Origin of the sequence: Dactylosporangium sp. NPDC006015, from assembly GCF_040614215.1 — a bacterium.
Taxonomy (GTDB): Bacteria; Actinomycetota; Actinomycetes; order Mycobacteriales; family Micromonosporaceae; genus Dactylosporangium; species Dactylosporangium maewongense.
This window is the reverse complement of record NZ_JBEXUD010000016.1, coordinates 180,658-225,837: the sequence shown is the minus strand read 5'-3', so window position 1 is coordinate 225,837 and position 45,180 is coordinate 180,658. Positions and strand designations below refer to the sequence as shown.

Here is a 45,180-nt window from a genome sequence, read left to right as displayed (position 1 = left end):
GCAGCCAGTCGGCCACCCGGGAGCAGGTGGCCGGCCTCGGCCGGGACGTGGAGGTCGTCGACCGCGCCACCCCGTGACGACACCCCAAGACAGGAACATCGGCATGACGTTGAGCGAAAGCACGGCGGCGCCGGTCGGCGAGGTGGTGCTGGAGGCTGTCGGCCTGACCAAGCATTTCCCCGTCCGCAGGCGAATGCGTGACCTTTTCTCCGGCACCAAGGCAGCCGTCCACGCGGTGGACGACGTCTCCTTCACTCTGCGACGGGGCAGAGTCACGGCACTGGTCGGCGAGTCCGGCTCCGGCAAGTCCACAGTCGCCCGGCTGCTCGCGCAGCTCTACCCGCGCACCGGCGGCGACATCCTCCTGCACGGCACGTCGACCAAGGTCAACGGGGGCAGGCGCTTCCGGAACTACGTCAAGCGCGTGCAGCTCATCTTCCAGGACCCGTTCGGTTCGCTCAACCCGGTGCACACGGTCCGCTACCACCTCACCCGGTCGCTGAAGATCCACGGCAACGCCGGCAAGACCGCGGCCGAGCTCGAGGAAGCCCTCGCGAACCTGCTGACCCGGGTCAGCCTCACCCCGCCCGAGCGCTACATCGACAAGTTCCCGCACGAGCTGTCCGGCGGCCAGCGCCAGCGCGTCGCGATCGCCCGCGCCCTCGGCGCCGACCCCGAGGCCCTGCTCGCCGACGAGCCGGTCTCCATGCTCGACGTGTCGATCCGCCTCGGCATCCTCAACCTGCTGCGTGACCTGAAGGAACGGCTCAACCTCGCCATCCTGTACATCACGCACGACATCGCCTCGGCCCGCTACTTCGCCGACGAGACCATGGTCATGTACGCCGGCCGGATGGTCGAGGGCGGCGACAGCGAGACCGTCACGCAGAACCCCGCGCACCCGTACACGCGGCTGCTGATCGAGTCCGCGCCCGACCCGGACCGCATCGAAGGCATCGCCGACCCGGCGACCATGGACCGGGGCAACGGCGAGCCGCCGAGCCTGATCCGGCCCCCCGCCGGCTGCCGCTTCAACCCCCGCTGCCCGCACGCCATGCCCCGCTGCAAGGTCGACCTGCCGCCGCGGCTGGAGATCGGTGACCGCGACGGGCACTGGGCCGCCTGCTGGCTGTACGACGCGGACACCGTCGCCAAAGAAGGCATCGGCTCCGCTGCCAACGGCAGCGCCGCCATCCCCACGCCGCCGGCTCTGACGCTGACGGAGGAGGCACGATGAAGTTCCTGCTGCAACGCTTCGCCTTCTACCTGTTCACGGCGTGGGCGGCGATCACCCTCAACTTCTTCATCCCGCGGGTCATGCCCGGCGACCCGGTCAGCGCCCTGATCTCCAAGAACCAGGGCCGGCTGTCCAGCGACGCGATCCAGTCCATCAAGGTGCTGTTCGGCCTCGACAAGGACCAGAGCCTCTGGGAGCAGTACATCGGCTACTGGAAGCAGCTGCTGCACGGTGACCTCGGCCTGTCGTTCACGTTCTACCCGACGTCGGTGTCCGAGGTCATCGGCCAGAGCCTGCCGTGGACGATCGGCCTGGTCGGCATCACCACGATCCTGAGCTTCATCATCGGCACCGCGCTGGGCGTCGGCGCCGGCTGGAAGCGCGGCTCGTGGATCGACAGCCTGCTGCCGGCGACCACGTTCCTGTCCTCGGTGCCGTACTTCTGGCTCGGTCTCGTCGCGATCGCCCTGCTCGCCGGCCCCGGCAGCTGGTTCCCGTCGTCCGGCGGCTTCACCCCCGGCCTGGTGCCGGCGTTCGACCAGTACTTCATCGGCAGCGCGCTCAACCACAGCATCCTGCCCGCGGCGACGATCCTCATCTCCTCGATGAGCGGCTGGATCCTCGGCATGCGCAACATGATGGTCACCGTCTCCTCGGAGGACTACATCACCGTCGCGCACGCCAAGGGCCTGTCCGACAAGCGGGTCGCCTTCAGCTACGCCGCCCGCAACGCGCTGCTGCCCAACGTGTCCGGCTTCGCGCTGTCGCTGGGCTACATCGTCGGCGGCACCCTCCTGGTGGAGATCGTGTTCTCCTACCCGGGTGTGGGTTACCAGCTCTTCCAGGGTGTCCAGGCCTACGACTACCCGCTGATGCAGGGCATCTTCCTGGTCATCACGATCTCGGTGCTGGTGGCCAACCTGCTGGCCGACGTGGCCTACCTGCTGCTCGACCCGCGCACCCGAAAGAGTGGTTGAGATGACCGTCACCCCGTCCAGCATCGAGCAGGTGATCCCGGGCCAGGGTTCGATGGCCCAGCCGAGCGTGAAGCCGGCCTCGAAGGCGAAGCGCAAGCGGTTCCGGTTCATCGCCAACGGCAAGGCCGCGACCGGCCTCATCGTGCTCGGCATCTACGTGCTCATCGCGATCATCGGGCCGTGGATCTCGCCGTACGACCCGGACCTCATCACGGCCGACAAGCTGCAGGCGCCGTCCGGCTCGCACTGGTTCGGCACCGACCACCTCGGCAAGGACATCTTCAGCCAGATCCTCGTCGGCGCCCGCGGCGTCGTCGTGGTCGGCGCGATCGCCGGCATCGTCGCGACGGTCCTGTCGGTGCTCATCGGCGTCACGTCCGGCTACCTCGGCGGCGCCGCCGACGAGAGCCTCTCCGCGGTGTCCAACGTCTTCCTGGTCATCCCCGGCCTGCCGCTGATCATCATCGTCACGTCCACCATCACCAACGCCGGCGACATCGTCGTGGCGCTGGTCATCGGGTGTACGTCCTGGGCGTACGGCGCCCGGGTCCTACGAGCACAGACCCTGTCGCTGAGACGGCGGGACTACGTCGAGGCGTCCCGCGCGACCGGCGAGAAGACCTGGCGGATCGTGCTGTTCGAGATCCTGCCGAACCTGACCGCGATCATCGCGTCCAGCTTCGTCGGCACCGTCATCTTCGCCGTCATGTCCGAGATCACCCTCGCGTTCATCGGCATCTCGTCGGTGTCGACCTGGAACTGGGGCACGATCCTGTTCTGGGCGCAGGGCCAGCAGGCCCTCGCGCAGGGCGCCTGGTGGTGGTTCGTGCCGGCCGGTCTGGCCATCGCGTTCCTCGGCACCGCGCTCAGCCTGATCAACTTCGGCATCGACGAGTTCGTCAGCCCCCGCCTGCGCACCTCCGGCGCGGGCTCCCGGCGCGCCCCCAACGGCGACAAGGTCACCATGCGGGTCGGGTTCACGCCCGTCATCCGCGGCCGCGTCGACACCACCCCTGAGATCGAGATCAAGCACCAGACCAAGCAGGCCGGCCCGACCGACGACCAGGACGACGCCGTCGGCTCGGTGGAGTATGGAGCGAAGCCATGACCCGCACCCTGACCCGGCCGCTGCTGGAGATCAAGAACCTCGACGTCGACTACGGTCTCGGCGAGGAGGGGGTCAAGGCGGTCCGCGACGTCAGCCTCACCATCCACCGCGGCGAGGTCGTCGGCCTCGCCGGCGAGAGCGGCAGCGGCAAGTCGACCCTCGCCTACGGCGTCACCCGGCTGCTCCCGCCGCCCGGCGTCGTCGCCAACGGCTCCGTCATCTACCACCCGCCGACCGGCGACCCGTACGACGTGCTGAACCTCTCCAACGAGGAGCTGCGCAAGTACCGGTGGGCGGAGACGTCGATCGTGTTCCAGGGCGCGATGAACTCGCTCAACCCGGTGCACAAGATCTCCGTCGGCCTGATGGACGCGATCAAGGCGCACGACCCGAGCTCCACCAAGGCGGCCCGGGTCGCGCGGGCCAAGGAGCTGCTGCGGCTCGTCGGCATCGCCGAGGACCGGCTCGACGCGTACCCGCACCAGCTGTCCGGCGGCATGCGCCAGCGCGTCATGATCGGCATGGCGCTCGCCCTGGAACCGCAGCTGGTCATCATGGACGAGCCGACCACCGCGCTCGACGTCGTCATGCAGCGGCAGATCCTCGGCCAGCTCGTCGAGCTGCGCGAGCGGCTCGGCTTCTCCGTCCTGTTCATCACGCACGACCTGTCGCTGCTGGTCGAGTTCTCCGACCGGATCGCGATCATGTACGGCGGTCGGATCGTGGAAGAGGCGCCTTCGGCGGCGATCTACCGCGACCCGAAGCACCCGTACAGCGCCGGGCTGCTGCGCTCGTTCCCGGCGCTGCGCGGCGAACGGCGGGAGCTGGCCGGCATCCCCGGCTCGCCGCCCGACCTGCGCGGCATGCCGTCCGGTTGCGCGTTCCACCCGCGCTGCCCGAAGGCGTTCGAGCCGTGCCCGACCAAGATTCCGATCCTGGGCAAGCCCGACGATCACGTCGGTGAGCCCCGCACCGTCGCCTGCTGGCTGCATCCGGTCACCGCCGGCTGAGCCTGCCAACGGGCACACCGTCCCAGTAACTGCAAACAGGAGAACCATGGACACGACCGCGACACCCCTCGATGTGCAGAACCCGATCGCCACACTCCCGCCTTCCTTCCGTTGGGGAGTGGCGACCTCGGCCTACCAGATCGAGGGCGCGGTCGACGAGGACGGGCGGACCCGGTCCATCTGGGACACGTTCTGCGAGGTGCCCGACGCGATCGACAAGGGAGACACCGGCGAGGTCGCCTGCGACCACTACCACCGCATGCCGCAGGACGTCGCGCTGATCCGCGACCTCGGCGTCGACCTCTACCGGTTCTCCGTGGCGTGGCCGCGGGTCCAGCCCCGCGGCCGCGGCCCGGTCAACCCGGCCGGGCTCGGCTTCTACGACCGGCTCACCGACGAGCTGCTCGCCAACGGCGTCGAGCCGTGGATCACCCTGTACCACTGGGACCTGCCGCAGGAGCTGGAGGACGCGGGCGGCTGGCCCGTCCGCGACACCGCCTACCGCTTCGCGGACTACAGCATGCTCGTCTTCGACGCGCTCAAGGACCGCGTCAAGACGTGGACGACGCTCAACGAGCCGTGGTGCTCCGCGATGCTCGGCTACGCCTACGGCGTGCACGCCCCCGGCCGGCGCGACTTCGCCGCCAGCATGCACGCCGTGCACCACCTCCTGCTCGGTCACGGCCTCGCGACCCAGCGCATGAAGGCGGCGGCGGCCCCGCACCACGAGTTCGGCATCACGCTCAACATGGGCGTCAGCACCCCCGAAACCGACAGCGCCGCCGACCGCGACGCCGCCCGGCGCAGCGACGCGCTCAGCACCCGCATCTACCTCGACCCGCTCGTGCACGGCCGGTACCCGGCGGACCTCGTCGCGGACCTCGCCGCGCAGGGCATCGAGCTGCCCGTGCAGGACGGCGACCTCGAGGTCATCAAGACGCCGCTGGACGTCCTGGGCGTCAACTACTACTTCAGCGAGACGGTCTCCGGCGTCGACGAGGACGGCAACACCCACGACGCCACCGGCCTGCCCGTCAGCCGCCCCATCCCGACCGGCCGCCCGATCACCGCGATGGGCTGGGAGATCGTCCCCGAGGGCTTCACCCAGCTCCTCGTGCGCCTGTGGGAGGACTACCGGCTGCCGATCTTCGTCACCGAGAACGGCTCCGCCTTCTACGACGAGCCCGACGAGACCGGCTTCGTCCGCGACGACGACCGGGTCGCCTACTTCGACTCCCACATCGGCGCGGTCGCCGTGGCCCGCCAGCAGGGCGCGGACATCCGCGGCTACTTCGCGTGGTCGCTCATGGACAACTTCGAGTGGGCCTACGGCTACGACAAGCGCTTCGGCATCGTCTACGTCGACTACGACACGCAGGAGCGCACCCCGAAGCAGTCCGCGCACTGGTACCGCGACACCATCAAGGCGTTGCGCGGCTGAGCTAGTCCGGCAGCAGGGGAGTTGTGGGCCCCTGCTGCCGGCCCAGCAGCGACGCCCTCGTCAGCGCCGCCGAGCCGAACCGGTCCCGGACCTGGTCCATCGCCTGGTCCAGCTCGCCGCCGGTGTGCGCCCGCAGCGGCAGCTCCAGCTGCACGGCACCGTCCCCGTCCAGGTTCGCGACGGCGATGCCGATGAGCGTCAGCCCCCGGTTCGCGATCAGCGACGCTTCTTTGTGATGCAGCATCTGTACGGCGCCCAGAATCGTCGCGGTGTGCCACGTCTCCTTCGCCAGGGTGTGCGAACGCGTCGCCTTCGTGAAGTCCGCGAACCGCATCCGCAGCACGACCGTGCGACCGCCCCGCTCGGCGGCCCGGAGGCGCCGGCAGACCCGGTCGACCAGCTCCGCGAGGACCGCGTCGACGAATGCCGGCTGGTGCGGCCCGCGGCCGAGGGCCCGCTGCGCCCCCATCGACCGGCGGCGCCGGTTGGTCTGCACCGGCCGCGGGTCCCGGTTGTGCGCGAGGGCGTGCAGGTGCCGCCCCGTGCCCTCACCGAGCATCGACACCAGGGTCGCCTCACCGAGCCGGGCGACCTGCCCCACCGTCATGACCCGGTGCGCGTGCAGCTTCGCCGCCGTGACGGCCCCGACGCCCCACAGCCGCTGCACGGGCAGCGCGTGCAGGAACGTGAGCTCGTCGGCGGGCTCCACGACCAGCAGCCCGTCGGGCTTGGCGACCCCGCTGGCCACCTTCGCCAGGAACTTCGTCCGCGCCACCCCGACCGTGATCGGCAGCCCGACCTCCCGCAGCACGTCGGCCCGCAGCTTCTCGGCGATCCGCCGCGGCGTCCCCGCGATCCGCCACAGCCCCCGCACGTCGAGGAACGCCTCGTCGATCGAGATCCCCTCCACGACCGGCGTCGTGTCCCGGAACACCTCGAACACCCGCCGGCTGGCCTCCGAGTACGCCCGCATCCGCGGCGGCACGACGACCGCCTCCGGGCACAGCTGCCGCGCCTGCCGCCCACCCATCGCCGTGCGCACCCCGCGCCGCTTCGCCTCGTAGCTGCACGCGAGCACCACCCCGCCACCGACGATCACCGGCCGCCCCCGCAGGCGCGGGTCGTCGCGCTGCTCCACCGACGCGTAGAACGCGTCCAGGTCAGCGTGCAGGATCGAGGCCCCGTCGGACACGAACATATGTTCGCATGACCGCCCCTTGCCAGGGCAAGGATCGCCATCCTCGAGCCGGGGTCGCGGGCCACCGATGCCCAGCACCGTGCACACACACCCTTATGGTCGAGGGCGCGCACCAAGGAGTCGACCGGCCAGCACTTGGGCGTCCGCGACTCTGCCTGACCCGCAACCCTTACACTTGGTGACGCGGGTGCTACGCCTGCGAAGATCAATTAGGTGGTATGCGTTACGGTGCTTAGTGAAGCGGTCGGCGCCGCTCCGGTAGCGCCATCCACCAACGCCTAGACGTGCCACCACCCACCCCCGACCCCGTGACCGCCGCCGACGTGCCGCCCGCCCCCGCGCATCACGCGCGCGTCCAGCAGCAGAACTCGGCGCGCCGGCGCAGTCCGCTCGTCGGCCCTCAGATCAGCTCGCGACGCGCCGACTCGACGAGCCGGGCGATGAATCGCGAGCCGGGGGCTACGCGGGTGGGCCGCCCTGTTTTCCGGCGATCAATGCCCACACCACGGCGACCACCCCGCCGGCGGCCATCAGCGCGCCGGCGAACAGGGCCAGGAACAGCCAGCTCCGGCCGCCGCCGGTCTCGAAGTGCACGCCGTCGTCGGAGACCGGGCTGAGGAGGCGCCAGACGACACGAATGCCCAGGATCGTCGCGCAGATGCCGACGAGCAGCAGGTCCCCGGCGTCGGTGTCAGGGTCCCAGGGGCCGAAGTGCTTCAGCACGAAGACCGACCCGGTGACCACGATGGCGAGGACCGCCGACCAGTCGGCGGCCCGGCCGACGGCTTCCGGTGAGGGGCCCTTCATCAGCGGTCCTCCACGCCCAGCGGCAGGCGGGCCAGCCGGCTCTCCGCCACCCGTACGCGGATGTGGGTCCAGCCCTCGTCCTCCGCGATGATCGGCAACACGTCGCTGAGCAGCCGGGCGATCCGGGCCGCGGCCTCGGAGTCGCGGGAGAGCTGCTCCCGGGCGGTGGCCACGACCATCTGCTGCACCACCCGCGTGGCGGCGACGGAGGCGCCGAGCCACACCAGCGCGGTGACGACCAGGCTCACGGCGTCCGTCCGTGCCGCCATGGCGACGGCGACCACCACCGGCAGCAGCAGGATGGACGCCGCGGACCCCGCGATCCGGGCGGTCGCGCCCCGGCGGCGCAGGGCGTCCGAGTCACGCAGGAGACGCTCGGCGGTGGCCAGGTACTCCTCGAACTCGGCGCCGGTGGGTTCCCGGGAGCCGGCCTCACCGAACGCCACAGTGCGCCTCCAGACGGGCGAAGAACTCGGTCAGCAGGACCAGTGAGTCGGCCGGCTCCAGCTCCGGCTCCACGCTGCAGGCCAGCAGCGGGTCGGGGTCCCAGCGCTGCGGTCCGGTGCTCACCGCGACGACGTCGACCTCGAGGCCGAACCGGCGGCCGAACGCCGCCAGCCGCCGCCCGAACGCCGACGTCCGGTAGTACTCCAGCGCCTCGTCGACCCGCGACCAGAAGAGGTCGGCCTTGTTGACGGCGACCATGAGGAACCGCGGCCGGCCACCGGCCGGGTTGCGGACCCAGGACGCCGCGAGGCGTTGCAGCGCGTCCTCCAGGTCCTGCTCCTCACGCTTGAGCAGCAGCTCCCGCAGCTTCTTCAGGTGGTCCTCGGCGAGCCGGTGACCGGGGCTGCCGGCGGTCGTGCGCAGCACCTTGCGGACCAGGGCGGCGTCGCCGCGGGTGTCCCAGATCTCGTTGTGCCCCCAGCAGGTCACGTAGACCGCGCCCATCGTCGTGTGCCCGGGCATGAGCCGGTCGCCGAAGGTCCTGGTCCGCTCGCGGCTCGCCTGGCCGGGCACGATGGTCAGGGTGACCTTGGTCCGCTTCGGGAACCACATGGTCCGGGACCGCGCGACGACGAAGTTCATGTCCTCGCGGTCGTCGCTCATCTCGGTCGGGTCGGGACTGCCCCGCTGCGCCGTCGTCCACGAGTCGCAGAGCATGTCCTTGCCCGCTCCGGGCGCCCCGGCGACGAGGATCGTGACCGGCGAACTGATCCGGGAGAACCCGTTCGCGAGGGTCACGGTCGTCGGCGCGCGCCCGGCGACTTCAGGGGAGAGCACGGGTCGTTCCGCGGGAGCGGTCACAGCATCCATCCATGGAGGCAACAGCGGACGCTCACCGTAGCCGGGCGTTCACCGGCGTTGCCAGTCGCCGAAGGTGCGGCCCGCCCTGCCGGAACGGCCAGCGACACCCGCGAATCGAGCGAAGACCACGCGGTCAGGGCAGCGGAAGGCGGCGCCGCGAATCCGAAAACCACACGGCCGTGGCGGCGAGCAGCAGCAGGACCCCGATGTTGGCCAGGAGGCGGAAACCGATGCCGGTGTAGGCGTCCCAGGACGCGATCGGCTCGGTGACCGGCGCCAGGTACATCGTGGCGACGACCGCGTACGTCAGCAGGGTGCACGGCGCCAGGAACCCGACGCCGGCCCAGGCGGTCCCGGCCGCCACCCGGCCGCTGCCCATGGCCCGGCGCATCCCGACCCAGCCGAGGGCGAACCCGACCAGGCCGAAGAGGGCGACCAGCGGGGCGACCACCGACGGCTCCCGCCGGCCGATCTCCAGGACGAGCCCGCCGGCCCCTTCCTGGTACACCTGCACGACCAGGTGGCGGCTGACCGCGGTGACGCCCTCGGCCTGGCCGGGCAGGTCCGGGGCGCGGGTGTCGACCTTCCAGTAGTGGTCCTTGACGAGCGCCTCCCGGGCGACGCCGATCGCGCCCGTGACGTTCTGCGCCGGAGGGTCGACGTGGTACACGATGTAGCCGCCGTTGTAGTCGTCGCCGCCGAACAGCAGCGCCTGCACGCCCTCGTACGGCGGGTCGTAGCCGAACGGTGGCTCGTGCCGCCGGTCCGGGGCGTGCAGGCGGGTGCCCGGCACGAGCGGCTGGACGGTCTCCAGCGCGAACCGGTCGGCGGGCAGGTCGTCGGACACCTGCCAGGCGAGCCAGCCGCCGAGGCCAGCGCCCAGCGCCCCGAGGGTGAGCGCACCGGCGAGCTTGGTGACCCAGTCGACCCATCCGCGACGCGACCTCGGTGCGGGTTCCGGCGTGTCCATACTTGATCTCCCCGATCGACGAACGGCGCTCGCACCATACACGGACACCCGGAAAAAGCGCGTGCGGGTTGCGGTGCCGGTCGCGTAGAACTGCCGGGTGCTACGACTCTGGGCGGCGGTGCTGCGGCGGCCGTTCGCGACGGCCCTGGCGGTCACGAACCTGCTCACCCGGTTGTCGGCCGGGGCGGTCGCCCTCGCGCTGGTCCTGCTGCTGCAGCACGAGCGGGGGTCTTTCGGCGCGGCAGGGTTCGTCGCCGGTGTGTTCGCCGTCGGTACCGCCGCCGCGGCGCCGATCGTCGGGCGGCTCGTCGACCGGACCGGCCAGACACCGGTGCTGCTCGTGACCGCGGCCCTGCACGGGGGGTCCCTGCTCGGCGTGGCGGCCCGGCCGTCGGCGCCGCTGTGGGTCCTCGCCGCGCTCGCCGGCGTCGCGGGCGCGGCACGGCCACCGGTCGCGGCGTGCATGCGCGGCATCTGGATCGCGATGCTGGGCGAGGGCGCGCAGCTGCGGGCGTCGTACCGCCTGGAGAGCGCGCTGCTGGAGGTCGGGTTCATCGCCGGGCCGGTCGTGGCGGGCGCGGTCGTCGCGGTCGGGCGGCCCGCGCTCGGGCTGGTGCTGACGGCGGGCCTCGCGGTCGTGGCGACGGCGGGGTTCGCGCTGCTGCCGCCGGCCCGGGCGTGGCGGCCGGCGCCGCGCGCGGCCCGGGCGGGCGTCCTCGGGCCGCTGCTGGCCCCGGCGGTGCTGTCGCTGGTCGGCTCGCGGGCGGCGCTCGGCGTCGCGATCGGCGCGGTGCAGGTGGCGGCGGCCGCGTTCGCCACCGCCGGCGGGCGGGCCGGGTTCGCGGGGGTGCTGCTCGGCGGGTTCGCGGCGGGCAGCCTGCTGGGCAGCCTCGGGCCGCACGTGACGCCGGCGAGGTTCACCCTGCTGTCGGCCGCGATGGCGCTGGTACTGGCGCCGCTGCTGCTCCCCGCCGGCCTCTGGTGGCTGGCGGGGCTGTTCGTCCTGGCCGGGGCGCCCCTCGCGCCGTTGAACGCGCTCGCCTACGAGCTGACCGACCTGGCCGCCCCGCCGGGCACCGGCACCGAGGCCCGCATGTGGACGAGCACGGCGACGGCGGCCGGGGCGGCCCTCGGCAGCGCGCTCGCGGGTGCGGCCGTCGACGGCGCGTCGGCCCGGGCGGCGGTCGCGGTGGCCCTCGCCGGTGCGGTGGCCGCGGCGGCGGTCACGCTGCTGACCCACCGCACCGTGACCGCGCCGGGCGAGCCGCGGCGACCGGCGTCAGGCGGTGGGGGCGGGCTCGGTCAGCGGCAGCAGGACGAGGAAACGGGTGTCGCCGGGGCTTGACGTGACCCGGATGTCGCCGTGGTGCTTCTTCACCACGATGCGGTACGAGATGTCCAGCCCGAGCCCCGTGCCCTCACCGACCGGTTTGGTGGTGAAGAACGGTTCGAAGATGCGCGGCCGGACCTCGGCGGGGATGCCGGTGCCGGTGTCGGCGAACTCGACCGCCAGGCAGTCGCCGTCGCGGGACGTGGTGATGGTGAGGGTGCCGTCGCCGTGCATGGCTGAGACCGCGTTGTCGATGAGGTTGGTCCACACCTGGTTGAGCTCGGCGGCGTACGCGGGGATCGGCGGCAGGTCCCGGTCGTAGCGGGTGACGACCTTGACCCCCTGCTTGGAGATCTTCGCGTTGAGCATGATGAGGGTCGCGTCGAGCAGCTCGTGCACGTCGGCGACCTGGAACGGCCCGCGGTCCAGCTGCGAGTACTGCTTCGCCGCGTTGACGAGACCGGAGATGCGGGTGACGGCGTCGTCGATCTCGCCCATCAGCAGCTCGGTCTCGATGGTGTAGACGAGCCAGCGCACGGCCGGCTCGAGGTCGAGCTTGCCGACGCAGACCTTCACGTCCTCCAGCCACGGCACGTCGACACCGCCGGCGACCAGGGTCGGGGCGAGGTCCCAGGCGCCGTTGACGCCGCGCTCGTCGAGCCAGTCGCCGACGGCGTCCTCGGCGTCGCTGGCGTCCAGGGCGGAGCGCTTCGGGGCGGTCGCGGCCAGCTTGACGGCGCGCTCCTGCAGCTCGACGAGGCTGTGCAGCTGCTGGCCGTCGAGCCGGCCGTCGGCGATCATCGCGAGCTTGTGCCGCATGCCGGCGACCCGGTCACGCAGGACAGCGGTGGCGCGCACGGCCGCCGCGGCCGGGTTGTTGAGCTCGTGGGTCAGGCCGGCGGACAACGCGCCGAGGGCGAGGAGCCGCTCCCGCTCGGCGGCCGCGTTGTTGACGTTGCGCATGCCGAAGAACAGGCCCTCGAGCAGGTGCATCGCCATCGGGAACCACTCGCGCATCGCGGCGCCGAGCTCGACGGCGGGCAGCTCGTACATCTCGGAGTCGGTGATCGCGTGCATCGTGTTGTTGTAGACCTGCGGGACCCGGTCGCCGAGGTACGCCTGCGTGGCGCCGCCGTAGACGCCGACCTGGTCGGTGCGGCTGAGCTCGATGTCGTCGCCGTGCACGTTCCGGCTGAGGCTCACGGTGCCGGACAGCAGCACCACGAAGCAGGTCGCCGGCTCGCCCTCCTGGTACACCGGCCGCCCGGACTCGTAGCGCACCGCGGTGCCGCGGGCGGCGAGCCAGTCCAGCTGCTCGTCGTCGAGCGCCTCGAAGAGGAACAGCCCGCGGAGCTCTTCCTGGGTAAGCCGTCGGCTCATTCCGTCACCTCCGCTGCGCTCCGGCGCCGGACTGAGCCGAACCTGCGCCCATGATGAGCAGCCACTCCGCTGCGCTCCGGCCTGCTCATTGCCCCTCCACCAAGTACCGGTGCACCAGTGAGACCGCCATCGCGCCTTCGCCGACCGCCGATGCGACCCTCTTCACCGAGTCTGCGCGCACGTCACCCGCGGCGAACACTCCCGGGACGCTCGACTCCAGGTGATAGGGGTCACGGCCGAGCGCCAGATGGTCGCCGCTCGCGGCGACGTCCGGCCCGGTCAGCACGAACCCGCGGGCGTCGCGCTGCACCACGCCCTCCAGCCAGTCGGTGCGGGGCTCCGCGCCGATGAAGATGAAGAGCCAGGAGCTGTCGACGGTCCGCTCGGCGCCGCCGTCGACCGGCCGCAGCGTGAGCCGCTCCAGGTGCTCGTCGCCGTCGGCGCCGACGATCTCCGTGCACGGGTGGACCTCGATCGTCGGGACCGCCGCGATCTGCTCGATCAGGTACCGCGACATCGACGCGTCCAGGTTGGGGGCGCGGATGACGAGGTGGACGCGGCGCGCGTACCGGCTGAAGAACATCGCGGCCTGCCCGGCCGAGTTGGCCCCGCCGACGATGTAGACGTCCTGGTCGGAGCAGCTCGGCGCCTCCGTCGACGCGGAGCCGTAGTAGACGCCCCGGCCGTGGAACTGCTCCAGACCCGGTGCGCGCAGCCGCCGGTACGCGACCCCGGTGGCCAGGATGACGCTGTGCGCCGCGATCGTCGTGCCGTCCTCGAAGTGCAGGACCCGCGCCGAGCCCTGCACCGCCAGGCGGGTGACCTTGCACGCGGTGAGCAGCTCGGCGCCGAACTTCACCGCCTGCCGGCGGGCCCGGTCGGTGAGCTGCGCGCCGGACACGCCGTCGGGGAAGCCGAGGTAGTTCTCGATCCGGCTGCTCTGCCCGGCCTGCCCGCCCGTCGCCCGCTCCTCCAGCAGCACGGTGCGCAGCCCCTCGGAGGCGCCGTAGACGGCCGCGCCGAGACCGGCGGGCCCGCCGCCGACGACGACGAGGTCGTAGAAGTCGGACGCGGGCGTCGTGGTCAGGCCCACCTGCACCGCCAGCTCGGCCTCACCCGGCGCGACCAGGGTCTTGCCCTCCTGGGTGACGACGAGCGGGACGTCGGCCTCGGTCAGCCCGGCCGCCGTCAGCAGCCGCTGCCCTTCGTCGTCGTCGGTGGTGTACCAGCGGTACGACACCATGTTGCGGGCCAGGAAGTCCCGCACCTTGAACGACGGCGCCGACCACCGGTGCCCGACGACCTTCACGTCGGCGACCGGCCGGTCGGGGGCGGCCTTCCACGCCTCGAGCATGGCGTCGATCACCGGGTACAGCTTCTCCTCCGGCGGGTGCCACGGCTTGAGCAGGTAGTGGTCGAGGTCGACGACGTTGATCGCCTGGATCGCGGCGTCGGTGTCGGCGTACGCGGTCAGCAGCACCCGCCGGGCGCGCGGGAACAGGTCCATCGCGGCCTCGAGGAACTGCAGGCCGGTCATGTTCGGCATGCGGTAGTCGGCGAGCAGCACCGCGACCTGCTCGCCGCGCAGCTTCAGCTCCTTGAGCGCGTCCAGGGCCTCCTGACCGGAGTCGGCGCGGATGATGCGGTAGTCCTCGGCGTACTGCTTCCGGAGATCACGGGCGACCGCCCGGGACACCGCGGGATCGTCGTCCACGGTCAAGATCGCTGGCTTGGCCATGGACCCAATCCAACCACGGGTTTCCTCGATCGCCCATTGGATACTGTGTGCTCCGTGAGCAACCCGTGTGAGCACCTCGACCAGATCCACGACGTCCAGCCCAGCGCGGACGGCTGCGAGGACTGCCTCGCCGTCGGCGGCCGCTGGGTGCACCTGCGGCTGTGCCTGACGTGCGGGCACGTCGGCTGCTGCGACTCGTCACCCGCGAAGCACGCCACCGCGCACTACCACACCGGCGGTCACCCGCTGGTCCAGTCCTTCGAGCCGGGTGAGGAGTGGGTGTGGTGCTACGCCGACGACGCCCTGCTCAAGGTCGACGGCCTGCCGTCGCGGTCCCACCCATAGACCGGCGTTTTTTCCGCGTCCTAAAGTAAGTGGATGCGGGTGACGTTCGAAGGCGGCGGCGCGGGCACCGGACCGCTGTCCTGGGGGCAGCTGGACATCTGGCTCAAGATGACCACGCTCGGGCACTCCCTGGCGATGGGCGGGACCCGGCCGCTGCCGCCCGGGACCACGACCGACGACGTCGCCGGCGAGCTGCAGTACCTGATGAGCCGCTACGAGAGCATGCGCACGCGGCTGGTCTTCGCCGGCGACGGGCCGCCGCACCAGGTCGTGCACGGCGCCGGCGCGATCGACCTCGAGGTCCTCGACGACGCCGACCCGGCCGGGGTCGAGGCCCGGTTCCGCGCCGTCCCCTTCGACCACGTCCACGAGTGGCCGGTCCGCATGGCCGTCGTCCGCACCGCCGGCGTGTGCTCCCACGTGGTCCTGATCATGTCGCACCTCGTCATGGACGGCGCCGGCGCGGTGCGGATGATGACCGAGACCGACGCCCGCACCGACACCCCCGTCGAGGGGCACTCCGCGCTCGAGCAGGCCCGGCGGCAGGCGTCACCGGCCGGCGTACGGCAGAACGCGGCCTCGCTGCGGCACTGGGACACCCACCTGCGCGCCATCCCCGACCCGGGCCTCGCCCCGTCCCGCGACGTGCGCACCCCGCGGCACTGGACCGGCGTCCTGCACTCCACGGTCCTGCCGGCGGCGCTGCGCACGGCGGCGCTGCGGGCCGGCGTCGAGCCGGCGCCCGCCCTGCCGGCCGCGTTCGCCATCGCGTTCGCCCAGGTCACCGGCGTCACCGTGGTGCCGCTGCGGCTGATCTCGAGCAACCGCTACCGGGCCGGGCTGGCCGGCGTCGTCGCCCCCGTCTCGCAGATGGGGCTGTGCGTCATCGACACCGCCGGCGGCTTCACCGACGTGCTGGACCGCACCCGCCGGGCCGCGCTCACCGCGTACAAGCACGCCTACTACAACCGGCACGACCTCAACGCGGTGATCGCGGGCGTGGTCGCCGACCGGGGGCCGCAGTTCTCCCTGGACGTCAGCCTCAACGACCGGCGCCTCGGCGGCGAGCTGCAGGACGTGCCCCGCCCGGAGCGCAGCGAGTTCGCCTGGGTCGACCGCTCCGACGAGCCGTCCTCGGCGCTGTTCCTGAGCGTCGACGGCTCCGACGAGGCGGTGGAGATCACGATGTACGTCGACAGCCACCTCATGGCCCCTTCCGAGGCCGAGGCGCTGCTGTGGGCGATGGAGTCGATCGCGGTCGCCGCGGCGTCGTCGTCTTCTGAATCGTCCGGGTCTTCCGAGTCTTCTGGGTCTTCGGACGTGCCGCATGTCGAGGAAGCCGTGGTGGCTCCGACCTCCTCGTGACAGCGTCACCGTCGCGTACCCGAGGAGAACCATGCGTTTCGAGGACCACTGCGGGTGGATCGTCGCCCAGACCGAGCTGCTCGTCGACGGCCTGCACGGCGCGTCCCTGACCGCGCCCGTGCCGTCGTGCCCCGGCTGGACCCTGGGCGCGCTGCTGCGGCACATCGGCGGCGGGCACCGGTGGGCCACCGAGATCGTCCGGACCAGGGCGACCGGGTTCCTGCCCGACGGCATCGTCCGCGACGTCGCCGGCGACGACACCGGACCCGTCCCGGCGGCGTGGCTGCTCGACGGCGCCCGCGAGCTCGCCGGCGCGCTGCGCGAGGCCGGCCCGGACGCGCCGGTGTGGACCCCGTTCGACCTGGGCGGCATGCCCTTCTGGGCGCGCCGCTTCGCCCACGAGACGCTCATGCACCGGGCCGACGCGACCCTGGCCGCCGCGGTGCCGTTCGCGGTGTCGGCGGACGTCGCCGCCGACGCGCTCGACGAGTGGATGGCGCTCGACGCGCACCCGATCCACTTCGACCTCACCCCCGGCAAGCGGGCTGTCCTCGGCCCCGGCCGCACGCTGGCGCTGAGCGCGGACGACCTGCCCGCGGCGTGGTTCGTCGACCTGACCGGGGACGTCAACACCTGGCGCCGCGGCGGCGGACCCGCGGCCGTCACCGTCCGGGCGCCGGTCCAGGAGCTGTTGCTGCTGGTGTACCGGCGCCGCGACGCCGACGGTCTGGCGATCGACGGCGACGCCCGGGTGCTGCGCCACTGGCTGGATCACATCGCCTTCGGATGAGCTACGGCTCCTCCACCTCCAGGCTGCCGTTGACCCGCAGCTTGCGGCGGGCCCGTTCGTAGAACGTGGTGTACCCGAGGCGCACCACCTTCGCCGCGGACGGGACCGCCGACACCGTGAGCATGTCGCCGGCCTGCAGCTCGCCGCCGAGGATGCCGTCGACCTCCACCACCAGCCGGCCGCTGGTCGGCAGCAGCTCCAGGTCGAGGTCCTCGTCGGGCGAGAGGACCATCGCCCGGTTGAACGCGGAGTGCGCCGCCGCCGGCACGACCAGGATGCCCTCGACGTTGGGCGAGACGATCGGCCCGCCGGCGGAGAAGCTGTAAGCGGTCGACCCGGTCGGCGTGGCGACGATGAGCGCGTCCGCGGAGTACCGCACGAACGGGTAGCCCTGCATCGAGATGCCGACCGCGGCGAGGCCCTGCCCCGGCACCCGCACCAGCGCGATGTCGTTGAAGGCGGTGACGTCCGTGCCGTCGGGCAGCCGGGTGCGGATCGCCATGCGCGGCTCCACGGTGTACCGGTGGGCGTCGATCGAGCTCAGCGCCGCCGGCAGGTCCTCGACGGCGACCTCCGCGAGAAACCCGAGCCGCCCCAGGTTGACCCCCAGCACGGGCGTCGGCTTGCCGGACAGCAGCCGCATGCTGCGCAGCATCGTGCCGTCGCCGCCGAGGCTCACGACCAGCGACGCCCGGCTGACCAGCTCGTCGGCGTCGACCGCGACGGCGGTGCAGTCGATGCGGTCGACCTCGTCGGGCAGCCCGAGGACCGTCGCCTCCCGGGTCTTCGCCCAGTCGATGATGGCGTCGATCGCCGGCTTCGAGTCGCGGCGGGGGTGCAGGACCAGCCCGACCGTGTGCACCATGCCCATGCCGCAACTGTACGGCCGGTCACAGCCTGGCGGGCTCGCGATGCCCGGCGGGCGCGGCGGGGCGGGCTCGCGATGCGCGGCGGGTGCGGCGGGTGCGGCGGTCAGAGCCTGGCGGGCTCGCGATGTGCGGCGGGTGCGGTGGTCTCCGTCCGGGTCCGCAGCGACCCCACCACGAGGGCGGCGGCGACGAGCAGCACGGCCGGTAGGGGGCCGATCCACGGTACGTGCTCCAGCAGCAGCCCGGCTCCCAATGCCCCGACCGGGATGCAGCCGAGGGGCAGCAGCTGCTGGACGGCCACCACCGGGGTGTCCCCGGGCTCGCGGGTCGCGGTGTGCTGCAGGGCCGCGGCGATGGCGGCGAGGGCGAGCAGCGGCAGCTGGGTGAGGCCGCGTGGGTCGTGCGCGGCGACCATCCAGCCGCCGCAGAGCGTGCAGAGCGCGAGCAGCGCCCCGACGAGGCAGCGGCTCGGGGCGACCCGCCGGGCGAGCAGCGCGGTCCCGCCGTACACGGCCACGGACAGCCCCACCCGAAGCGCCGTCTCCGGCAGCCGCTGCACCCCCGCCACGCCCAGGACGACCAGGTTGCCGGCCACGACGCCACCGAACACACCGCCGAGAAACAGCAGGCAGATGCCGTCGACGTACCCGACCGAGAGGGCCAGCAACCACTGTGTTCGCCGCATTGCCGACCCGTTCCCAGATCCGCGCGACCCACCCTCACCCGTACCGGGTGAGGATTCTTGCTGTGTGACAAACATGAAACCTGTGGTGCTGAGGGTACGGTCGCTGGGAACGACCACTCGGAAGGAGGCGACAACCACGTGTCGATCGCGCTGCGACTCGCACTGCATCTCCCGCGGGACGCCGCGACGGTGCCCATGGCCCGCCGCCTGCTCGACCAGGCGCTGCGGACCCTCGGCGTCGAACCCACCTGCCGCGACGACATCGGCCTGATCCTCACCGAGGCCTGCGCCAACGTCATCGAACACGCCCGCGACATCGACGACTACGAGATCAGCATCGAGGTCACCGACGTCCGCTGCGTGATCCACGTCGTGAACGACGGCTCCGTCATCGACCCGGGCCGCCTCGTCCTCGCCACGGAGATGACCACAACCGAGCTCGCCGCCACCGACTTCGCCGTCCTCGACGAGCACGGCCGCGGCCTGCACATCATCCGCGCCCTCGCCGACGAGCTGTACCTCACCCCAGCCACCGCCGGCGGCCTGATCCTCCGAACCGTGACCACCCTGCGCTGGACCGCCGACGCCGAGATCTGGCAACGCCGCTGACCAACCCCGCCCCAGCCGCGCCACCCCGGCCCCACCCCCGCTCGCCGGCGTGCCAAGCAATGCCGGGCCCGCCCTGATCAGCCACGTCGCGCCGGGCACCCGGGCCGCCGCGGACGGCCTGATCCTCCAGGTCGCGACCACGCTGTGGTGGACCGCCGGCGCTGAGGTCCGGCAACGCCGCTGAGCACCCAGATCGGCCGCGTCGCGCCGGGCACCCGGGCCGCCGTGGACGGCCTGATCCTCCAGCCCGGGACCGCCCGGCGCCGGACCACTGACGCCAAGATCTGGCAACGCCCCGGGGCTGGACCACTGACGCCAAGATCTGGCAACGCCGCTGACTGACCACCCGGCTCGGCCGCGTCGCGCCGGGCGCCCTGGCTGCCGCGGCGGCCTGATCCTCCAGGCTGTGGCCACCCCGGCGGTGGACCATCGGCGCGAGGTCAGCGGTGCTGCTGACCAACTAGACCCAGCCGCATGCTGTTCACCACCCAGATCCAGCCGCGTCAGGCCGGGTCCGATCCGCCCGGCTGTGCCACGCCGGCCCCGACCCGTGACCGCCGCCGACGCGGCCCGCCGCCCGGAAGTGCCCGCGACCCGATTCGCGCTCCGTGTCACCGGCCCCACGCATCGCTCCGTGTCACCGGCCCCGCGCATCACGCGCACGGCCGGCGGCGGGCGCCCCGTGCTCGTTGGCCAGCACGAGACGGATCCCGCACCGTATGCCGCCGCCCGACCGTGCTCGCGACGAGCCGTGACGAGGTCCGCGAGTAGCCCGGAGGTGCTGCGGATAGTCCAGACGCGGGGCTGGTGTTGCCCCACTGCGGGACGTGGGATGCAGCCCCGCTGCTGGACGCGCGCGTGATGCGCGAGGGCGGGCGGCACGTCGGCGGCGGTCACGGGGTCGGGGGCGGGTGGTGGCACGTCTAGGCGTTGGTGGATGGCGCTACCGGAGCGGCGCCGACCGCTTCACTAAGCACCGTAACGCATACCACCTAATTGATCTTCGAGAGCGTAGCACCCGCGTCACCAAGTGTAAGAGTGGTGGGTCACGCGGGGTGGCTCAGTTGCTGGATGCGGATGAGGTTGCCGGCGGGGTCGCGGACGGCGCAGTCGCGGACGCCCCAGTGCTGGTCGGTCGGCTCCTGGATGATGTCGGCGTCGTGCTTCTGGAGGCGTTCGAACAGGCTGTCGAGGTCGTCGGTGGCGAGGTTCACGCCGGAGTACGTGCCCTTGGCCATCATCTCGGTGATGGTGCGGCGCTCGTCGTCGGTGACGCCGCTGCCGGGGACCGCGACGGGCTCCAGGACGAGCGACGTGCCGGGCTGGCCGGCGGGGCCGACGGTGATCCAGCGCATGCCCTCGTAGCCGGTGTCGCCGCGGACCTCGAAGCCGAGGACGTCGCGGTAGAAGGTCAGGGACGCGTCCGGGTCGGTGTGCGGCAGGAACGATGAGTGAATGACGATGTCCATACCGGTCACGCTATGTGAGAACGGGATGCGTCTGCTTCTTGATTCCTGACCAGATGCGAGACCGCCGGAGCGGCGGCCCTGGTCAGGAATCAAGAACCTGGTCGGGAATCAAGAAGGATGGCGGACCGGACGGGTCGCCTGCTTCGCGACGCACGGGGACATGCCGTCCGTGGTCGAAGCGGCGCGGGCCCGGTAGGCGCTCGGCGGCATCCCGACCAGCTCGGTGAACCGGGTGCTGAACGTGCCCAGCGACGAGCAGCCGACGGCGAAACACACCTCGGTGACGCTGAGGTCGCCGCGGCGCAGCATCGACATCGCGCGTTCGATCCGGCGGGTCATCAGGTAGCTGTACGGCGACTCGCCGTACGCGGCGCGGAACTCGCGGCTGAGGTGGCCCGCCGACATGTGGACGCCGCGGGCGAGGGCCTCGACGTCGAGCGGCTGCGCGTAGTCACGGTCGATGCGGTCGCGGACGCGGCGCAGCCGGACCAGGTCGCTGAGCTGCTGCGGCGATGGGGGTCTGCCGGTCACGCCCGGAATCGTGCCACAGTGCGGGGGTGCCCGACGCCATCTTCACCCATCCGCGCCTCGCCGCGATCTACGACGCGTTCGACGGCGACCGCTCCGATCTCGGCCTGTACCTGGGCATCGTCGAGGAGTTCCAGGCCGCTCATGTCCTCGACATCGGCTGCGGAACGGGCAGCCTCCCGCACCTGCTGGCGGCGCGCGGCAAGCAGGTGACGGCGGTCGATCCGGCGCAAGCATCACTGGAGGTGGCGCAGGCCAAGACAACGACACCCGGCATCACCTGGATCCTCGGCGACGCGACCACCATCCCAAAAGACACGCCGAAGGCCGACCTGGCCACGATGACCGGCAACGTCGCCCAGGTGTTCCTGGAGGACCGGGACTGGGCCGCGACCCTGCGCGGCATCCACGACGCCCTGCGGCCCGGCGGTGTGCTGGTGTTCGAGACCCGGCGCCCCGAGCGCCGCGCCTGGGAGGGCTGGGCGCGGGACCCCGGGCCGCACACACGTGACGTGCCCGGGGTCGGCGTCGTGGAGGAACGCAGGGCCGTGACCGAGGTCCGGCCGCCGTTCGTGTCGTTCCGCTACACGTACACCTTCCAGAACGGCGAAACAGTGCACTCCGACTCCACGCTCCGCTTCCGCGACCGGGAGGAGGTCACGAGGTCGCTCGACGACGCCGGGTTCACGGTCCTGGACGTGCGCGACGCGCCAGACCGGCCCGGCCTGGAGTACGTGTTCATAGCCGCACGGTGACGGTCTTCGGGCGCTGGTACTCCGCGAGCGCCAGGACGCTCAGGTCGGTGCCGTGCCCGGAGCCGCGCCGGCCCCCGTGTGGCAGCTCCGCGGTCTGCTCCAGGTGACAGTTCACCCACACCTCGCCGCAGTCCAGCAGGCCGGCGACCCGCAGCGACGGACCGACCGCGGTGCCCCACACGCTGGCTGCGAGGGCCTGCGGCACGGAGTTGGCGAGGGCGACCACGCCGTCGAGGTCGTCCGCCGCCTGTACCGTCAGCGCCGGCCCGAACATCTCCTGCGTGACCGCCGGGTCGTCCGGCGGCAGGTCGGCGAGGATCAGGCCGGCCCGCCAGAACCCGTCGGTCTCGCCGGAGCCGACCGTCAGGGCGCCGGAGCGGCGCACACCGGCCGCGGACGAGGAGACGATCGCGTCGAAGCGGGCGAGCTGGGCGGCGTTGTTCAGCGGCCCGAAGTCGGGGCCGGCGCGGCGGGCGAGCATGGCGGCGGCGAGCCCGTCGACGACCTCGTCCAGGTGGGAGCGCAGCGTGATGACGCGGGCCGGGGCGGCGCAGCTCTGCCCGGCGTTGTACGTGCACGCGCCGACCAGCTCGTCGTAGGTGAACGGGGGCGCGTCGGGCAGGACGACGGCGGCGCAGTTGCCGCCGAGCTCCAGGCTGACCCGGCGCAGCCCGGCCCGGGCGACGACGTCGAGCCCGCCGGCCTGGCTGCCGGTGAAGGCGACCGCGTCGACGTCGGCGCCGACGAGCAGCCGCCCGGTGTCGCGGTCGCCGGGCAGCGCGACCAGCACGCCCGCGCCGAGCGTCGAAGCCGCGTGCGAGGCGAGCAGCACCGCGGTGTCGGGGGTGGTCTCGGCCGGCTTCAGCACGACGGTGTTGCCCGCGGCGAGCGCCGGACCGAGCCGCCACGCCGCCATGAGCAGCGGATAGTTCCACGGTACGATCGCCGCCACGACTCCGAGCGGCTCCCACCGCACCCAGCTCTCCCGGCCGGGGATGCGGTGCCCGGCGGCCGGGGTGAGGTCGGCGCGGACCGCACCGGCGTAGAAGCGCAGCACGTCGGCGGCGTTCAGCACCTCCGCCCGTGCGTCCGCGGTCGGCTTCCCGGTGCCCGCGACCTCGGCCGCGACGTACGCGTCGAGGTGCTGCTCGATGAGCGCGACCAGCGCGAGGAGCCGGTGCGAGCGCTCCTTCGCGGTCAGTCCGGCCCAGGCGGGCAGGGCGGCGCGGGCGGCGGCGACGGCCGCCGACACCTCGGCGGGGCCACCGCAGTCCAGGCGGCTGCGGATGTGGCCGGTGCGCGGGTCGGGAAGGTCAACGAAGTTCACACGACATCGTAGGCACGCAGCCAGAGCTCGAGCGTGAGCACCAGCCACACCTTGCCGCCCTGGCGGGGCAGCAGCGCACCCTCGCCGCGCAGCCAGGCGCGGATCGTGACGGGGTCGAACAGGCCGCTGGTGCGGCTGCCGAGCAGCACGTCGTCGGCGAGCTCCTTCAGCGGCCCGCTCAGCCACTGCTGGACCGGCACCCGCATGCCGCTCTTGGGGCGGTCGATGATGGTCGCCGGCAGCAGGTCCCGGACCGCCTCTTTCAGGATCCATTTCTCGTCGGTACCGGCGAGCTTCAACCTCGGCGGGACCGTGAACGCGTGGTCGATCACCTGGCGGTCGAACAGCGGCGCGCGCCCCTGCAACCCGCGCGCGGCGGTGAGCCGCTCGACCTTCGTGAGGATGTGGTGGGCGCCCTTGGTGCGCAGGTTGCAGTGCAGCAGCCGGTTCAGGTGGGAGCGCATCGTGCCGGGGGACAGGTACGGCGCGACGAAGCGCTCCGGCCCGGGCTCGCCGTCCAGGGCGCGCAGCGTGTCCGCGGTCAGCAGCGCCGGCAGGTCGCCGTAGCACTTGCGGTAGGAGCGCAGGTACGCCAGCGACCGCGCGTCCGGGGACGGGTCGTCGCGGTGCAACTCGTACAGCAGCATCGGCAGGTTCTTCGGGCCGCCGAAGACCGGGTCGCCGCCCTCGCCGTTGAGCACGACCCGCATCCCGTCGCCGGCGACCGCCTCGGCGAGCATCAGGTTGGGCACGGTCAGCGGGTCGCCGACGGGGCTGTCCAGCAGCGCGACCGTGTCCGCGAGCCGAGCCGCGACCGCCTCGCCGGAGACGCTGAGGATCTGGTGGCGGGTGTTGCAGTGGGCGGCGACGAGCCCCGAGTACGCCAGCTCGTTCGGCAGCTCATGACCGAAGCTGATGCTGTACGTGCGGACCTCCTGGTCGTGCAGCTTCGCCGCGAGCGCGGTGACGAGGCTGCTGTCGACGCCGCCGGACAGCAGGACCGCGGCGGGTTCGGCCTGCGGCAGGCGCAGGCTCGTCGCCCGCTCCAGCAGCGCCCGCAGCGTCGCGGCGTGCCCGTCGGCGGTGACCGTCTCGTCGATCGCCTCGGTCGCCTCCCAGAACACCTCCTCCCGGACGGTGCCCTCGTGGCCGGCTCCGCCGCGCAGCCGCACGATCCGGCCGGGGAGCACCTCGTGGACGCCGCGCAGGAGCGTCTCGTCGCCGGGCAGGTACGCGAACGTGAGGAACGACCGGACCGCGGCGAGGTTCAGGCCGGTGCTCAGGTCCGGCCAGTGCCGCAGCGCCCGCAGCGACGTCGACACGGCCCAGGTGCCGGACCCGGACCGGGCGTGGAAGGCGGTGCGCGCCCCGACGTGGTCGCGGACGACGACGAGGTCGGTCCCGTCGGCGACGACCAGGACGAACATGCCGTCGGCCGCGCGGACACCGGCGGCGCCGAGCCGGGCGTACACCCGCAGCAGCAGCGCACCGTCGGGGGTCTCCGGCGGTGCGGGGTCGCCGGCCCGGGCGAGGGCGGCGAGCAGCTCGGCCCGGTTGTGCAGGACGACCTCGCCGACGGCGTGCAGGTCACCGGCGGCGAACGGCCCCTCCGCGAACCCCGGCTCGCCGTTGACGATGCCGAGCGTGACCGGCCCCGCCGAGGCGACCGGCCGGGCGCCGAGCCCGGTCAGCGCCTGCGGGTCACCGAGTGTCGCCGCGATGCGTGCCACGGGGTCCTCCTGTCCGTTCCCTGTTGCTGTTCCTGCGGCTCAGCTTCCTGCGGCTCAGCCTTCCGCGGCTCAGCCGAAGTCGTCGTCGGAGCCGCTGTCGCCGTCGTGGTCGTCGGACCAGCTGCCGGAGTCGCCCCCGTCGTCGCCGCCGTCGCCGGAGGAGGACTGCTGTTGCTGCTGGGCCTGGCGGCGCAGCTCCTCCTCCTCGATCGGCGACATCATCAGCGGCGGCGCGACGACCGCGCCGAGCAGCGCGCCGGCGCCGACCGCGGCGAGGATCGCCCCGGTGCGGCCGCCGAACGAGGTGCGGTTCACCGTCAGCGTGCCGTCGCCCCAGGCGGTGCGGCCGTAGCCCTGGTCGCGGCCGTACACGACCTGGCCGGTGCTGTAGGTGCGCTTGATGATGCGGTTGCCGAGGATCTCGTCGATGCCGCTGCGGCCGGAGTTGTCCTGCCACTGCACGTAGTGGTCGCCGGCGCGGCGGCGCCACTCCTCCCGGCCGTCGGCGAAGCGGCGATGGACGCTGCGGTCGCTGAGCAGCTCGTCGGTGAACTGGATCTCCCGGTAGTGGCTCACAGCTCTCCTGTCATGCGGCGGGCCAGGTCATGAAGCCCGCGGCCTGCAGCTGCCGGAGGCGGGCGGATCGGCGGCGGGTCCGGGACTGCCCCCGGACCAGGCGGTGCACGGTGCGCAGCAGGCGGGCCGGGTTGACGGCGGCGACCTCGACGGTGTGCCCGGCCCGCAGCCGGCGCACCTCCCACGGCTCCAGCCCCGCCGGCGCGTCCAGGTCCACGGCGGTGGCCCGCGGGCCGGTGGTCAGGTGCAGCGCCGCGGCGTGCACCGGTCGCAGCCCCAGCGGGTGGACGCGCAGCTCACCGGCCCACTCGCGGACGGCCTCGACGGTCGCGTACCCGGCGGCGCTCGCGTCGTGCAGGACGAAGACGGCCGCGTCGCCGGTACGCCGCAGCGCGTCGGTCAGGCGCGGGTCGAGCGGCAGGTCCCGCTCCGCGAACACCGGGCACGCCGACTCCATGTGCAGGTCGTTGGCGAGCAGCATCCCGGCGATCGCCGCGTCCTGGCAGACGAGGAGCCGGGGGAGGCCGTAGTCGTACAGGTCGGGCACGTCGTCGCCGGGCACGGCCGTCCGCCCGGCGGGATCGTCCAGGAGGCCCGGGACGGGGCCGTGCCGGTCCAGCGCCGCGACGAACCGGTCGTAGCCGACGGGCGCGGGCAGCGTGAACCGCAGCCGGCGCGGCAGCCGGTGCAGTGGCAGCAGCCCCCGGCACACCTCGTAGTACAGCTGCCGGCGGGTGAACCGGATCCGTCCCGGCGCCCCGGCCCGCACCGCCGCCGACGCCAGCGCCCGGTCGACGGCGCTCACTCGCCCGGCCACGTCATGAAGCCGACCGCCATCGCGGCCTTCTCGTCACGGTCGGGCCCGGTGGACGTGCGCAGGTGCTCGGCGACCTTCTTGACCCGGGCCAGCAGCTGCGCCGGGCGCAGCGCCGCGACCGGCGACGACCAGCCCTCGCCGAGCCAGTCCAGCTCCTTCGGCGTGAGGTCCGTCTGCGCCTTCAGCCACGCGACCCGCTCCGGCTGCCGGGCCTTCGTGCGCAGCTTGAACGGGTCCTTCGTCGCGAGCACGGTCCGTGGCCGCAGGCCCAGGTCGACGACCCGCCGGCCGCGCAGCTCGTGGCGGGTGGTCGCGAGGAACACCTCACCGTCGAGGCTCGCGTCGCGCAGCACCGCGACCGGGACCGACGGCGGCAGCGCGGCCACGTTCGCGGCGAGCGCGGCGTTGAAGTAGCGCTCGACCTCGTTGACGCGCAGGCAGGCGAGCACGGACGGGTCCGGGGACAGGATCGCGAACGCCGGCTGCTGCGGCGGCGGCCCGGGCCGCACGTGGGCCTCGTCGATGATCCCGCCGGGCGGCTTCAGGTAGATCCGGCTCCAGCCGCCGAGGATCTCCTTGCGAAACTGGTCCAGCGGCATCTTCACGGCGACCTCGCGCTTGAAGACGCCGACCAGCCGCAGCACGACGATCACGATACCGATGGTGAGCAGCGCCCCGCCGACGATCGCGAGCGGCAGCACGTCACCGAAGACGCCGACGGCGAGCAGGACGGCGCCGAGCAGCAGCGGCACGACCACGCCGCAGCCGGCGGTGCCGTCGGTGGCGGCCTTGTTGGTCTTGCGGGCGGCCGCGTACCAGAGCTGCGTCACCGTGTACCAGTGGTTGTCCTCGCTGAGCTTCCCGGTGAGCCGGCGCACCTTCACGTCGTGCAGCGCGAGCGGGTTGTCCTTCGGGTCGAACACGAACGACTTCCGGCACTTGCCGCACGTCTTGCCGGTGCGTTCGGTGCGCTTCAGGTTGGCGGTGCAGTGCGGGCAGATCATGCCGGTCCCTCCAGACGCACGGCGAGACGGCGGGCGGCCCGGGCCGCCCGCTCCCGCAAGGTCATCCCACCCGGTGACGGCGCCTCGCCGACGGCGCGCAGCGCCTTGGCGAGGGCCGGATAGTCCAGCTCGCTGTGGTGCGGCGGCTCCGCGGTCGCGCGGCGCTCCGCCTCCTCGGCGGTGATCGCGTAGTCCTCGTGGTCGATGCCGAAGCCGGTGTTGGCGGCGAGGATCAGCAGCCGGCCGTCGCCCCGGTTGATGAACGAGTGCGGCAGCAGCGCCGGGATGCGGAGCATGACGCCCGGCGTCAGCCGCACCGTCACCGCCTCCTGCCGCTCGTCGTCGTAGAGCCCGCACGCCGCGTAGCCGAGGCTCAGCACGAAGTGCTCCCCGCCGTGCGCGTGCGGCGTGAACGCGCTGTGCCCCCGCATCAGGCCCAGCTTGTAGGTCGCGTTGCTGGGCCGCTCCGGCGACGTCAGCGCGTCGCCGATCAGATACCGGGCGTGCTGCCCGCTGTCGATGAACGGCAGCAGCTCGGCCGGGTCGAGCAGGTCGCCGCGGCCCGTCCGGGACGTCAGCAGCGCCGTGCCGTCGGCCGTCAGCGAGTACACCTCGACCCCGGCCGGGAGTCCGCCGTCGCCGTTCACTGAGCCCTTCACACTGGGCACTGTACGAAACGCGAACACCCCGCGCACTAAGCTGTCCGGCCGGTGACCGGGGGATGCCACTCACGTGAACGGGGGTTGCCTGTGCGGCGCTACGGGGTGCCGGCGGACATGATCGAAGAGGCCACGCGGCTGCGCCTCGCGGGTGACTGGCGCGGCGCCTGCGCGGTGGCGAACGTCGCCGTCGAGCTGGACCTGGCGGCCGTCGCCGCCCGGCACGGCGCGGACGTCGCCGGGCGGGTCGCCGACGACCTCGCCCACCTGGTGCCGGACCTGCTGCGCTGGCACCTGCCGCTCAGGCCCGAGCCGCTCAACGGCGCCCGAGCGGTGACGCCGCTCGCCCTGTACGAGGGCGGCGTCGGCCTGACCGTGCACGGCCCGGACGTGACCGACCAGCCGCAGCGGCTGCGGCTGCGCGCCGAGCCGGTCGCCGCCGGGCACGTCGAGCAGGGCCTGCACCTGAACCGGGAACGCTGGGACGACCGCCACACCACCGAGCTGCTGGCCCGCTGCGGCGGCCGCACCCGGCTGCCGTTCTTCAACGCCGCCGGGACCCCGCTGCCCGTGGTGGAGCTCGGCCGCGACGACCACGAGGGCCGCTCCGAACGCGCCACGCAGCTGCTCGCGAAGGGGCGGGTCGCGGAGGCGTGGGACGAGGCCGGGTTCGACGTCGACGCGCCCGAGCACCTGCTGCGGCACTACCGGCCCGGGCTCACGATGCTCGCCGAACGGGCCCGCCACCTGGCGGAGAGCACCGGCGCCGACGTCGTCCTGGCGCCGATGCCGTCGTTCCTCGGGATGCTGCTCGACCGTCTCGACGGGCCCCGCCCCCGCGTGCGGGTCGTGCCCACCCACAGCGGCCCGCCGGCGGGCGTGCCCGCGCTGCCCCGCGCCGCCCAGCACTGGCCGGCCGTCCTCGACGAGCTGCGCGGCGGCGAGCTCGACCCGGCGCAGCTGCACCCGCTCGTCGGCGCGGCGCTCTTCCCGGCCCGCGGCACGCTGTTGTCGGCCCGCGGCGCTCCGACGATGCCGGCGCCTCCGCGGCTGCCCGGGCCGGTGGAGCTCAGCTGCGGCGGCACGTGGCATCAGGTCGCCGTCCGCGACGGGACGCTGCACGTGCCGCACCCGCCGGAGGAGCTGACCCGCGAGCTGGCCCTGCAGGCCCTCGCGGGCCGGGTCGAGCCCGGCTGCGCGGTCGCCGTCCGCGGTTGGCGGACCGGCGGGGGCTGGCTGCCGACGCCGCTGCTGAAGCTGCGGTCACAGCTGCTGGCGTACGTCATGCACGGCGAGGCGACCGCGGTCGAGGCGCTTCTGGACGAGGGCCTGGACCCGAGGCTGCTGGACGCGCACGGCCGGACCCTCGTGCACCTGCTGCCGTGGCTGTTCCCCGCCGGCGCGCGGCTGCGGGTCCTGGACCGGCTCCTGGCCGCCGGCCTCGACGCCGGCGCCCGCGACCGGCTGGGCCGCACGCCGCTGCACTTCGCGGTCCGCCGCGGCGCGTCGCCGACCCTCCTCCGGGCGCTCCTCGCCGCCGGCGCCGACCCCGACGCCGCGGACCACGCCGGCCAGACCCCGGTGGACGCCGCGCCGACGCCGGAGGTGGCCCGCCTCCTGACCGGGTTTTCTGTCGTACCCCCGCGGTAGGTTCTGGGCATGACGGGGATCGTTCACGTGCACCGGGTCCGCCCCACCGGCGGGCCGTTGTGGCTCAGCAGCCGCCCACGCCGAGGTCGAGCACGACCCGGGCGGTGCCGCCTGGCCAGGTGACCTCGACCGGCAGGCAGACCGCCTCCCGCACCGCGAAGCCACCGGCGAACTCGCTCGTGGGCGGGTCCGTCGCGGCGCCGCAGGCGGCGAAGGAGACGGTGTCGTCGAGGCCGTTGCGGTAGGTGAGGGCGGCGACCGCACGCCGCGCGGCCGGCACGGTGACCGTCGCGGGTGTGCCGCCGCGCAGCCGCAGCGCCACCTTGAACCGGCGCCAGCCCTGCGCGTCCGGGGCCCGTTCCGCGAAGGCGGCCCGGTCGCCCCAGCGGTAGTCGAGCGCCCCGAACGCGGCCGGCCCCGCCACAGGCGCCGCGCGCCACGCGTCGCCGCCCAGCCCGACGCTGACCAGGCTCGCGCAGTCCCGCTGGGCCACCGGCGCCACGGAGACGGACGCGGGCGCTGCGGAGACGGGCGGCGGTGCCGCGGAAGCGGTCGGCGACGGTCGCGGCTCCGACACCGGTGCCGTGGTGCACGCCGACAGCAGCAGCACGCCGACCAGCGTCACCACCCACATTCGCCGCAGCGGCAGCGCACCGGCGACCGCCGCCGTCCGCGTCGGTTCCGGCGGCAGTGTGCCGTCCCGCGTTGCTGTCGGTGTCGGTCTCAGCGGTTGTGTGCCGGCCGGCGCCGTGACCCGCGTCCGTGTCCGCGTCGGCCCTGCCGTCTGCGCTGCCGTCCGCGTCGGTCTCAGCGGCTGTGTGCCAGCCGGCGCTGTCACCCGCGTCCGGGTCCGCGTCGGCCCCGCCGTCCGTGCCGCCGTCCACGTCTGTCCTGGCGGCAGTGTGCCGTCCCGCGTTGCTGTCGGTGTCGGTCTTGGCGGCTGTGTGCCGGCCGGCGCTGTCACCCGCGTCCGGGTCGGCGTCGCTCTCGGCGGCTGTGTGCGGGTCGGCGTCGCTGTCCGTGTCGGCGTCAGCGGCTGTGTGCCGGCCGGCGTTGCCACCTGCGTCCGCGTCGGTGGTGGTGGGCCGGCCGGCGTTGCCGTCCGTGTCGGGGCAGGGCTGCTTGCGGCATCCATACCCGTGCAGAATCCCGGCGGGGGACGGTGGTTCCCGTGGAGGTGTCAGGTGGTCGGGTCCGGGGGTGCCGTGGGGGCGTGGCGGTGGGTGGCCACGATGAAGAAGGCGACGGTGAGCAGCGCCGACCAGGCGGCGTCCAGGGCGAACTCCAGCCTGATCCAGTCGTCGCGGAGTTCGGCGAAGTCGACGTACACCTCGACCATCTTCCGCGCCACCAGCACGAGGAAGCCGAGCAGCGCCGGCCAGAACGCCTTGCCGAGCCGGCGCCGGAGCGTCAGTGTGAGGGCCGTCCCGATGACTCCGGCGACGGCGGGCGGCTCGAACAACAATGTGAACCCGAAGAGGGCGAAGAATGTCTCTGTCATGCGCGGCACCGTAGAAGGCGCCGTCCAGTTACGACCGGAAGGCGGCAGCATGTTCGATCTCACGGGGCGGCGGGCCCTCGTCACCGGGGCGGGGCACGGGATCGGCGCGGCGATCGCGGTGGCGCTCGCCGAGCACGGCGCGGACGTCGTGGTGCACCACGGGCGGTCCGCGGACCGGGCCGCCGCGGTCGTCGAGCGGATCGCGGGGCTGGGCCGGCGGGCCCTGGCGGTGCGGGGCGACGTGACCGACACCGCGGAGGTCGACCGGTTCGTCGGCGAGGCGACGCAGTACCTCGGCGGCCTCGACATCCTCGTCTGCAACGCCGGGCACCTGGTCGGGCGGGTCGCGGTCGCCGACATGAGCGACGAGCACTTCGCGCGCGTCACCGACGTCAACCTCACCGCCACGTTCCGGACCGTGCGGGCCGCGTTGCCGGCGCTGCGGGCGTCCGGGGCGGGGCGGGTGGTCACGATGGCGTCCCTCGCGGCGCACAACGGCGGCGGGCCGGGCGCGGTCGCTTACTCCGCCGCGAAGGCCGGTGTCATCGGCCTGACCAAGGGCCTGGCGAAGGAGCTCGCGCCGGACCGGATCACCGTCAACGCCCTCGCGCCCGGCTACATCGGCGACACCGACTTCCACGCCACGTTCAGCACCCCGGAGCGGCGGGCGGCGACCGTGGCGGCGCTGCCGGTGGGCCGCGGCGGGACCGCTGCCGAGGTCGCCGCGGCCGCCGTCTACCTCGTCTCGGCGGAGGCGGGGTTCGTCACCGGCGCCACGGTGGACATCGACGGCGGCGCGTCCCCGCGCTGAGGTCCAGCGGGCCCGCCGGCATGACACGCGAGAAGCCGCCCCCGGAGGGAGCGGCTTCTCGAAAAAGAGTGCGGTCAGTGCGCCATGGCGCGAGGGGCGTCGGGGTCGACGTCGAGGGGGCCGGTGCGGAACAGGACGGCCGACACGAGGGCGCACAGGAGGAAGAAGCCGGCGGACCACCAGAACACCGTGTGGTAGCTCTCGATGGCGGCCTGCGCGGCCAGCTGCGGCGTCGGCTTCCTGCCGGCCATGTAGTCGCCGGCGGCGCTCGCCGCGAACGAGCTGAGCAGCGCGGTGCCGATGGACCCGCCGATCTGCTGCGTCGTGTTGATCATCGCGGAGGCGACGCCGGCGTCGGTGTGGGCGACGCCGGAGGTGGCGGCGTTCTGCGTCGGGGCGAAGATGAGGCCCATGCCGAGGCCGATGACGAGCAGGCCGGGCAGCACCCCGGTGGCGTACGTGGAGTGCAGGTCGAGCCGGGTCATCAGCAGCATGCCGGCGCCGGCGGTGAGGGCGCCGAGCGGGACGAGCGGGCGCGGGCCGACCCGCGGGGTGAGGATCGAGCCGGCGGTGGTCGCCGACAGCATGATGGCGGCGAGCATCGGCAGGAACGCGCAGCCGGTCTGGATCGGGGTGAAGCCCAGGACGCCCGTCATGTAGTAGGTGAGGAAGAGGAAGATGCCGAACATGCCGGCGCCGGCGATGCCGACCGCGGCGTAGGAGCCGCCCCGGTTGCGGTCCAGCACGACGCGCAGCGGCAGGAGCGGGTGCTCGACCCGCCGTTCGATGGCGACGAACGCGATGAGGACCAGCACGCCGACGGTCACCGGGCCGAGGGTCATCGCGTCGCTCCAGCCGTCCGATTCGGCGTTCGCCAGGCCGTACACCAGCGACACCAGGCCGACGACGGCCGTCACCGCACCGGGGACGTCGATGCGGCCGCGGGTCCGGGCGGGTTCGTCGCGCAGCTTGAGCAGCCCGCCGGCGACGGCGAGCGCGGCGATGACGAGGTTGACGTAGAGGCACCAGCGCCACGACGCGTACTCGGTGAGGACGCCGCCGAGGAGCAGGCCGACGGCACCGCCGGCGCCGGAGATCGCGCCGTAGATGCCGAAGGCCTTGCCGCGCTCCCTCGGGTCGGGGAACGTGATCGACAGCAGCGACAGCGCGGCCGGGGCGAGCGCGGCGCCGAACGCGCCCTGCAGCGCGCGGGCGACGATGAGCATGGTGAGGCCCTGCGCGGCGCCGCCGAGCGCGGACGCCAGGGCGAAGCCGACCAGGCCGACGAGGAACATCCGCTTGCGGCCGAACAGGTCCGACAGCCGCCCGCCGAGCAGCAGCAGGCTGCCGAACGCGAGCGCGTAGCCGGTGACGACCCACTGCCGGCCGCCGTCGGAGAAGCCGAGGTCCCGCTGCGCGGTGGGCAGCGCGATGTTCACGATCGTGGCGTCGAGGACGACCATGAGCTGCGCCATGGCGAGCACGACGAGCGCCCACCACCGACCTGTCTGCGGTTGCGGCGTCGGTACCGGTGTGCCCGGTCTCGCGCCGGCGCGCCTCGCGGCGGGTGCGCGGCGGTCGGTGGTGGTGCTCATGTCGTCTGTCCCCCGGTGCGTCAGAGTTCGGTGTCCACTGCGCATCGGGATCCCGCGGGCGGAGCTGAGCGGCTGTACGGGACGTCACACCCCTGCCAGGGTGCCGTTACAGGGTGCTGCTACAGGGCGTCGACCGCGGCGGTGAGCGCGGCCGCGTCGAAGCTGCCCATCGGCAGGGTCGTGGCGAGCCGGTAGCGGACCTCGCCCGCGGCGTCGACGAGCAGGGTGCCGCTGTGCTGGAGCAGCATCGAGCGGGGCAGCCCGGCGGCGTGGTGCGCCTCCGCGCCCGGCGACGCCACCACGCGGACCGGGCCGGCGACCCGGCGGACCCGGTCGGCCTGCGCGTCCTCGCCGGGCACGACGACGACCGGGGTCACCCCGCGGTCGGCGAGCCGCAGCCCGGCCAGCTCCTTGACGTGCCGCAGGCAGACCGCGCAGCTCGCCGCCCGCACGAAGTACACCGCGACGCCCCGCCGGCCGTCCCGCAGCTCCGCGACCGTGATGCCAGGTGCCAGCTCCATGACTCCTCCTATTGGTAACCGAGTTACGTAAATTAGATACGTATCCGAGTTGCGTAGTCAAGGCCCGGGAGGTGCCGTCCTGCCGGTAAGGTGCTGGCATGAGTGAGGCCCCCTCGGCGGCCCCGGCCGCCGGGCACGACCTGGGCGTGCTGCTGGCCGCCTGCTGCGAGCGGCTGGTGCGCAACGTGCTCGGCGAGCTGTCCACCGTCGGCTACGGTCACCTGACCCCGTCGCAGTCGCTCACGCTGCTGTTCATCGGCGACGGTCTCGACACCGTCACCCAGCTCGCCGACCGGCTCGGCATGACCACCCAGGCGATCAGTAAGATCTGCGCGACCCTGCACGCCGAGGGTCTGCTGGGGCGGCAGGCCGGGGGCGCCGACGGTCGCGTGCGGCGCCTGGAGCTCACCGCGGCTGGGGCGCGCGCGGTCGACGCGATGCGCACCGCGGGCCTCGCCGCCGAGCAGGCCTGGGTCGCCCTCGTGGGCGCCGACACCCTCGCCGTGGTGCGGGAGGCCCTGACCGCGTTCGCGTTCGCGCCCGAGACCGCGCCGGTGAGCCCGGTCCACATCCGCTTCGCCTGAGCCGCCGTGCCGGGGTCCGCCGTTCGTTCGGCGGGGGCCGAACGGTGCCGGCGCTACGTTCGCGGGCATGAGCGACGACGTTCCCGAAGTAGACGGCCGCGACCCTGCCCGCGTCATCGAGGAGGCCGTGGCGCACGCGCTGCGGCTCGCCAGGACCTGGCCCGCGTGGGACGGGCGGCCGGTTCCCGCCGGCGACCGGGTGTACACGCCGCACAAGGCCGTCCGCCGGCTCGGTGACCACCTCGTCGACCACCTCGCCGAGCTGGAGGCCCGCCTCGCCGGCGCGCCGCCACCGCCCGACCACTGGCATGCCTCGGCCGTGACCACGCCCGCCGATCTCGCCCCGTTCACCGAGGAGGACTTCGACGAGGCGTACAGCAGGCTCCACCGCCTCGGCATGATCTGGGCGCTGCGGTTGCGGGCCCTCGACGACGAGCGGCTCGACCGGGCCGAGGGCGGCGCGTGGACGCTGCGGCAGGTCGCGTTCCACCTCGGCAGCACCTACTACGCCGACGCCGTCGGCGACCTGACGCCCCCGGCGTAGGACCTGAGGTACTCCGCGGGGCCGGGCCGGCTCGGTCTGCGGTACCACCCCGGGCTACACCCTGGGGTGGAGGCGGGAATCCACCCGGGGCTCGATGAACGAGGGGCGGGCCGGGCATAGGTTCGGATGTATGCGGAGGATCTGGCGGGGGGCCGGCACTGTGCTGCTGGTCGGGGGCGCGGCGGCGGTGACGACGATGCTGCTGGCGACGGCGCTGTGGGGGCAGCACGACGACCGGTCGTGGCCGTTGCTGCTGTGGGCGGGCGTGAACGGCCTGCTGTGGGACAAGGGCGTGGTCAAGTTCGCCGTCGCCGCGGGACTCGGGTTCGTCATCGCCGTCCGGGCGGTGGCGCGGCGGGTCCGGCGCACCGACCGCACCGGCCGCACCGCCGCGGAGCGGGGCGTCCCGGCGCGGCCGGACCGGCAGCACGCGGGCTTACGCTGACCCGTCCCGCGGCGGGACCGGTGAACCGGCCGGGGACGGGTGGGGTCAGGCCGGGCCGTCGCGCGGCGGGGGAGCCGTGGCGGGCAGGGTCAGCTGGACCGTGGTGCCCTGGCCGGGGATGCTGGCGACGGTGATGTCGCCGTGGTGGGCCTCGATGATGGCCTTCACGATGGTGAGGCCGAGGCCCGCGCCCTGGGCGGCGAGGTGGTCGGCGGTGCTGCTGCGGTGGAAGCGGTCGAAGACGTGCGGCAGGTCCTCGGCGGGCACGCCGACGCCGGTGTCGGCGATCGTCAGCGTCGGCTGCGGCTCGGCGGTCGTGGCGATGGTGACGTGCCCGCCCGCGGGCGTGAACTTGACGGCGTTGAAGAGCAGGTGGTTGAGCGCCTGGGCGAGGCGTTCGGGGTCGCCGGTGGTCGGCACCGGGTGGTCGGTGCGGGCGGTGAGGCTGAGCCGCTTGTGCTCGGCGATCGGGCGGGAGGTGAGGCTCGCCTGGTAGGCGAGCTCGGCCAGGTCGATCTCCACCATGTCCAGCTGCAGCCCCGTCTCGTGCAGGCGGGCGACCAGCAGCAGGTCGTCGATGAGGCGCAGCAGGCGGTCGGCGTTGCGTTGCATGACGGCCAGGAAGCGGCGCACGGTCTCCGGGTCGTTGGTCGCCTCGTCCTCGTCGAGCAGCACCTCGATGTAGCCGCGCACCGACGACAGCGGGGTGCGCAGCTCGTGGCTGACGCTGGCCAGGAACGAGTCCTTGAGCCGGTCCAGCTCGCGGAGCCGGTCCGCGGTGTCGCCGATGGTGCGGGCGTACCGCCGCAGCTCCAGATGCGCGGCGGCGTGCCGCGCCAGGGAGCGCAGGGCGCGGCGCTGCTGCAGGGTCAGCTGCCGGGGCCGCCGGTCCATGACGCACACGGTGCCGGCGGCGTGGCCGTCCTGCAGCAGCATCGGGGCACCCGCGTAGAAGCGCACGCCGTGCTCGGCGTTGGCCGGGTTGCCGGCGAAGCGCGGGTCGGTGACCGTGTCGTCGATCTCCAGCAGCTGGCGGTCGCGCACGACGTGGGTGCAGAAGGAGTCCTCCCGGGCGCCCTCCTCGAGCTCCCACCCGACGCGGGCCTTGAACCACTGCCGGTCGGCGTCGACCATCGACACCATCGCGATCGGCGCGTCGCAGATGTCGGCGGCGAGCGCGGCGATGTCGTCGAAGTCCGCCTCCGCCCGGGTGTCGAGGATCCCTGTCTCGGCGAGCGCGGCGAGGCGCTGCGGCTCGTCGTCAGTCCGTGACGGCTTGCTCACGCCGGTGCTCCTCCGCGGTCGGGCTCATGTCGATCTTCGCATCCCCCGGCCGTCCCGGCGGACGTTTTGCCTGGCTGAGACGGTGAACTAGTGTCCTAGGATGGCCTGCGGGCCGTGACCCCGGCCCCAGGAAACGACAACGGCGAGGACCCGGGCCATCGTCCAGCCCGGGTCCTCGCCGTGTTCACAGGGTCAGCTGTACGCCTCGAACTCGTAGACGCGTGCGGCCGTGTTCGTGTTCTGGGTCGGGGTGATGATGTTCATGCGGATGTAGCGGGCGTTGACGTTGGTCGTGGTGGTGGTGACGTTGGCGGTGTTGCCGCGGACCTGTGCGGCGGTGGTCCAGGTGGAGCCGTCGGTGGAGGTCACCAGGTCGTAGTCGCGGGTGTTCCAGGCCGCGTCCTCACCGCCGGCGCCGGCGTGGCGGACGACCAGCGATCCGATGTGGACGGTGCTGCCGAGGTCGACCTGGAGGAACTTGGTCGTGCCGAGCGAGCACCACTTGTCGGAGTTGCCGCCGGAGACGCTGCCGTTGACCGCCTTCTCGGGGCCTTCGGTGGTGCCGCAGGACGAGTCGGCGGTGGCCGGCCTACCGAGGGCGAGGTTGCCGGACGGGGTGCCGCCGCCGTACACCTCGAACTCGTAGAGACGCGCCGCGGTGTTGCCGTCGTTGGCGGGGGTGCCGATGTCGACCTTCACGTAGCGGGCGGTCCGTGCCGTGATCGAGTGCTGGGTGCGGCTGGAGCGGTTGCCGGTGGTGGACACGACCTGGGTCCAGGTGGTGCCGTCGGTGGAGGTGGAGATGGTGTACGCGCCGGTGTTCCAGCCGGTCGACTCGCCGCCGAGGCCCGCGTGCTTGAGCACGAAGGTGCTGACGGTCTGGTTGGAGCCGAGGTCGACCTGCAGGAAGCGCGGGGCGGTGCTGGTGCAGAACTTGCTGTTGTTCTGCAGGCTGCCGTCGACGGCCTTGGCCGCGGACTCGGCGGCGGCGCAGGCGGTGGAGCCGGTGGCGGCCTTGTTCAGGGCCAGGTTGGTGCCGAGGTTGGCCGGGGTCGGCGGCTGGGTGGCGCCGTCGGTGAAGGACGGCGGGACGTTGCCGGCGCCGGTGCCCCAGCTGGACTCGCTGCCGCCCATCGTGTACTGGAGGGTGCCGCCGGCGGCGAGGTCGGGGTAGCGCAGGTAGTTGTTGGACACGGCGGCGCCGTCGCGGGTGAGGCTCTGCACGTAGGCGTTGGTGGAGCTGCCGCCGTTGATCTGGATGTTGCCGGCGGAGCGCTGGATGAGCACCGACGGGAACGTGGGGCCGTGGATGGCGAGGGTGTCGGCGCCCGGGGTGACCGGGTACATGCCCATCGCGGACCAGACGTACCAGGCGGAGGTGGCGCCGAGGTCGTCGTTGCCGGGCAGGCCGCCGGCGCCGGTGGTGAAGGACTCGGTCATGACGCGGCGGACGGCGCCGGCGGTCTTGCCGGGCCGCTGCGCGAAGTTGTACGCCCACGGCACGTTGTGCTCGGGTTCGTTGCCGATGTAGAAGTACGGCCGGGAGAGCCCGCCGTTGAGCTCGGTGAAGTGGTGGTCGAGGCGCTGCACCGCGGTGGTGGGTCCGCCCATGAGGTTGATGACGCCGCCGAGGTTGTAGGGGACCATCCAGGTGTACTGGGCGGCGTTGCCCTCGGTGAAGGGGCTCTCCTGGGCGGGGTTGAGCGGCCACGGCCAGCTGCCGTCGCTGTTGCGCGGGTGGATGTACCCGGACTCGGTGTTGAACGTGTTGCGCCAGTACTGGGCGCGGGTCATCGCCGAGTTGTAGGTGGCGGTGTCGCCGGTGGCCTTGGCGAACTGGGCGACGGCGAAGTCCGAGGCCGAGTACTCCATGGAGTCCGACGGTGCGCCGGGGATGTACGTCTTCGACGCGTACTCCGACTGGCGGCCGCGGATCGGGGAGCCCTGCATGGTGCCGCCGGCGATGGCGTTCTTCATCAGCTGGAGCGCGGCGGCGGTGTCGAAGGCGCGGGCGCCGAACGCGTACGCGCTGGACACGATGATCGGGCCGGGGTCGCCGGTCATGACGAAGTCCTCGTTGGTCTGCTGCGACCACTTGGGCAGCAGGCCGCCCTGCTGGCCGTCGAGGACCATGGACTTCATGATGTCGCTGGCGACGTCGGGGGCGATGAACGCGATGAGCGCGGCCCACGAGCGGTAGATGTCCCAGCCGGAGTAGTTCTGGTAGACGGGGTGGCTGGCGGTGTGCACGGCGTTGTCGAAGCCGCGGTACTGGCCGTTGACGTCGCTGGCGATGTTGGGGTTGACCATCACGTGATACAGCGCGGTGTAGAACTTCTGCAGTTCGGTGGCGCTGCCGCCGGTGGCCTGGACGCGGTTGAGGGCGGTGTTCCAGGCGGCGTCGGCGTTGCTGCGGATGGTGTCGAACGCGCCGGTTTCGGCGTTGAGGTTGGCGGTGGCGTTGGCGGTGCTCACGAACGACAGCGCGACGGTGGCGTTGACGGTCCGGTTGCTGCTGGTGTCCCAGGTGATGATCGCGCCGGTGTTGACGCCGCTGGTGCTGGTGGATCCGTTGCTGATGGTGCCGCCGTTCCAGGTGCCGACGGAGGACGGGGCCCGGTCGAAGCGGATCGAGTAGTAGATCTGGTAGGTCTTGCTGGATCCGCAGAACCCGCCGGCGGTGACGCTGCCGGTGACGTTGCTGCCGGAGATGTTCACGGTGCCGCTGCGGTTGCCGGTGGCGGACCGGCTGGTGTTGATGAGCAGCCGTGCGGTGGTGGTGTTGGGGTAGGTGAGGCGCAGCGCGCCGGTGCGGGTGGTGGCGGACAGTTCGGCGTCGACGCCGTACTTGTCGAGGCGGTTCTTGTAGTAGCCGGCGGACGCGCTCTCGTTGGTTTTCGTGTACGCGGAGGCGTAGCTGGTCCAGGCGGTGCCGGGGGAGGAGCCGAGGGCGCCGGTGACGGGCAGCAGGCCGAGGTCCTCGTTGTTGGCGCAGCCGGCGCCGTTGAAGTGGGTGAGGCTGAACTCCTCGATGGTGCGGTCCTTGTCGCGGTATCCGGACGGGGACGCGGTGGGGGTGTCGGGGCTGAACTGGGTCATGCCGAAGGGCACGGTGGCGCCGGGGAACGTGGAGCCGCCGGCGCCGCCGCCGACAGGGTTGGGGGAGTTGCTGTCGTCGGTGCCGATCAGCGGGTTGACGTATTGGGTCAGGTTGAGGTCGGCGGCGTTGGCCGGTGGTGCCTGCGCGAGCGCGACGAAGACGCTGCCCAGCAGGGCTGCGCCCGCACCGGCGAGCATTCGGACCGTGCGTGATCGGGACATGGGTGGTCTCCCGTTCGTGGCGGTGAGGACGGGAGAGCGCTCTCGATGCATTCATACTGGCTGATCAACGTTCCGTCAAGATTTGCCAGAACCCGGTTTCCCCGCCGGGTTTGTTAGCGATGGTGCTCAATCCCGCGCGACCTGCGCCGGGCTTCTCGCGGGGGCGGGCGGGTCGGCGGTTGGCCTGGTTCGTTTCCAGGGGCTGGGGGCGGGTAGCGGGGAGGGGGGAAGCGAGACGGAGGAGGGGCCGTGAAGGCTGTGGTGTGGCACGGTAGGCGGGACGTCCGGGTGGAGACGGTTCCGGACCCGGTGATCCAGGAGCCGAACGACATCGTCATCCGGCTCACGTCCAGCGGGCTGTGCGGCTCGGACCTGCATCTGTACGAGGTGCTGGGGCCGTTCATGAGTGAGGGTGACATTCTCGGGCACGAGCCGATGGGGGTCGTCGAGGAGGTCGGTGCGGACATCGCGCACCTGAAACAGGGTGACCGGGTCGTGATCCCGTTCAACATCGCGTGCGGGCACTGTCTCATGTGCGCGCAGGGGCTGATGACGCAGTGCGAGACGACGCAGGTGCGGTCGGCGGGCAAGGGTGCGGCGCTGTTCGGGTACACGAAGCTGTACGGGCAGGTGCCGGGCGCTCAGGCGGAGTTCCTGCGGGTGCCGCAGGCGCAGTTCGGGCCGATCAAGGTGCCGGAGGGGCCGGCGGACGACCGGTTCGTGTATCTGTCGGACGTGTTGCCGACGGCGTGGCAGGCGGTCGAGTACGCGGCTGTCCCGGCGAACGGGACCCTCGCGGTGCTGGGGTTGGGGCCGATCGGGGACATGGCGGCGCGGGTGGCGATGCACCGGGGGCTGCGGGTCATCGGTGTGGACCTGGTCCCGGAGCGGTTGGAGCGGGCCCGGGCGAACGGTGTGGAGGTGATCGACCTGACGCAGGTCGACGACGTCGCCGACGTGGTCCGGGACCTGACCGGCGGTCGGGGCGCGGACTCGGTCGTGGACGCGGTCGGTATGGAGGCGCATGGGTCGCCGGTGGGGAAGCTGGCGCAGACGATCGTCGGGTTCCTGCCGGACGTGGCGGCGCAGAAGCTGATCGAGAAGACCGGCGTGGACCGGTTGGCGGCGCTGCACCTGGCGATCGACGCGGTGCGTCGCGGCGGGACGATCTCACTGTCCGGCGTGTACGGCGGTACCGCGGATCCGTTGCCGATGATGGTGCTGTTCGACAAGCAGATCCAGCTGCGGATGGGTCAGGCGAACGTGAAGCGCTGGGTGCCGGCGATCCTGCCGTTGCTGACGGGTGACGGGGACCCGCTGGGGGTGGACACGTTCGCGACGCACCGGGTGCCGCTGGACGCGGCGCCGGTGGCGTACGAGAAGTTCCAGGCGAAGAAGGACGGCACGGTCAAGGTGCTGTTCAAGCCGTGAACGTGTCCGCGAGCTCGTCGAGGTCGCGGATGCGCAGGTCGCCGGGCAGGCCGCGCAGTGCCGCGACGCGCATGCCGGCGGCCCGGCCGGCGTCGATGCCGGGCTGGGAGTCCTCGACGACGAGGCAGTCCCGCGGGTCGGCGTGGAGCAGGGTGGCGCCCGCCAGGTAGGGGGCCGGGTCGGGCTTGCCGCGGGGGGTGTCCTCGACGGTGACGAGGTGTCGGACGGGCAGGCCGGCGGCGTGCAGGCGGGCGGTGGCGAGCCGCCGGTCGGCGCTGGTCACGACCGCCCACGGCACGCCGAGCTCGTCGAGGGTCCGTAGCAGCCGTGCGGCGCCGGGGGTGGCGGTGACGTCGGCGAGGTCGTCGTACTGCAGCTCCAGGTTGCGCTGGGCGGCGGCCGCGACGGCGGTGTCGTCGAGGTCGGGGCGCACGACGCGGATCGTGGTCGCGGCGGGGTTGCCGTGCAGGATCGGGGTGAGGACGTCGACGGGGACGGCGTGTTCGGCCGCCCAGTGGTGCCAGGCGCGTTCGACGGCGCTGTCGGAGTCGACGAGTGTGCCGTCCATGTCGAGCAGGACTGCTTTCATGCGGTGTCCTCCTGTCGGTACCGGAGCTTCATGACGGAAAGGGTCACCAGTGCCGTGCCCGTCGCCGCGTTGGTGAGGACGATCGGCAGGTCGCCCTGGGATGCGCCGTACGCCACCCAGAGCGCGACCCCGGAGGCGAGAGCGAGCAGGTAGAACCACGAGATGTCGCCGACGGACCTGGTCCGCCATGACCGGGCGAGCTGTGGCAGCCAGCATCCGGTGGTGAGGATTCCGGCGAGCACGCCGAGCACCGACATGGCGCCTCCTTTAAACTCGTCCCGCGAGCATAATGTATGACGGGCAGGATCGGCACCCATGGACCATCGGGCGGAGACGCTGCGGGCGCAGGGGGCGCTCGCGATGCTGCGGTGCGCGCACCGGACGCCGGGGATCACGCGGGCCGAGGCGGCGGCGCGGCTGGGGCTGAGCAGCGGCTCGGCGGCCGGCATCATGGGCCGGCTGCGGGCGGCGCGGCTGCTCGCGGAGGCGCCCGCCCCGCAGACCGGCGGCCGCGGCCGTCCGACGGCGGTGCTGGTCCCGCACCCCGACGGGCCGCTCGTCGCCGTCGTCGACATCACCCACGCGACCTGGACGGTGACGACCGCGGCGATCGGTGGGGCGCTCGCGGCCGCGCCCGTCCACCGGCTCCTCGGCCAGCCCGCTTCCGCCGTCCTTCCGCTGGTACGGGACGCGCTCGCCGCGCTGCACGGCCCCCGGCTGCGGGCGGTCGGCGTCGCGATCCCCGGCACCGTCCACGGCCGGACCCTGATCGAGGCGACGAACCTGCGCTGGCGCGGCGTCGACCTGGGCGTCCTGACGTCCCTGCCGCTCGCGGTCGGCAACGACGCCTCCCTCGCCGGGGTCGCCGAGGCGCTGCGCGGCGCCGCGCAAGGCGTCGGCGTGGCCCTGCACCTGACGGTCGAGGTCGGCGTCGGTGGCGTGCTCATCGTCGACGGCCGCCCGGTGCTCGGCGCGGCGGGCGCGGGCGGCGAGTTCGGCCACCTGCCGTTCGGCGACCCGTCCCGCCGCTGCCCGTGCGGTGCCGGCGGCTGCTGGGACCTCGAGGTCGACGGCCGTGCCATGGCCCGCCACCTGGGCCGCCGCGCGCCGGCCGACCCGCGGGCGTTCGCCGAGCGGACCATCGCCGCCGCCCGCGACGGTGACCCCGCGGCGGCCGCCGCGTGCCGGGCCGTCGCCGCGGCCCTCGGGCGGGGTGTCGGCGCCCTGATCAACGCCGTCGACCCGGCCGTCGTCACCCTCGGCGGTCTCGGCGTGGACCTGCTCGACGTCGCCGGCCCGGCCCTGCACGCCGGCACCGCCGAGGGTGTGATGGCCTGGCGCCGCGACGCCCTGCCCCCGGTCGTCCCCGCCGCGCTCGGCTCGCAGGGCCCGGCGATCGGCGCCGCCGAGACCGCGATGGCGCTCGTCCTGACCGAAGCCGCCCTGACCGCCTGAGAACCCTGGGCGGGTCGGGGAGAAACCCTGAGGTGCCCACGAGCGTCAGGGTGTTAGCGTTTCACGTGTAAGGAAGTTCTTACATGTGAAGGAGCATCATGACGGCGAGCTCGCCCACCGGCGACGACCTGGTCGAGATGCTGGCGGCCCTGTCCAACCCGCTGCGACTGCGCATCGTCGCGAAGCTTGCCGGCGGCCGTGACTACGTGAGCCGACTCGCCCGGGAGATCGGCGTCAGCCGGCCCCTGCTGCACATGCACCTCCAACGGCTGGAGGCGGCCGGCCTGATCGTCGGCAGCCTGGAGCTCTCCGAGGACGGCAAGGCGATGAAGTACTACGAGGTCGCGGACTTCGACCTGCACCTGAACGCCGCGACCCTCGCCGCGGCGGCCGAAACCCTCACCGACCCCAAGGAGCGGTCCTGATGTACCTGAGCGCGGAAGAAATCACCTGGCCGGAGATCACCGCGTTTCTCGGCCTGCTGGTGGCCCTGCTGTTCCTGTTCGGGTTCAGCCTCGCCAGCTGGCTGGAGTACCGGAAGCTGAAGGTCGCCGGGCACCAGCAGGAGGACCTGCGGCAGCTGGTGCGCCGCTACGAGCAGCTGGCGGAGAACTCGATGGACGCCCAGAACCGGATCGCGACCGACGTGGCGGACCTGCGCACCCGCACCGCGTCGATCGAGAAGATCCTGCGGACCGTCGAATGAGGCGCGCGGTCGCGGTCCTCGGCCTGTGGCTCGTCGCCGGGTTCCTGCTGCTGCCCCTCGCCGGGAAGATCGGCGACGTCACCACCACCGACCCGGCGGCCCTGCTGCCGCAGAACGCCGAGGCGACCCAGGCGCTGCTGCGGGCGCGGGAGGCGTTCCCGGGCAGCGACACCCCGGTCGCGGTCGTCGTGTACGTCCGCGACGGCGGCATCACCGACGCCGACCGGTCCGCGGTGGACGCCGACCGGCAGGAGTTCGGGAGGACGACCGGCCAGCAGATCGGTGCGATCACCGCGAGCGGCGACGGGCAGGCGCTGCTGCTGTCGTTCCCGGTCCAGGACAAGGACGTCGTCAAGCAGGTGAAGGCGGCGCTCGCCGACTCGCCCGCCGGGCTGCGCGCGGAGGTCACCGGGTCCGCGGGGGCGCTGTCGGACCTCGACGACGCCGGTCAGGGCGCCGACACCACCCTGTTCCTCGCCGCCGCCGGCATCGTCGCGGTGCTGCTGCTGCTCACGTACCGCAGCCCGGTGCTGTGGATCGTCCCGCTCGTCGCGGCGGTCGCGGCCAGCCAGCTGTCCTCCGCGCTCGTCTACCTGATGGCGGAGCACCTGGACGTGACGGTCACCGCCGACCTGACGACGATGATGACGGTCCTCGTCTTCGGCGCCGGCACCGACTACGCGTTGCTGCTCATCGCCCGGTACCGGGAGG

47 protein-coding genes (1 of these 47 only partly in view) are annotated in these 45,180 nt (G+C 72.9%); 22 read left to right on the top strand and 25 right to left on the bottom strand.

Translation table 11 applies throughout. The annotated features are described in order from the left end of the window. Positions 1–103 precede the first annotated feature (103 nt). Genes ABZ321_RS28280 through ABZ321_RS28260 form a run of 5 tightly spaced genes read left to right on the top strand, consistent with a single transcriptional unit; the run spans position 104 to position 5,773 of the window. A complete protein-coding gene (locus ABZ321_RS28280; RefSeq protein WP_344499148.1) occupies positions 104–1,237 on the top strand; it encodes an ABC transporter ATP-binding protein in 1,134 nt (377 codons plus the stop codon). Further along, positions 1,234–2,214 (top strand): ABC transporter permease, encoded by a 981-nt coding sequence (locus tag ABZ321_RS28275; protein ID WP_344499150.1) that lies wholly within the window; start codon positions 1,234–1,236, stop codon positions 2,212–2,214. The genes ABZ321_RS28280 and ABZ321_RS28275 overlap by 4 nt, the downstream gene beginning before the upstream one ends. Position 2,215: 1 nt before the next feature. Next, complete coding sequence (locus tag ABZ321_RS28270; protein ID WP_354896594.1) at positions 2,216–3,322, top strand: ABC transporter permease; 1,107 nt, start codon at positions 2,216–2,218, stop codon at positions 3,320–3,322. Further along, positions 3,319–4,332, top strand: a complete 1,014-nt coding sequence (locus ABZ321_RS28265) for an ABC transporter ATP-binding protein (protein WP_344499154.1) — start codon at positions 3,319–3,321, stop codon at positions 4,330–4,332. Before ABZ321_RS28270 ends, ABZ321_RS28265 begins: the two co-directional genes overlap by 4 nt. A 46-nt stretch (positions 4,333–4,378) precedes the next feature. After that, positions 4,379–5,773: a GH1 family beta-glucosidase gene (locus tag ABZ321_RS28260; RefSeq protein ID WP_344499156.1), complete on the top strand. Its 1,395-nt coding sequence runs from the start codon at positions 4,379–4,381 to the stop codon at positions 5,771–5,773. 1 nt (position 5,774) lies between these two features. On the opposite strand, the gene dinB is transcribed toward ABZ321_RS28260, so the two are convergent. The 5 genes from dinB to ABZ321_RS28235 form a co-directional block, all read right to left on the bottom strand. Further along, positions 5,775–6,965 carry a DNA polymerase IV gene (gene dinB, locus ABZ321_RS28255; RefSeq protein WP_354896590.1) on the bottom strand — a complete coding sequence of 397 codons (1,191 nt, stop codon included), beginning with the start codon at positions 6,963–6,965 and terminating at the stop codon, positions 5,775–5,777. Between the two features lie 465 nt (positions 6,966–7,430). Beyond that, entirely contained in the window at positions 7,431–7,778 is a 348-nt protein-coding gene (locus ABZ321_RS28250) for a hypothetical protein (protein ID WP_344499160.1), read from the bottom strand. After that, a complete protein-coding gene (locus tag ABZ321_RS28245) occupies positions 7,778–8,224 on the bottom strand; it encodes a hypothetical protein (protein ID WP_354896587.1) in 447 nt (148 codons plus the stop codon). Before ABZ321_RS28245 ends, ABZ321_RS28250 begins: the two co-directional genes overlap by 1 nt. Then, entirely contained in the window at positions 8,211–9,086 is an 876-nt protein-coding gene (locus ABZ321_RS28240) for a hypothetical protein (RefSeq protein ID WP_344499164.1), read from the bottom strand. Before ABZ321_RS28240 ends, ABZ321_RS28245 begins: the two co-directional genes overlap by 14 nt. Positions 9,087–9,219: 133 nt before the next feature. Then, positions 9,220–10,056, bottom strand: a complete 837-nt coding sequence (locus ABZ321_RS28235; protein ID WP_354896584.1) for a hypothetical protein — start codon at positions 10,054–10,056, stop codon at positions 9,220–9,222. A gap of 97 nt (positions 10,057–10,153) precedes the next feature. On the opposite strand from ABZ321_RS28235, the gene ABZ321_RS28230 reads away from it, so the two are divergent. After that, on the top strand, positions 10,154–11,401 hold the full coding sequence (locus tag ABZ321_RS28230; protein WP_354896581.1) for an MFS transporter: 1,248 nt from the start codon (positions 10,154–10,156) through the stop codon (positions 11,399–11,401). Here ABZ321_RS28230 and ABZ321_RS28225 read toward each other — a convergent pair. Further along, positions 11,336–12,766 carry an ATP-binding protein gene (locus tag ABZ321_RS28225; RefSeq protein WP_354896578.1) on the bottom strand — a complete coding sequence of 477 codons (1,431 nt, stop codon included), beginning with the start codon at positions 12,764–12,766 and terminating at the stop codon, positions 11,336–11,338. The two genes, ABZ321_RS28230 and ABZ321_RS28225, sit on opposite strands and share 66 nt — an antisense overlap. An 85-nt stretch (positions 12,767–12,851) precedes the next feature. Further along, positions 12,852–14,504: an FAD-dependent oxidoreductase gene (locus ABZ321_RS28220; protein ID WP_354896575.1), complete on the bottom strand. Its 1,653-nt coding sequence runs from the start codon at positions 14,502–14,504 to the stop codon at positions 12,852–12,854. Positions 14,505–14,558: 54 nt separating this feature from the next. On the opposite strand from ABZ321_RS28220, the gene ABZ321_RS28215 reads away from it, so the two are divergent. The 3 genes from ABZ321_RS28215 to ABZ321_RS28205 are packed head-to-tail and all read left to right on the top strand — an operon-like array spanning position 14,559 to position 17,004. Beyond that, positions 14,559–14,849 (top strand): UBP-type zinc finger domain-containing protein, encoded by a 291-nt coding sequence (locus ABZ321_RS28215; RefSeq protein WP_344499174.1) that lies wholly within the window; start codon positions 14,559–14,561, stop codon positions 14,847–14,849. A gap of 33 nt (positions 14,850–14,882) precedes the next feature. Next, on the top strand, positions 14,883–16,214 hold the full coding sequence (locus ABZ321_RS28210) for a condensation domain-containing protein (RefSeq protein WP_354896572.1): 1,332 nt from the start codon (positions 14,883–14,885) through the stop codon (positions 16,212–16,214). Between the two features lie 31 nt (positions 16,215–16,245). Next, the gene (locus ABZ321_RS28205) at positions 16,246–17,004 is read left to right on the top strand and encodes a maleylpyruvate isomerase family mycothiol-dependent enzyme (RefSeq protein ID WP_354896569.1); all 759 of its coding nucleotides are present in this window, start codon (positions 16,246–16,248) and stop codon (positions 17,002–17,004) included. Between the two features lies 1 nt (position 17,005). On the opposite strand, the gene ABZ321_RS28200 is transcribed toward ABZ321_RS28205, so the two are convergent. Together ABZ321_RS28200 and ABZ321_RS28195 are read right to left on the bottom strand one after the other, a co-directional pair. Then, positions 17,006–17,875, bottom strand: a complete 870-nt coding sequence (locus ABZ321_RS28200; RefSeq protein WP_344499180.1) for an NAD(+)/NADH kinase — start codon at positions 17,873–17,875, stop codon at positions 17,006–17,008. A 101-nt stretch (positions 17,876–17,976) separates the two neighbouring features. Next, a complete protein-coding gene (locus ABZ321_RS28195) occupies positions 17,977–18,558 on the bottom strand; it encodes a DUF1275 family protein (protein WP_354896566.1) in 582 nt (193 codons plus the stop codon). A gap of 138 nt (positions 18,559–18,696) precedes the next feature. Between ABZ321_RS28195 and ABZ321_RS28190 the strand changes: the two genes are divergently transcribed. Further along, positions 18,697–19,167 carry an ATP-binding protein gene (locus ABZ321_RS28190; protein ID WP_344499184.1) on the top strand — a complete coding sequence of 157 codons (471 nt, stop codon included), beginning with the start codon at positions 18,697–18,699 and terminating at the stop codon, positions 19,165–19,167. Between the two features lie 49 nt (positions 19,168–19,216). After that, a complete protein-coding gene (locus ABZ321_RS28185) occupies positions 19,217–19,351 on the top strand; it encodes a hypothetical protein (protein WP_354896563.1) in 135 nt (44 codons plus the stop codon). 862 nt (positions 19,352–20,213) lie between these two features. Here the strand turns inward: ABZ321_RS28185 and ABZ321_RS28180 are convergent. Together ABZ321_RS28180 and ABZ321_RS28175 are read right to left on the bottom strand one after the other, a co-directional pair. Then, positions 20,214–20,636, bottom strand: coding sequence for a VOC family protein (locus ABZ321_RS28180; RefSeq protein WP_354896561.1), 423 nt, complete (start codon positions 20,634–20,636; stop codon positions 20,214–20,216). Positions 20,637–20,744: 108 nt separating this feature from the next. Further along, the gene (locus ABZ321_RS28175) at positions 20,745–21,167 is read right to left on the bottom strand and encodes a helix-turn-helix transcriptional regulator (RefSeq protein WP_344499190.1); all 423 of its coding nucleotides are present in this window, start codon (positions 21,165–21,167) and stop codon (positions 20,745–20,747) included. Positions 21,168–21,193: 26 nt separating this feature from the next. Between ABZ321_RS28175 and ABZ321_RS28170 the strand changes: the two genes are divergently transcribed. Continuing rightward, positions 21,194–21,919, top strand: coding sequence for a class I SAM-dependent methyltransferase (locus ABZ321_RS28170; RefSeq protein WP_344499192.1), 726 nt, complete (start codon positions 21,194–21,196; stop codon positions 21,917–21,919). Here ABZ321_RS28170 and ABZ321_RS28165 read toward each other — a convergent pair. The 6 genes from ABZ321_RS28165 to ABZ321_RS28140 all read right to left on the bottom strand — a co-directional run bounded on the left by ABZ321_RS28165 (position 21,903) and on the right by ABZ321_RS28140 (position 28,032). Next, on the bottom strand, positions 21,903–23,246 hold the full coding sequence (locus tag ABZ321_RS28165) for an aldehyde dehydrogenase family protein (protein ID WP_354896557.1): 1,344 nt from the start codon (positions 23,244–23,246) through the stop codon (positions 21,903–21,905). The two genes, ABZ321_RS28170 and ABZ321_RS28165, sit on opposite strands and share 17 nt — an antisense overlap. Beyond that, entirely contained in the window at positions 23,243–24,976 is a 1,734-nt protein-coding gene (locus tag ABZ321_RS28160; RefSeq protein ID WP_354896554.1) for an asparagine synthase C-terminal domain-containing protein, read from the bottom strand. The genes ABZ321_RS28165 and ABZ321_RS28160 overlap by 4 nt, the downstream gene beginning before the upstream one ends. 69 nt (positions 24,977–25,045) lie before the next feature. After that, a complete protein-coding gene (locus ABZ321_RS28155; RefSeq protein ID WP_344499198.1) occupies positions 25,046–25,552 on the bottom strand; it encodes a hypothetical protein in 507 nt (168 codons plus the stop codon). Positions 25,553–25,562: 10 nt separating this feature from the next. Then, positions 25,563–26,369 carry a hypothetical protein gene (locus ABZ321_RS28150; protein ID WP_354896551.1) on the bottom strand — a complete coding sequence of 269 codons (807 nt, stop codon included), beginning with the start codon at positions 26,367–26,369 and terminating at the stop codon, positions 25,563–25,565. Further along, the gene (locus ABZ321_RS28145; protein ID WP_354896548.1) at positions 26,354–27,373 is read right to left on the bottom strand and encodes a hypothetical protein; all 1,020 of its coding nucleotides are present in this window, start codon (positions 27,371–27,373) and stop codon (positions 26,354–26,356) included. The genes ABZ321_RS28150 and ABZ321_RS28145 overlap by 16 nt, the downstream gene beginning before the upstream one ends. Further along, positions 27,370–28,032: a hypothetical protein gene (locus tag ABZ321_RS28140; protein ID WP_344499204.1), complete on the bottom strand. Its 663-nt coding sequence runs from the start codon at positions 28,030–28,032 to the stop codon at positions 27,370–27,372. Before ABZ321_RS28140 ends, ABZ321_RS28145 begins: the two co-directional genes overlap by 4 nt. Before the next feature lie 117 nt (positions 28,033–28,149). On the opposite strand from ABZ321_RS28140, the gene ABZ321_RS28135 reads away from it, so the two are divergent. Beyond that, positions 28,150–29,682 (top strand): ankyrin repeat domain-containing protein, encoded by a 1,533-nt coding sequence (locus ABZ321_RS28135; protein WP_354896545.1) that lies wholly within the window; start codon positions 28,150–28,152, stop codon positions 29,680–29,682. Positions 29,683–29,746: 64 nt separating this feature from the next. Here the strand turns inward: ABZ321_RS28135 and ABZ321_RS28130 are convergent, their stop codons facing one another. Beyond that, complete coding sequence (locus tag ABZ321_RS28130; RefSeq protein ID WP_354896543.1) at positions 29,747–30,316, bottom strand: hypothetical protein; 570 nt, start codon at positions 30,314–30,316, stop codon at positions 29,747–29,749. Positions 30,317–30,862: 546 nt separating this feature from the next. Next, entirely contained in the window at positions 30,863–31,183 is a 321-nt protein-coding gene (locus tag ABZ321_RS28125) for a hypothetical protein (RefSeq protein ID WP_354896541.1), read from the bottom strand. A gap of 49 nt (positions 31,184–31,232) precedes the next feature. Between ABZ321_RS28125 and fabG the strand changes: the two genes are divergently transcribed. Beyond that, complete coding sequence (gene fabG, locus ABZ321_RS28120; protein ID WP_354896538.1) at positions 31,233–31,994, top strand: 3-oxoacyl-ACP reductase FabG; 762 nt, start codon at positions 31,233–31,235, stop codon at positions 31,992–31,994. 74 nt (positions 31,995–32,068) lie between these two features. Here fabG and ABZ321_RS28115 read toward each other — a convergent pair whose 3' ends face one another. Together ABZ321_RS28115 and ABZ321_RS28110 are read right to left on the bottom strand one after the other, a co-directional pair. Continuing rightward, on the bottom strand, positions 32,069–33,589 hold the full coding sequence (locus tag ABZ321_RS28115; protein WP_354896536.1) for a DHA2 family efflux MFS transporter permease subunit: 1,521 nt from the start codon (positions 33,587–33,589) through the stop codon (positions 32,069–32,071). Between the two features lie 119 nt (positions 33,590–33,708). Further along, positions 33,709–34,110 carry a redoxin family protein gene (locus ABZ321_RS28110; RefSeq protein WP_354896533.1) on the bottom strand — a complete coding sequence of 134 codons (402 nt, stop codon included), beginning with the start codon at positions 34,108–34,110 and terminating at the stop codon, positions 33,709–33,711. A gap of 98 nt (positions 34,111–34,208) precedes the next feature. Between ABZ321_RS28110 and ABZ321_RS28105 the strand changes: the two genes are divergently transcribed. From ABZ321_RS28105 to ABZ321_RS28095, 3 genes are all read left to right on the top strand, one after another. After that, positions 34,209–34,694, top strand: coding sequence for a MarR family winged helix-turn-helix transcriptional regulator (locus ABZ321_RS28105; protein ID WP_344499218.1), 486 nt, complete (start codon positions 34,209–34,211; stop codon positions 34,692–34,694). Positions 34,695–34,761: 67 nt separating this feature from the next. Then, entirely contained in the window at positions 34,762–35,238 is a 477-nt protein-coding gene (locus tag ABZ321_RS28100) for a hypothetical protein (protein ID WP_344499220.1), read from the top strand. A 130-nt stretch (positions 35,239–35,368) separates the two neighbouring features. Then, a complete protein-coding gene (locus ABZ321_RS28095; RefSeq protein WP_354896530.1) occupies positions 35,369–35,683 on the top strand; it encodes a hypothetical protein in 315 nt (104 codons plus the stop codon). A 45-nt stretch (positions 35,684–35,728) separates the two neighbouring features. Here the strand turns inward: ABZ321_RS28095 and ABZ321_RS28090 are convergent, their stop codons facing one another. Further along, positions 35,729–36,967 carry a GAF domain-containing sensor histidine kinase gene (locus tag ABZ321_RS28090; protein ID WP_354896527.1) on the bottom strand — a complete coding sequence of 413 codons (1,239 nt, stop codon included), beginning with the start codon at positions 36,965–36,967 and terminating at the stop codon, positions 35,729–35,731. 192 nt (positions 36,968–37,159) lie between these two features. Continuing rightward, on the bottom strand, positions 37,160–40,288 hold the full coding sequence (locus ABZ321_RS28085; protein WP_354896524.1) for a GH92 family glycosyl hydrolase: 3,129 nt from the start codon (positions 40,286–40,288) through the stop codon (positions 37,160–37,162). A 249-nt stretch (positions 40,289–40,537) separates the two neighbouring features. On the opposite strand from ABZ321_RS28085, the gene ABZ321_RS28080 reads away from it, so the two are divergent. Then, on the top strand, positions 40,538–41,719 hold the full coding sequence (locus tag ABZ321_RS28080; RefSeq protein ID WP_344499228.1) for an alcohol dehydrogenase catalytic domain-containing protein: 1,182 nt from the start codon (positions 40,538–40,540) through the stop codon (positions 41,717–41,719). On the opposite strand, the gene ABZ321_RS28075 is transcribed toward ABZ321_RS28080, so the two are convergent. Together ABZ321_RS28075 and ABZ321_RS28070 are read right to left on the bottom strand one after the other, a co-directional pair. Further along, positions 41,709–42,308 (bottom strand): HAD-IA family hydrolase, encoded by a 600-nt coding sequence (locus ABZ321_RS28075; RefSeq protein WP_354896521.1) that lies wholly within the window; start codon positions 42,306–42,308, stop codon positions 41,709–41,711. The genes ABZ321_RS28080 and ABZ321_RS28075 overlap by 11 nt on opposite strands. Then, complete coding sequence (locus tag ABZ321_RS28070) at positions 42,305–42,565, bottom strand: SemiSWEET family transporter (protein ID WP_344499232.1); 261 nt, start codon at positions 42,563–42,565, stop codon at positions 42,305–42,307. Before ABZ321_RS28070 ends, ABZ321_RS28075 begins: the two co-directional genes overlap by 4 nt. 58 nt (positions 42,566–42,623) lie before the next feature. Between ABZ321_RS28070 and ABZ321_RS28065 the strand changes: the two genes are divergently transcribed. The 4 genes from ABZ321_RS28065 to ABZ321_RS28050 form a co-directional block, all read left to right on the top strand. Beyond that, positions 42,624–43,763, top strand: coding sequence for an ROK family protein (locus ABZ321_RS28065; RefSeq protein WP_354896518.1), 1,140 nt, complete (start codon positions 42,624–42,626; stop codon positions 43,761–43,763). Positions 43,764–43,861: 98 nt separating this feature from the next. Further along, positions 43,862–44,188, top strand: coding sequence for a winged helix-turn-helix domain-containing protein (locus ABZ321_RS28060; RefSeq protein WP_344499236.1), 327 nt, complete (start codon positions 43,862–43,864; stop codon positions 44,186–44,188). Then, entirely contained in the window at positions 44,188–44,469 is a 282-nt protein-coding gene (locus ABZ321_RS28055; protein ID WP_344499238.1) for a hypothetical protein, read from the top strand. Before ABZ321_RS28060 ends, ABZ321_RS28055 begins: the two co-directional genes overlap by 1 nt. Beyond that, positions 44,466–45,180: the 5' end (the start) of an MMPL family transporter gene (locus tag ABZ321_RS28050; protein WP_354896515.1), read on the top strand. Its footprint extends 1,325 nt past the window's final position; 715 of the gene's 2,040 nt are visible here — the first part of the coding sequence; its start codon is at positions 44,466–44,468; its stop codon lies off the right edge, out of view. Before ABZ321_RS28055 ends, ABZ321_RS28050 begins: the two co-directional genes overlap by 4 nt.

Bases quoted from the DNA above. Each gene is read 5' to 3' on its own strand.
- ABZ321_RS28280 (WP_344499148.1), top strand. From the start codon at position 104: ATGACGTTGAGCGAAAGCACGGCGGCGCCGGTCGGCGAGGTGGTGCTG.
- ABZ321_RS28275 (WP_344499150.1), top strand. From the start codon at position 1,234: ATGAAGTTCCTGCTGCAACGCTTCGCCTTCTACCTGTTCACGGCGTGG.
- ABZ321_RS28270 (WP_354896594.1), top strand. From the start codon at position 2,216: ATGACCGTCACCCCGTCCAGCATCGAGCAGGTGATCCCGGGCCAGGGT.
- ABZ321_RS28265 (WP_344499154.1), top strand. From the start codon at position 3,319: ATGACCCGCACCCTGACCCGGCCGCTGCTGGAGATCAAGAACCTCGAC.
- ABZ321_RS28260 (WP_344499156.1), top strand. From the start codon at position 4,379: ATGGACACGACCGCGACACCCCTCGATGTGCAGAACCCGATCGCCACA.
- ABZ321_RS28250 (WP_344499160.1), bottom strand. From the start codon at position 7,778: ATGAAGGGCCCCTCACCGGAAGCCGTCGGCCGGGCCGCCGACTGGTCG.
- ABZ321_RS28235 (WP_354896584.1), bottom strand. From the start codon at position 10,056: ATGGACACGCCGGAACCCGCACCGAGGTCGCGTCGCGGATGGGTCGAC.
- ABZ321_RS28225 (WP_354896578.1), bottom strand. From the start codon at position 12,766: ATGAGCCGACGGCTTACCCAGGAAGAGCTCCGCGGGCTGTTCCTCTTC.
- ABZ321_RS28220 (WP_354896575.1), bottom strand. From the start codon at position 14,504: ATGGCCAAGCCAGCGATCTTGACCGTGGACGACGATCCCGCGGTGTCC.
- ABZ321_RS28210 (WP_354896572.1), top strand. From the start codon at position 14,883: ATGCGGGTGACGTTCGAAGGCGGCGGCGCGGGCACCGGACCGCTGTCC.
- ABZ321_RS28205 (WP_354896569.1), top strand. From the start codon at position 16,246: ATGCGTTTCGAGGACCACTGCGGGTGGATCGTCGCCCAGACCGAGCTG.
- ABZ321_RS28200 (WP_344499180.1), bottom strand. From the start codon at position 17,875: ATGGGCATGGTGCACACGGTCGGGCTGGTCCTGCACCCCCGCCGCGAC.
- ABZ321_RS28195 (WP_354896566.1), bottom strand. From the start codon at position 18,558: ATGCGGCGAACACAGTGGTTGCTGGCCCTCTCGGTCGGGTACGTCGAC.
- ABZ321_RS28180 (WP_354896561.1), bottom strand. From the start codon at position 20,636: ATGGACATCGTCATTCACTCATCGTTCCTGCCGCACACCGACCCGGAC.
- ABZ321_RS28145 (WP_354896548.1), bottom strand. From the start codon at position 27,373: ATGATCTGCCCGCACTGCACCGCCAACCTGAAGCGCACCGAACGCACC.
- ABZ321_RS28135 (WP_354896545.1), top strand. From the start codon at position 28,150: ATGATCGAAGAGGCCACGCGGCTGCGCCTCGCGGGTGACTGGCGCGGC.
- ABZ321_RS28130 (WP_354896543.1), bottom strand. From the start codon at position 30,316: ATGTGGGTGGTGACGCTGGTCGGCGTGCTGCTGCTGTCGGCGTGCACC.
- ABZ321_RS28125 (WP_354896541.1), bottom strand. From the start codon at position 31,183: ATGACAGAGACATTCTTCGCCCTCTTCGGGTTCACATTGTTGTTCGAG.
- fabG (WP_354896538.1), top strand. From the start codon at position 31,233: ATGTTCGATCTCACGGGGCGGCGGGCCCTCGTCACCGGGGCGGGGCAC.
- ABZ321_RS28115 (WP_354896536.1), bottom strand. From the start codon at position 33,589: ATGAGCACCACCACCGACCGCCGCGCACCCGCCGCGAGGCGCGCCGGC.
- ABZ321_RS28110 (WP_354896533.1), bottom strand. From the start codon at position 34,110: ATGGAGCTGGCACCTGGCATCACGGTCGCGGAGCTGCGGGACGGCCGG.
- ABZ321_RS28105 (WP_344499218.1), top strand. From the start codon at position 34,209: ATGAGTGAGGCCCCCTCGGCGGCCCCGGCCGCCGGGCACGACCTGGGC.
- ABZ321_RS28100 (WP_344499220.1), top strand. From the start codon at position 34,762: ATGAGCGACGACGTTCCCGAAGTAGACGGCCGCGACCCTGCCCGCGTC.
- ABZ321_RS28095 (WP_354896530.1), top strand. From the start codon at position 35,369: ATGCGGAGGATCTGGCGGGGGGCCGGCACTGTGCTGCTGGTCGGGGGC.
- ABZ321_RS28085 (WP_354896524.1), bottom strand. From the start codon at position 40,288: ATGTCCCGATCACGCACGGTCCGAATGCTCGCCGGTGCGGGCGCAGCC.
- ABZ321_RS28075 (WP_354896521.1), bottom strand. From the start codon at position 42,308: ATGAAAGCAGTCCTGCTCGACATGGACGGCACACTCGTCGACTCCGAC.
- ABZ321_RS28070 (WP_344499232.1), bottom strand. From the start codon at position 42,565: ATGTCGGTGCTCGGCGTGCTCGCCGGAATCCTCACCACCGGATGCTGG.
- ABZ321_RS28065 (WP_354896518.1), top strand. From the start codon at position 42,624: ATGGACCATCGGGCGGAGACGCTGCGGGCGCAGGGGGCGCTCGCGATG.
- ABZ321_RS28060 (WP_344499236.1), top strand. From the start codon at position 43,862: ATGACGGCGAGCTCGCCCACCGGCGACGACCTGGTCGAGATGCTGGCG.
- ABZ321_RS28055 (WP_344499238.1), top strand. From the start codon at position 44,188: ATGTACCTGAGCGCGGAAGAAATCACCTGGCCGGAGATCACCGCGTTT.